Annotated in this window: 37 protein-coding genes and 2 tRNA genes (1 of these 39 running past the window's edge); 18 read left to right on the top strand and 21 right to left on the bottom strand. The window is 41.8% G+C overall.

Features of this window, described 5'->3' with window-relative positions:
- From HUJ21_RS13185 to HUJ21_RS13175, 3 genes are all read left to right on the top strand, one after another.
- On the top strand, window positions 1-1,350 hold the 3' end of the coding sequence (locus HUJ21_RS13185; RefSeq protein WP_291370528.1) for a PVC-type heme-binding CxxCH protein. 1,755 nt of this gene lie to the left of the window's left edge; only the last 1,350 of its 3,105 coding nucleotides appear in the window; its start codon lies beyond the left edge, outside the window; it ends in the stop codon at window positions 1,348-1,350.
- A 201-nt stretch (window positions 1,351-1,551) separates the two neighbouring features.
- Window positions 1,552-2,628 (top strand): Gfo/Idh/MocA family oxidoreductase, encoded by a 1,077-nt coding sequence (locus tag HUJ21_RS13180; RefSeq protein WP_291370526.1) that lies wholly within the window; start codon window positions 1,552-1,554, stop codon window positions 2,626-2,628.
- Between the two features lie 66 nt (window positions 2,629-2,694).
- Window positions 2,695-3,732, top strand: a complete 1,038-nt coding sequence (locus HUJ21_RS13175) for a 3-hydroxyacyl-CoA dehydrogenase family protein (protein ID WP_291370524.1) — start codon at window positions 2,695-2,697, stop codon at window positions 3,730-3,732.
- On the opposite strand, the gene HUJ21_RS13170 is transcribed toward HUJ21_RS13175, so the two are convergent.
- Entirely contained in the window at window positions 3,729-4,316 is a 588-nt protein-coding gene (locus HUJ21_RS13170) for a tRNA-(ms[2]io[6]A)-hydroxylase (RefSeq protein ID WP_291370522.1), read from the bottom strand. The genes HUJ21_RS13175 and HUJ21_RS13170 overlap by 4 nt on opposite strands.
- Before the next feature lie 224 nt (window positions 4,317-4,540).
- Between HUJ21_RS13170 and HUJ21_RS13165 the strand changes: the two genes are divergently transcribed.
- The gene (locus HUJ21_RS13165) at window positions 4,541-5,791 is read left to right on the top strand and encodes a glycosyltransferase (RefSeq protein ID WP_291370520.1); all 1,251 of its coding nucleotides are present in this window, start codon (window positions 4,541-4,543) and stop codon (window positions 5,789-5,791) included.
- Here the strand turns inward: HUJ21_RS13165 and HUJ21_RS13160 are convergent.
- The 5 genes from HUJ21_RS13160 to HUJ21_RS13140 all read right to left on the bottom strand — a co-directional run bounded on the left by HUJ21_RS13160 (window position 5,773) and on the right by HUJ21_RS13140 (window position 15,476).
- A complete protein-coding gene (locus tag HUJ21_RS13160; RefSeq protein WP_291370518.1) occupies window positions 5,773-7,446 on the bottom strand; it encodes a hypothetical protein in 1,674 nt (557 codons plus the stop codon). The two genes, HUJ21_RS13165 and HUJ21_RS13160, sit on opposite strands and share 19 nt — an antisense overlap.
- Before the next feature lie 8 nt (window positions 7,447-7,454).
- Window positions 7,455-9,425 (bottom strand): hypothetical protein, encoded by a 1,971-nt coding sequence (locus HUJ21_RS13155; protein ID WP_291370516.1) that lies wholly within the window; start codon window positions 9,423-9,425, stop codon window positions 7,455-7,457.
- A 286-nt stretch (window positions 9,426-9,711) separates the two neighbouring features.
- Complete coding sequence (locus HUJ21_RS13150; RefSeq protein ID WP_291370514.1) at window positions 9,712-11,913, bottom strand: DUF4954 family protein; 2,202 nt, start codon at window positions 11,911-11,913, stop codon at window positions 9,712-9,714.
- Between the two features lie 20 nt (window positions 11,914-11,933).
- Complete coding sequence (gene glmS / locus HUJ21_RS13145) at window positions 11,934-13,769, bottom strand: glutamine--fructose-6-phosphate transaminase (isomerizing) (protein WP_291370512.1); 1,836 nt, start codon at window positions 13,767-13,769, stop codon at window positions 11,934-11,936.
- Window positions 13,770-14,063: 294 nt separating this feature from the next.
- Window positions 14,064-15,476, bottom strand: a complete 1,413-nt coding sequence (locus HUJ21_RS13140) for a sulfatase-like hydrolase/transferase (protein WP_291370510.1) — start codon at window positions 15,474-15,476, stop codon at window positions 14,064-14,066.
- Window positions 15,477-15,934: 458 nt separating this feature from the next.
- On the opposite strand from HUJ21_RS13140, the gene HUJ21_RS13135 reads away from it, so the two are divergent.
- Window positions 15,935-17,038 carry an SGNH/GDSL hydrolase family protein gene (locus HUJ21_RS13135; RefSeq protein ID WP_291370508.1) on the top strand — a complete coding sequence of 368 codons (1,104 nt, stop codon included), beginning with the start codon at window positions 15,935-15,937 and terminating at the stop codon, window positions 17,036-17,038.
- Window positions 17,039-17,103: 65 nt separating this feature from the next.
- On the opposite strand, the gene HUJ21_RS13130 is transcribed toward HUJ21_RS13135, so the two are convergent.
- Window positions 17,104-18,246, bottom strand: coding sequence for an amidohydrolase family protein (locus HUJ21_RS13130; RefSeq protein WP_291370506.1), 1,143 nt, complete (start codon window positions 18,244-18,246; stop codon window positions 17,104-17,106).
- Window positions 18,247-18,455: 209 nt separating this feature from the next.
- Here HUJ21_RS13130 and HUJ21_RS13125 point away from each other — a divergent pair, with 209 nt between their 5' ends.
- Complete coding sequence (locus HUJ21_RS13125) at window positions 18,456-19,565, top strand: DUF5009 domain-containing protein (protein WP_291370504.1); 1,110 nt, start codon at window positions 18,456-18,458, stop codon at window positions 19,563-19,565.
- A 59-nt stretch (window positions 19,566-19,624) separates the two neighbouring features.
- Entirely contained in the window at window positions 19,625-21,034 is a 1,410-nt protein-coding gene (locus HUJ21_RS13120) for a Gfo/Idh/MocA family oxidoreductase (RefSeq protein WP_291370502.1), read from the top strand.
- 46 nt (window positions 21,035-21,080) lie between these two features.
- Here the strand turns inward: HUJ21_RS13120 and HUJ21_RS13115 are convergent, their stop codons facing one another.
- The 4 genes from HUJ21_RS13115 to HUJ21_RS13100 are packed head-to-tail and all read right to left on the bottom strand — an operon-like array spanning window position 21,081 to window position 26,616.
- Entirely contained in the window at window positions 21,081-22,274 is a 1,194-nt protein-coding gene (locus tag HUJ21_RS13115; protein WP_291370500.1) for a class I SAM-dependent rRNA methyltransferase, read from the bottom strand.
- 16 nt (window positions 22,275-22,290) lie between these two features.
- Window positions 22,291-23,649 carry a sodium:solute symporter family protein gene (locus tag HUJ21_RS13110; RefSeq protein WP_291370498.1) on the bottom strand — a complete coding sequence of 453 codons (1,359 nt, stop codon included), beginning with the start codon at window positions 23,647-23,649 and terminating at the stop codon, window positions 22,291-22,293.
- 49 nt (window positions 23,650-23,698) lie between these two features.
- Window positions 23,699-25,312, bottom strand: a complete 1,614-nt coding sequence (locus HUJ21_RS13105; protein WP_291370496.1) for an ATP-binding cassette domain-containing protein — start codon at window positions 25,310-25,312, stop codon at window positions 23,699-23,701.
- Window positions 25,313-25,371: 59 nt separating this feature from the next.
- Complete coding sequence (locus HUJ21_RS13100) at window positions 25,372-26,616, bottom strand: multidrug effflux MFS transporter (RefSeq protein ID WP_291370494.1); 1,245 nt, start codon at window positions 26,614-26,616, stop codon at window positions 25,372-25,374.
- Window positions 26,617-26,838: 222 nt separating this feature from the next.
- Here HUJ21_RS13100 and HUJ21_RS13095 point away from each other — a divergent pair, with 222 nt between their 5' ends.
- On the top strand, window positions 26,839-34,932 hold the full coding sequence (locus HUJ21_RS13095) for a malectin domain-containing carbohydrate-binding protein (RefSeq protein WP_291370492.1): 8,094 nt from the start codon (window positions 26,839-26,841) through the stop codon (window positions 34,930-34,932).
- A gap of 125 nt (window positions 34,933-35,057) precedes the next feature.
- Here the strand turns inward: HUJ21_RS13095 and HUJ21_RS13090 are convergent.
- Window positions 35,058-35,129: transfer RNA gene (locus HUJ21_RS13090), tRNA-Glu, on the bottom strand.
- A 20-nt stretch (window positions 35,130-35,149) separates the two neighbouring features.
- Window positions 35,150-35,221: transfer RNA gene (locus HUJ21_RS13085), tRNA-Glu, on the bottom strand.
- 223 nt (window positions 35,222-35,444) lie between these two features.
- Between HUJ21_RS13085 and HUJ21_RS13080 the strand changes: the two genes are divergently transcribed.
- The 4 genes from HUJ21_RS13080 to HUJ21_RS13065 all read left to right on the top strand — a co-directional run bounded on the left by HUJ21_RS13080 (window position 35,445) and on the right by HUJ21_RS13065 (window position 38,687).
- A complete protein-coding gene (locus HUJ21_RS13080; RefSeq protein ID WP_166146877.1) occupies window positions 35,445-36,080 on the top strand; it encodes a peroxiredoxin in 636 nt (211 codons plus the stop codon).
- Between the two features lie 205 nt (window positions 36,081-36,285).
- Window positions 36,286-37,359 (top strand): ketoacyl-ACP synthase III, encoded by a 1,074-nt coding sequence (locus tag HUJ21_RS13075; protein ID WP_291370489.1) that lies wholly within the window; start codon window positions 36,286-36,288, stop codon window positions 37,357-37,359.
- Between the two features lie 21 nt (window positions 37,360-37,380).
- Window positions 37,381-38,211, top strand: a complete 831-nt coding sequence (locus HUJ21_RS13070; protein WP_291370487.1) for an amidohydrolase family protein — start codon at window positions 37,381-37,383, stop codon at window positions 38,209-38,211.
- A 140-nt stretch (window positions 38,212-38,351) separates the two neighbouring features.
- The gene (locus tag HUJ21_RS13065) at window positions 38,352-38,687 is read left to right on the top strand and encodes an L-rhamnose mutarotase (protein WP_291370485.1); all 336 of its coding nucleotides are present in this window, start codon (window positions 38,352-38,354) and stop codon (window positions 38,685-38,687) included.
- Between the two features lie 81 nt (window positions 38,688-38,768).
- Here the strand turns inward: HUJ21_RS13065 and HUJ21_RS13060 are convergent, their stop codons facing one another.
- Genes HUJ21_RS13060 through HUJ21_RS13050 form a run of 3 tightly spaced genes read right to left on the bottom strand, consistent with a single transcriptional unit; the run spans window position 38,769 to window position 41,573 of the window.
- Complete coding sequence (locus tag HUJ21_RS13060) at window positions 38,769-40,136, bottom strand: NAD(P)(+) transhydrogenase (Re/Si-specific) subunit beta (RefSeq protein WP_291370550.1); 1,368 nt, start codon at window positions 40,134-40,136, stop codon at window positions 38,769-38,771.
- Between the two features lie 4 nt (window positions 40,137-40,140).
- Window positions 40,141-40,458, bottom strand: a complete 318-nt coding sequence (locus tag HUJ21_RS13055; protein ID WP_291370483.1) for an NAD(P) transhydrogenase subunit alpha — start codon at window positions 40,456-40,458, stop codon at window positions 40,141-40,143.
- 2 nt (window positions 40,459-40,460) lie between these two features.
- On the bottom strand, window positions 40,461-41,573 hold the full coding sequence (locus tag HUJ21_RS13050; protein WP_291370481.1) for a Re/Si-specific NAD(P)(+) transhydrogenase subunit alpha: 1,113 nt from the start codon (window positions 41,571-41,573) through the stop codon (window positions 40,461-40,463).
- A gap of 540 nt (window positions 41,574-42,113) precedes the next feature.
- Between HUJ21_RS13050 and HUJ21_RS13045 the strand changes: the two genes are divergently transcribed.
- From HUJ21_RS13045 to HUJ21_RS13020, 6 genes are all read left to right on the top strand, one after another.
- Window positions 42,114-43,493 (top strand): AGE family epimerase/isomerase, encoded by a 1,380-nt coding sequence (locus HUJ21_RS13045; protein ID WP_291370479.1) that lies wholly within the window; start codon window positions 42,114-42,116, stop codon window positions 43,491-43,493.
- A gap of 138 nt (window positions 43,494-43,631) precedes the next feature.
- Window positions 43,632-47,048 (top strand): HEAT repeat domain-containing protein, encoded by a 3,417-nt coding sequence (locus HUJ21_RS13040; RefSeq protein WP_291370477.1) that lies wholly within the window; start codon window positions 43,632-43,634, stop codon window positions 47,046-47,048.
- Between the two features lie 91 nt (window positions 47,049-47,139).
- Window positions 47,140-50,544, top strand: a complete 3,405-nt coding sequence (locus HUJ21_RS13035) for a PVC-type heme-binding CxxCH protein (RefSeq protein ID WP_291370475.1) — start codon at window positions 47,140-47,142, stop codon at window positions 50,542-50,544.
- Between the two features lie 19 nt (window positions 50,545-50,563).
- Complete coding sequence (locus tag HUJ21_RS13030) at window positions 50,564-50,959, top strand: hypothetical protein (protein ID WP_291370473.1); 396 nt, start codon at window positions 50,564-50,566, stop codon at window positions 50,957-50,959.
- Window positions 50,960-51,034: 75 nt separating this feature from the next.
- Entirely contained in the window at window positions 51,035-51,895 is an 861-nt protein-coding gene (locus HUJ21_RS13025) for an HAEPLYID family protein (RefSeq protein ID WP_291370471.1), read from the top strand.
- A gap of 152 nt (window positions 51,896-52,047) precedes the next feature.
- The gene (locus tag HUJ21_RS13020; protein WP_291370469.1) at window positions 52,048-53,391 is read left to right on the top strand and encodes a hypothetical protein; all 1,344 of its coding nucleotides are present in this window, start codon (window positions 52,048-52,050) and stop codon (window positions 53,389-53,391) included.
- A gap of 18 nt (window positions 53,392-53,409) precedes the next feature.
- On the opposite strand, the gene HUJ21_RS13015 is transcribed toward HUJ21_RS13020, so the two are convergent.
- From HUJ21_RS13015 to HUJ21_RS12995, 5 genes are all read right to left on the bottom strand, one after another.
- Entirely contained in the window at window positions 53,410-54,555 is a 1,146-nt protein-coding gene (locus tag HUJ21_RS13015) for an XdhC/CoxI family protein (protein ID WP_291370467.1), read from the bottom strand.
- Between the two features lie 12 nt (window positions 54,556-54,567).
- Window positions 54,568-55,767: a molybdopterin molybdotransferase MoeA gene (locus HUJ21_RS13010; RefSeq protein WP_291370465.1), complete on the bottom strand. Its 1,200-nt coding sequence runs from the start codon at window positions 55,765-55,767 to the stop codon at window positions 54,568-54,570.
- 52 nt (window positions 55,768-55,819) lie between these two features.
- Window positions 55,820-56,809 carry a GTP 3',8-cyclase MoaA gene (gene moaA / locus HUJ21_RS13005; protein ID WP_291370463.1) on the bottom strand — a complete coding sequence of 330 codons (990 nt, stop codon included), beginning with the start codon at window positions 56,807-56,809 and terminating at the stop codon, window positions 55,820-55,822.
- A 30-nt stretch (window positions 56,810-56,839) separates the two neighbouring features.
- Window positions 56,840-57,253, bottom strand: coding sequence for a molybdenum cofactor biosynthesis protein MoaE (locus HUJ21_RS13000; RefSeq protein WP_291370461.1), 414 nt, complete (start codon window positions 57,251-57,253; stop codon window positions 56,840-56,842).
- Window position 57,254: 1 nt separating this feature from the next.
- On the bottom strand, window positions 57,255-57,671 hold a 417-nt coding region (locus HUJ21_RS12995; RefSeq protein ID WP_291370459.1), incomplete at its 5' end, for a MoaD/ThiS family protein.

The following is a 57,671-nucleotide window of genomic DNA, read 5'->3' as shown; positions in this document are numbered from 1 at the left end:
AATAAGGCCGCTTTGATTGCATTGGACCAAAAGGGATCTGAAAAATTAGAAGAAAAGGACATTGCCCCTTACCTGATTTCAAAGGACAGCGTAGAAAAGCATACCGCAGGTTGGCTTTTAAAAAATCACCCCGAATGGGAACAATCCTTTCTTGCTTATCTGAATGCATGCCTGGAAAATGGGAGTTGTAAGGAATCGACCATGATGGAGTTATGGCCTGTTTTTGTCAACAAACTATCCGTACAGGGCTTTTTGACAAATCAAATGAAGGGCGAGGATAAAGAAAAAAAGCTACTGTTAATCAACCTGCTTCAGGCCCATCCTCCAAAGGATTTTACCCAAGCATTACAGGAAAGCCTGATCCGATCGATGAATATTGGTGAAACTGGGATCAAAGAAGCAATTGTTCAGCTTATAGCAAGCATGGGTATACCTGATTTTAATCAAGAGTTGCTCTATTTGGCACAATCGGATAGCCTGGACACTGCGCTAAGATTAAAAGCTTATCAATCCCTGATTGGTAATGGGAAGGAAGTAAGCGAAGCAGAATTTCGATGGATAGCCCTGCAATTTTTGGCCAAAGATCATCAGCAAACAAAGCATTTATCTGCCAGCTTAATTAGAAACCTGAATGTGACTCCATCAAGATTAGAATGGATAATGAGTGAAATTCTTCCGCAGGTTTCTGATGCAAACATATACTACCTGTTGGAGAGCCTTCCTGAAATTACTAACCCGGAACTTTTGCATGTCCTGGAGGAAAACTTGCTCGGAAGAAAGGCAATTTGGGACAAGCTTTCCATAAGCCTGGTAAAGGATATATTTCAAGGCAATGATAAAGTTTTGCTGGACAGTTTGACCCGACATCAGGAAGGACGGCTAGCACATTTGGAAGGCCTTTCAATGGAACTACTATCCGGGGATGTAGATCGTGGCAGGGAAATATTCTTTGGTAAAGGGACCTGCGGCAATTGCCACGCTGTGGCTGAGAGGGGAGGTGCTTTTGGTCCAGACCTTACGAATATTGGAGAAATCCGAAACAGGCACGATATTTTAGAAGCCATTATTTATCCAAATGCAAGTTTTGCCAGAGAGTACGAAACAATGGCTTTAAAGACAAAAAACCAGAATTATATTGGCATTATCCGTGCCTTTGAGGAGGGCAGGTATGCATTGGCTGTGGGACCTGAAACTGTTGTGCAAATAGATGAAAATGAGCTTCTTGAAATAGTTTCTTCCAGTCAATCGCTAATGCCGGCAGGCCTCGAAGAAGTGCTTGATCTTCAGGAACTGAGCGATTTAATGGTTTATTTGGAATCTTTGCCGGATGGATTGCAACACGGTGAATAATGAAAGCGGCTTATATGGCCTTCAAACTTTCTAACAAATAATTGTTTCGGATTGATTTCAAGAGACTTGTAAAGGGTTAAATGGAATTCTTTTTAACCCAGAAGAAAGAATTGAGCTGAAGTTCCTTTCGTTAGGATAAAATTTTATAAATTGGACTGAATCTATAAAAAGATAAACCTGAAATACAAAAAAATATCAACCATGACCCGGAAAACAATAAAAATACTAGTAGTCGGCTGTGGGAATATGGGAGCATCCCATGCCCTGGCTTATCACCAACTTGATGGTTATGAGATTGTAGGCCTGGTATCAGGAGGGAAAACAAAGGAAATTCTTAATGAAAAACTTGGGGGAGGTTATGCCCTATATGATGATTATTACAAAGCCATGGATGCTACCCATCCTGATGCAGTAAGCATTTCTACCTATCCGGATACACATGAAACTTTTGCTATTGATGCATTTGAGAGAGGTTGTCATGTATTCGTGGAAAAGCCGCTGGCCGATACCGTAGAGGGAGCCAGAAGGGTGGTCAATGCTGCCAGGAAAAATAATAAAAAACTGGTAGTAGGCTACATTTTGAGGCACCATCCTTCCTGGGAGAAATTTATTGAGATGAGTCAAAAGCTGGGCAAGCCCCTGGTCATGCGCATGAATTTGAACCAGCAAAGTGAAGGTAAGATGTGGACACTGCACCGAAACCTGATGAAAAGTCTTAGTCCCATAGTGGATTGTGGCGTGCATTATATTGATGTCATGTGTCAAATGACCCGTTCTAAACCCATTCAGGTATATGCTATAGGAGCAAGATTAACAGAAGTGATACCAGCGGGTAATTACAATTATGGTAACCTTCAGATCAGGTTTGAAGATGGGTCCGTGGGTTGGTATGAAGCCGGATGGGGACCAATGGTCAGTGAAACGGCATTTTTTATCAAAGATGTTTTTGGGCCTGCCGGCTCCGTATCCATTGTTGCCAAAGAAGCCGGGGGAAGTGGAAAATCTGACAGTATCGAAGCCCATACCAAAACAGAGTCTTTATTGTATCATCGCTCAGAACTGGACAAGAATGAAAAATTTGCCCATGATGATAGATGGATTGATTTAAAGGATGAGCCGGATCACAACGCATTGTGCAAGCGCGAACAGGAATATTTTCTTCAATCCATTCATGAGGATACGGATTTGAGTAACCATATGGAAGATGCTGTCAATAGTTTGAGAATAGCTTTTGCATGTGACGAATCTGTAAGGACTGGAAAAGTGGTACCCTTGTAATACGGGGGCTCCTAATGATTTTCCCCATCATTTTATTTTTCATGTATGCTTTTATAAATAAAAGATATGTCAAAAGAGTTTAAACCTGAAAATTTTCAGGTTGGCATCATTGGTCTTGGGTTGATGGGCAGTAGTATTGCTGCCTGTATGTTAATGGCGGGGCATCCGGTGGTGGGCGTGGAACTACTGCCTGATGCCATGGAAGCTGGTGCTCACAGGGTTAGGAATCATTTCAAATTGGCAGCTGAAAAGGGGTTGATTCAGGGTAAAGCGGAGACTTATCTTAAAAACTTTTCTGTCTCAGGAGATTTAGAAGCCTTAAAAAACAGTCAGCTTGTTATTGAATCCATCAAAGAGGATAAACAATTAAAATCTGAAATCTTTCAAATACTGGACGGTATTGTAGGTAAAGATACGCTCATAACAACCAATACTTCGGCTATTCCGATTACTGCATTACAGCAGTTTGTCAGTAATCCCGGTAGGTTTTTCGGTTTACACTGGATGGAACCTGCCTATACTACCCGTTTTCTGGAAGTGATATGTGGTGAAAATAGTGATCCGGAAAAAGCACAATTTCTTTATAACCTGGGAGATTTATGGCAAAAGGAAACAGTTTTGGTTAAAAAAGATCTTCCGGGATTTATTGCCAACAGGTTGATGTATGCCATGTATCGGGAGGCCATGTACCTGGTCGATGGTGATTATGCTACCGTGGAAGATGTGGATAGGGCATGCAGAAATGTAGCAGGATATTTTCTGCCCATGATGGGCGTTTTTCGCTGGATGGACTTTACCGGTATTGGGAGTTACAGGGAGGTAATGAAAGACTTGTTCCCTACACTAAACAATGATGCGGCTCCGGGTAAGGTAATCAATGAGATTGTAGATGCCGGAGGAAAGGGCATTTTCAACGGGCATGGATTTTATGAGTATACCCCTGAGGAGAGGGAAATCTGGCAGGAACTTTATAACGAGTTTTCCTATGAAATCAGAGAACTTACCCTGAAATATCCCGCAGATATTATCCATAAAAAACTGGAGGAGAAAAAGGCTTTACAAGCGTCAGGACTACCAAAAGGAAATCAGGATAAGAAAGATTAATGTAAGGCTGGCTTAACGGGTAGCTTTTTGACTACCCCGCCTTCGAATTCCATCATTTCTTGCAAACGGTCGTAAACGATTTTCTCATCAAAATATTCCAGTGTCAGTTCTACATAAATGTTGCCATGTTTGGCTTCTGAGGTCCATAGGTTTTTGTAGAATTTCTTTAGGTCTTCATCTTCCTGGGCTTCAGAAATCATTCTGAACCTTTCACAGCCCCTGCATTCTACTATTGATCCCAGAAGCATGCGTGATAAAAACCTGCTTTCGGGAGTTCCTCCATGGGTTAATGGCATCAATTGCCGGATGTAGGGATCCTCCTTCATTTCTTTATTCAATGCCACTTTTCTTTGCTGCATGAGTTCAAATACCTGTTGGAAATGCTCCAGTTCCTCTATGGCCGTCTCGATCATGTCTGGAATGATTTTTTCCCGGTCAGGGTATTTGGCGATCAATGAAGTCGCCATGGCGGAAGCTTTTCTTTCGCAATCCGCATGGTCCTGAAGGAAGGCATCAAAATCGCCCATGACTGCATCCAGCCAGGCTTGGGAAGAAGAAGTGGTAAGGTCTATGGAATATTTCATGTGTTTATAATTGTTGTAGAGCTGTCATAATTTCCCCCGTAGCATTGATTCCACACTCCGGGGAGAATTTCGCATGTTGTCCGGATACCTATCCGGGCATCCCTTTGTCTGTCCCTTCCGTTATGCCTGGTTACATAAGGGGTAAATAGAATTTAAGTCATTAAAGAAAGCAAATGTAGTATTTCTTTTTCATTTTTGAAGTCTCTAAGCATATGACCAAACCCATGCAGGAATTAATCCAAACCTATATCCATAGATTTCAGGTAAAACCGCCCTTTTTCCCTGAATGTCCTTCAGCTGACCTGTGTATGGTAGTGGTTATACCCTCCTTTAAGGAGCCGGATATAAGGAAAACTTTAGAGTCGCTGTATCAATGTGACGCTCCGGACGGGATTGTGGAAATCATAGTGGTGATCAATGCTGCTGCCGGGTCAAGTCAATCTGTTCTGGAGGCAAATCAAAAAACGGTAGACCAAATAGAGTCCTGGAAAGACCAGCACAAACAGGGATTTTTACAGATCAAAGTCATACGAGAGGAAAAGCTAGCAGCCAATAAAGCAGGAGCAGGATGGGCGAGGAAAATAGGCATGGATGAGGCCCTGAGGCGTTGGGGAATGCTGGGAAAGGATGGGCCTATTCTGTGTTTGGATGCCGACTGTGAAGTTTCTCCTGATTATTTTCAGGCTGCCCAAAGAGGTTTCAGCGATCCGGCCATCAAATTGGCCCATTTCCAATTTGACCATCTTTATCGACTGGAAACTGACCAACAGTTACAGTTGGGAATCATTCAATATGAACTTCATCTCCGCTGTTATATTCAGGGATTGAAATGGGCCGGGTATCCCTTTGCCTGCCACACGGTAGGTTCCTGTATGGCGGTAAAAGCATCAGCTTATGCCAGGTCGGGGGGCATGAATAGGAGAAAGGCAGGCGAGGATTTTTACTTTATGCACAAGTTACTTCCTGTAAATGGGTTTACCTACTTGTCAGGTACGGTTTATCCTTCTTGTCGGATATCCGACCGGGTACCCTTTGGGACAGGCAGAGCTCAACTGGAATATTTGGCAGCTACAAATCCGGAAAAATTGACCTATCATCCTGATATTTATCGCTGTATGAAATCATTTTTTATTCAGGTGCCTTTATTCTTTTCGCAAAAGGCCGAAGAGTTAGACCTACCCCATCCCATCCATGAGTTTTTGAAAGAAGTGAATTTTGAAAGTCAGGTTGAAGAAATAAGGAGACAATCCAGCAATAAAGCCGCCTTTTTCAAAAGATTTTGGCAATGGATGGATGGCTTCATGGTACTCAAGCTGACCCATTACCTCAGGGACCGGTATTTCCCTAATTTACCCGTTAAAATTGCGGGCAAAGAACTGCTATTTCTTCTTTCAGGACATTCCAAAAATGGTGAATTGACAGATTTACTGGAAGCCTTCAAAGCGCTGGACAGTTTTCATTTTTCCAGGGGGTAAATCAGCAAGAAAATCTGTTGGTTTTCTTCCAAATCAATCTCAAGCCCTTCTAACAATTCCTTACCCCTATAGGTTTGCCTGGTTTCTCCTGAAGGGAAGTGGACCTGGTATTTTTTCTCCGGGGAAATGGTAAACCATTCAGGGAATTGATTGATTCTGGGATAGTCCAAAGGCAATCGGAAAATCTCTTGGTGTCTGGGTACATCAAAATTGATTTTACCTTTCCAGGGTTCCTCACTTAACAGGGTAATAAGGATCCCATTTTCTTTTGGAATGGCACCCATGTATAATTGCCTGGACCATGGCTTTGCGGTCAGGCCCTGGCTTTTCCAGAGACAATACATCAGCGTGGTCCTGGCAAAGTTTCCATCTCCATGCCAACCCTCAATGATTCCATTTCCCTGATAGGCTGTGGCCCCACTTCTGTGAGCAGAATCCTGGAGAGACCACATGTGTTGGGTTTGGGTATCGATCCAATTGGCAGTTGCACTGTTGTTTTCCCGATTATACAGGTTGAGGGCAGATTCAATAGCATCTGCATATCCATCCGCACTGCCTCTTTCCCAATCATAATATTCGTATTGATCCAAATTGGCCAATGCTGTCAAAACTGCATTTCTGTAAGCTTCATGTTGGTCCAACAAATAAACCCCATAATAGGCATTGAGGGTATATCCAAAAGTATCTGCAATACCTTCATCCAGGATTTCTCCGGTTTGGGGGTTAATTTGATTATAAAAAAGGCCGTGGCCATTGGTGCCTACTTCCAATATGCGATCCAACATGCGGTATATGGCATCCTGATAAGCTGATTTCTTTTCCTTTGCAGCAAAAGCAGTAGTAATGTACAATTCACATAAACCTGAAACAATCTCGCACCCATGATCCCGGAGGCGTAACACTTCGAAGTCATCTGTAGGGTGCTGCTCACCCAGCAAATAATAATCACCAAGACGGATGGCCCAGTCCAGGTATTTTTTTTCTCCAGTCATCCAGTAGACCCGGGAAAGAACCTGTAACAATTCCCCGTTTACTTCCACATTCAAGGAGGGGAGTAACCCATATGGTGTTTCATATTCGGCATGCTTCCAAATGTCATCCACAAGCTCGATCATCCTTTCTGACCAGGCCGTTTGCCCAATGTATTCTGTAAGAGGCAATAATCCGTCTTTTACATATTCTGATGCCCCAAATATGATCTCATCTTTGTTCAGGATTTCTTGTTCAAATCCTTGTTTTGAAAATGAGTAAGTGTCTGGAAGCCGGTCCAGTCTATTGGATAGATTTTTTTCTTTTTCAAGGATTTGCATCATTTTGCCCTGGTACAAGTTGCTGTCCAAAATGGCTGCTGTCATTACCATAAATGGATAATTGTCTGCCGCTGCATCTTTAGCATTCCAAATGTCTTTGCTATCACCCAGGTTTCGGGGTATAAGACCGGTTTCAGGATCAGCATGTTTGAGCCAATCATCAACAAATTTCAAGGAACGGCTATATCCTTCATGTGCCAGATATCCATTCTCCATGGCCTGAGATACTTCTTCTTCTGTAGGGGAAGGAATTTTCTCTTTACAAGCACTCAGACACACACTTACAGCAAGGATGATGAGGAATAACAATTGATGGAGCGAAGTTGAATCTAAATCATTTTTCATTTTATGGGCTATTGAAGGACCAAACCTTCTTCAAAGGAGGCCCTGATAACTTGATGTGGTGATGTTTGGCTTACAAAATAGGTGCCCGTGAAATTTTCTTCATAGCTTTCGGCAAATAAAGGGTTGTTCAAGCCATTGAATTGAACTTTAAGTTTATAAGCCGCCTGGCCCTGGTAGGTCAGGCTTTCCTGAACTTCAACGGAGGCATGTATGTAAACAGGTCTGATGAGAAGCCTTTCCCGATTTGAATCCTGTCCAATATTCAGTACCATTTTAGGGCTTACATCAAAAAAAGCCAAATCAGTTTTATACCCATCTTCCAGGGGAAGTTGGCTCAGTATACCATAAAATTGATAAATATCAAACAACCCTGAATTGGGCACCATTAATTTTTGCAGTCCCTGTGTTTCATTTGAGGCAGTAATGGCGATGCTGTCGCCTTCATAGGTTACTGATATGGCAGTGTTATGGAAATCAAAAGACCTGGATTCCGGAAATCCATTTTCGTTTTTCAGAATTAATTCAACAGGAAGTAATTCCAGCCCCTCAGTATTCATAGAAGGATTAAAATCTCCAGATCCTGAAGAAAGGGCATATTTTTCCGCCTCCCTAAAACCACTAATGGTAGTGACTAAAAATGGCTCAAAATTGTCTGAGATCTTTGCCTCTGTTTTTAGATTGTTGTTTTCAAATAATTGTAAAATCCCGGTCTTGAGTTTTACCGTATCGCTGGTTTCATCAAAAGATTTAAATATTTCCATGAAACCAGCATTTATTTGCTCCACCTGCTTGTAGGTGAGTCTCTCTGCTAATGCTGGCTGTTCATCAGGATTTCCCGGAGGTTTATACCTGACAGCGATCTTTTTCAAACCGTCACTATCGCTTTCCTCCTGAAAATCAATATTCCAAATGGGTAAGTTTTCGAATGAAAAAGTGAAGTTTTTTTCCCAGGGTACTTGACCCAATTTCACAGGTAAAGTCAAATTCTTCAATTGTACAAAAGTTGGTGAATTGCCTTCAAAAGCATTATTCGTCAAGGGTAAAAAGGTTGGGGAGGGTTTTGGATCAATCAATATTGACTGGCTATGGTAGTTTGCTACCGGAATCAATTCATCGGGATTCAATAAATCCATGTCAAATGGGTTGATTTTAAAAAAAGATTTGGTTACTAGGTTTTCCGGTTTTAATGCATATTTGCTTATGGTCAGGGTTTCCTCAGGCTTTCCTTCTATTTTATAAATATAAAAAACATCCTGCCGGTTGTCCCCTTCATTGACAGCAAATATTCCAGGTTCTCCCCGATAATCAGGAATAAGAAATTCGAAACTTTGGTTCATGGCAGTACCTTCAGCCAATCCGGAACCTTTTAAAACTTCTGAACTGGGTATATAACTAATTTCTCCTGATGAAATAGGAATGGCTCCATTTCTGGTGAAAATTTCACCATCAAGATCATTAATCAATGGCATTGGAATATCCTGCTGATCGATATTCAAGTGAATTACCAGTTGTATTCCTGAAGTTTGAGCAAAGGAAATATTTCCCTTCACACTTACTTTATTATTTGTTGTTTCGTAAGTGAACCCTTCATTTGATTCCGCAGAAGAAAAGTTACCGTCTTTCAATAAAGGAATACAAGGGGTAGGGTAAAAACTTTTCCTGTCAATGGTTCCTGCCCAGTTTTCATCGGAATTTAACGGTTTTTTAAGTACCAATTCATTCCAGCGGATGATGGGGGTTGATAGCGATGTCAATATATCCGGTAATAAAATATATATCCGCTCTTTTCCCCCTGGAAAAACCCTGACATGATTAAGAGGAATCTGAACTGTTTTTTCAGGAGAAATTATTTCCACATAGTTGGCAGGCATACCACTGGTAATGAATGATTCCGGGCATGGCTGTGTATTACCGGCAGCATATACCATTAAATGGAATACCAAAGTAAGCGTTAAGGTTAATGCGTATTTTTCAGGCATAACTATCTGTTTTATTTAAACCACCATCCAAAACACCTTAATTTAGCATAATTTGATCAAATAAAAAATCATTGGGGATTTGGTCCAAAAAGGGTTAAAAATAAATTCTTCTTAAGGATTCTTTTCCATCAATTATTTTCGGTGGTTTTTATTGGTGCAGCCACAAATTGACACATACGATTTCACTTTGATTGCATCCAAAATGGAAAATCCTTAGTATTACCTGTTTTATGAAAAAGAAATGAAGACTTCCCAAAACCCAGGGAATCACCATTGGTTTATTAGTTCAAAGAGAGGCTAGCCAGGAGTCGATGTGTTTATTAAAAGTGTGGCAGTCTTCCCGGTCAGCGGCGATGAAACTATTGTCATCAAGGGCTCCCAATACCATATCTCTTTCCTCAAGATCATTATAGACCATGTTTCTGAATTTGTTGTCATAGTCCTTTTTTCTCGATACCAGGGTTTGTTCAGACAGCCAAGACCTAAAGGATTTTGCTGAAACGAGTAATTTTTTCAGGTGATCAATGGTAAAATCTTTGGATCCATCATATTTAAGAAACATTGAAAAGGCATGTATGGTCTTTAGTTTCCCATATTCCTGTCCCAGTTTTTGATAGGATTTGTGCAATTTTGACCAGCTGCTGATTTCTCCTTTTTTTATTGCGGACACAAGTTTATCCAGATCGGTTTGCTGGATCATTTGTCCACCCATGTTTACCCATGTTTCGGGAGCTCCGCTTTTTGATAATAAAGCCAAAATATCGCTGAAATTTGGGTATTGCCCTTGGTTCCTGTATTCAAGCAGGCAATGAACGGGATAATATTGAAGCAGTTGGCTGTAGATCCTATAGGCACTCATCACTTTGATTACCCGCACCTTTCTGCTGCTGTTTTCCCATCCCTTGGCAAAAATATTTAACCGATCAACCACTGGATCTTCCGTGATCAATAATTCTCTTCCTTTTTTTCGAATCGATTCATTGGTAGGCGCTTTATCTGGGGGATATTGCCTGAAATAAGATTGTCCGCACAAATCCTCAAGTATAGAAATACCAAGTAGCACTTCCATCATGCTGTCGGGGCCTAAAAAATGAAACTCCAATTTTTGTATTTGGTCGATCCGCTTGTCCCGATCTTTGTATTTCCAGGCGTTTCTTGCCAGTGCATACATGTTATATTGAAACCAGTAGGCAGGCATTACAATCAATTCATCCCTGTGCACATCATTACTCATCAGTGAAAATGGCAGGGGAATGTCCATTTCTGCCGGGTAATCTCCCTTGGTGATCAGATTGAAAGTCGCAAATCGGGAATTGTGCTTCAGGCTGACACACAATCCCGGCCAAAATCCTCTTCCTGCGATAAGTTCCCCATCAGCACCTCTGGAGTTATGGTTAGAACCCACTGTCGCCCCCGCAGCCATGTTGCTTTGGCCCTGAATCAATGCCGCACAAAGAAAGGAATTATTGTGGTGTTGCTCATGGGCTGGAAAAATCAGGGAATTCAATACTTCACAACAGGAAATGGTGGCATTGGAGCCCAGGTAACTGTTGATCAAACGGGCGCCGTACTTCAGTTGAGAGTGGGAGGCCATTAAAAACCTGACGGCCTTAACACCATAAAAGACCGTGCAGCCTTCGCTGACAATACCGTTTACCAATTCGCAGCCCTCACCAATTTGAGTACCAGAATCGGGCGTGGAGTGGATGGTCAGGTTTTTCAGTTTGTTGGCCCCTTTGATATAGGCATCAGAACCAATCCACACATCTTTGATAATCAGTGTGTTTTTGATAATACAGCGGTCTCCCACTTTTCCATAATACCCCCTTTTATGGTCAAAAGCTTTTTGGGTAAAGGCAAGAAATTGATTTTGCAATTCCAAGTCTGCACGGTACCTGGACCAAAGCCAGGCATCCCCAGGCAACATTCCACTGAAGGGGGCTACTCTTCTGCCTCCGTTTTCATTACAAAGCTCCAGCCATATCCTGACATCTTCTGATTCACCCTCCTTTACGATACCATTACCAAATTTGGCGTGGCTTGTTGTTGCCATTTCATTGACGTTCACCAAAACCACTTCATTGCCGAGGATATAATGCGAAAGGTAGCGCACATTATCAATGACAACGTTATCTCCGATATCACAGCTGATGATATTGCTGTTGTAAATACCAACTGGCATCCGGAGGTTATGGTATTCCAGGAAACATGGTTCCAATTTCCCAATTCTGACAAGGCCAAAGAATTTACAATTCTTTACCAAATCGGGATTAAATGCATCAGCAACCAGAATTTTGTTCCAATCATCCGATTGGTTCCGGTTTCGGACCAGTAATTCAATTTCCTGGGCGTTAAGGTTTCTAAAGTTGGTTTCTGATCTGTTTTGCCTGTTTCTTAAATAGTATTCGTCTTTTCCTTTCGGTAAGAATCTTTGATCAATAAACTGATAGCCTAAGGCGGATAGGGGATGCCGGGTAATTTTATTCATGGCTGCATTTCCGATTTAAGTTATTCAACAGTGACGGATTTGGCCAGGTTTCTGGGTTTATCCACATCCAGGCCTTTGGCCAAACCGGTGTAATAGGCCAATAATTGCAAGGGGACTACACTCAACAGAGGGGCCAGGATTTCATCAGCAGCAGGTACAGCTATGGTTTCATCAGCTATCTCATGGAATATCGTGTCATTTTCGGTGATGATGGCCAAAACTTTACCTTTTCTGGCTTTTATTTCCTGCGCATTACTGACCAGTTTTTCATGATAGGCATCTTTAGTGGCAACAAATACTATGGGAAGGCCTTCTTCTACCAATGCTATCGGACCGTGTTTCATTTCCGCGGCAGGATAGCCTTCAGCATGGATATAGCTGATTTCCTTTAGCTTTAATGCCCCCTCCAATGCGATGGGGAAATTGTAACCCCTGCCCAGAAAAAGAAAATCTCTGGCATCTTTGTATTTTTCTGCTAGGATTTTTATATCATCAGCCTTTCTCAGTACCTCATTAATTTTTTCCGGAATTAAAGCCAGTTCATTGATCAAATGCAGGTACCGTTCCTTGGTTATTGCACCCTTGGCAAAGCCCAATTTCATGGCGATGAGATACAGCACTGTCAACTGGGCTGTAAAAGCTTTAGTGGATGCTACGCCGATTTCCGGTCCGGCATGTGTGTAAGCACCTGCCTGAGAAAGTCTCGCAATACTTGATCCTACCACGTTTACCACCCCAAAAATAAAAGCTCCTTGTTTTTTTGCATTCTCAAGTGCGACCAGGGTATCGGCAGTTTCCCCACTTTGAGAAATGGCAATGATTACGTCCCCTGGGTGTATCACCGGGTTTCGGTACCTGAATTCCGAAGCATATTCGACTTCAACGGGGATTCTGCAAAGCTCCTCAAAAACATACTCTGCCAAAAGCCCTGCATGCCAGGAAGTGCCGCAACCCACCAGGATAATACGTTTGGCCTCCTTCAACAGGTCCAGGTGCTTGTCTATTCCTCCCATTCTAATGGTTCCGGCTTTGGGGTCTAATCTTCCCCGAAGACAATCAAATACAGCGGTAGGCTGCTCGAATATTTCCTTTAACATGAAATGGTCATACCCCCCTTTTTCTATGGCCGCCAATTCCATGTCCAGTTTGGTAATAAAAGGAGTAATCCGTTCGTTTCCTGGATTTTTCAATATAAGTTCATCCGGTTTTACGATGGCCATTTCATAGTCATTGATATAGACGACCTCCTTGGTGTACTCGATAATAGGAGAAGCATCAGAGGCTAAAAAATGCTCATTTTTGCCAATTCCAATTACCAAAGGACTGCCCTTTCTTGCGGCAATCAAGGTGTCTGGATGGTCCTGGTCGAGCAAAATAATTACATAGGCACCTACAATGCGCTTTAAGGCAATCCTAACCGCTTCTTCCAGGCTTTTAGCATCATGTTTGTAAATGTCCTCTATAAAATGCAACAGTACCTCGGTATCGGTATCACTTTCAAAAACATAGCCCTTACTGACCAGTTCCTTTTTAATAGGGGCAAAATTTTCAATGATCCCGTTATGTACCATTGCCAGCTTACCTGAAGAAGAACGGTGAGGATGGGCATTTCTGTCTGAAGGCTCCCCATGTGTTGCCCATCGGGTATGTCCTATACCTGCCTGCGCATGAAGGTTTTTTCCTACCAGGGAAGCTTCGAGTTCGGCGACCTTCCCCTTCTTTTTATAAATTTCCAATTTTTTATCCAGTAGTGCTACTCCGGCACTATCATAACCCCGGTATTCCAGCCTCTGAAGACCTTTTAGAATGATTGGATAAGCTTCTCGGGAACCAATGTATGCAACGATACCACACATATGAAAATATCAAAATATTATTTTATAAAAGTATTTCGGTGTATGTAATTGCGAAATTTAATAAATAAAAAGTAACAAATACAAATGCATGATTTGTTGATCTTAGTTAAAAAAAATATAAAAGTTATTGAGAAAAAACTAATTTTTATGCTTTGGATAAAAGTTAATTTAAAAGTTTAAGAATTTAAGTCGTCGAATCTTTAAAATTGATCTTGCAGAGTAAATTGATGGTTTTCCTTTAAGAATCGCTGGAGGCATGCTGAAAGTATTTATTTTTATTATTTTAAAAATATTTTACCTATTTTCTGATAAAAAGGGGTTTACCCAGTTTCTATAGAGCTGGTGTAATTCCTCTAATTTTGCAGGATTTTTTTCGGAAAGGTTATTTGCTTCCGTTACATCGGAATCAAGGTTCACCAAATATAGTTTATCGGATTCATCAAAGCTTAGTTTTCCTGTAGGATCATGTGGGTTGCCCAATAATTTCCAGGGGCCTTTTCTTACAGCCCAGGAATGATTCTCATTATCAGGGAACCCGGTAGCCCAGTACATAATTTCATGGGGACTGGGAAGCTCCTGATTCAATATCAGGGGCAATAAATTTTTTCCATCAATCTGTGTTTCGTTTTCCAGGGGGATTTGCACCATTTCTGCCAATGTTGGCAACCAATCCACACTACTTGCCCACTGTTCACGGGTTTCATTTTGCGGTAGCTTGGCAGGATAACTGATGATCGCCGGAACGCGAATCCCTCCTTCCAACATGCTGAACTTGGCCCCATTAAAAATCCCGGAATCTCCACCGCCAAAGAAGGCCCTTTCTTCTACACTGTGTCCGTGATCAGACTGGAAAACAATAATGGTGTTTTCCAATTTCCCGGAAGCAGCCAGATAAGCATACACTTCACCAACCAGCCCATCAATGGTAGAAACGAAAGCAGCATACTCCTTCCGGGGACTTTCCAGTCCTGAATATTCCTCCAGCCATTTGGGATCACCCTGATAAGGATAATGGGGCATATTGATTGTCCAAAATGCAAAAAATGGTTTTGGGTCTTTTTCTTTTATGAAACCTAATAATTCGGAAACCATCAGGTCTCCAAAAAACTGCCCGGGTCTGTAGATTTCCTTTTCGTTTTGGTAAAGATCGTGCAAATTGGGTCCATTCCAATAAAAGAAGTGTGAGAAATTGTCGATGCAACCCCGCTGATGGCCGAAAAAATAATCAAAACCTTGCCCATTGGGAAGCTTTTCAGGAGTATGTCCCAAGTGCCATTTTCCGATAAGGCCGGTACGGTAGCCATTTTTTTTAAATACCTCTGCCATGGTGATTTCGGATGTTGGCAGCCCTGAGCGCCCTTCCGGATCCCGATGCGGAGGGGCAACATTTCCAAAAAGTCCGGCATTAAAATTGTATTTCCCGGTCAACAGAGATGCCCGGGACGGGGAACAAACGGGTGCTCCTGCGTAAAATTGAGTGAATTTTACTCCTTTTTCCGCAATTAAATCCAAATTTGGTGTTTGTATATCTGTAGCACCATAACTTCCCAAATCTTTATATCCCTGATCATCCGTTAAAATTACCAGTATATTTGGCTTATCCTGGGCATGTAGATTGTTCGAAAGGGTTACGATTAGAAGGAAAAATGTAAAAATTGCCTGCATCTTTTGGTGTCCTGCTTTTATTGTTTTGGGTGATTTTAACATTTGGAAGAAATAGAATTTTTTTGTAAATATTTTAAATTTGGGTAATGCAAACCAATTGATTAATCTTACTACCGGATTTGCAACAGAATGAGGACAATGCTTCCTTGGAACACAGATTAATACTGATTTAAAGGTTATTAGCGTCCCGGATGTCTGTTTTAACATTGCCTGTTAGGATATTTTCATTTGAATTCAAGTTTTGAACTATTTAACCTGTAGCCGGAATTTAAATATAAGCTTTTTATAAAAAAGAAATCACTGGCAGAAAATAAATTATTGGTTATGCGGGGAATGGAGTATCGGAATAATACCACATTTGGTAAGCCTGTGATTTGGAATTTCCGGCATGTCCCTTGTGAAATCTGGTGATGATCTGGAAATTCTACTTAATTAAATATGGGTTTTCCCCTTTTTATCTTAAATTTTAGCCCAATTGTGTATTTAATAATATTAGCTCAATGAAAATAAGGTCTATTTGTTATACGTTTGTTTTATTGGTAAGTCCCCTTTTTGCTTCTTTTGGACAGGAGCATTTGAATTGGATCAACCCACTTAAATCTGGGAATGCAAATATCGTTCACGGGCAGGGGGAAGGAGCGACAGCTTTTTCCAGATTGCCTGAATCAATGGAGGATGAGGTAAGGGGGCCAGTTTGGGGGCTTTCCAGGCACGCGGCCGGCCTTAAATTGAAATTTGCCACCGATGCAAAAAAAATCACCATCAGGTATACCGTTTCCCGAGCTCATGGTATGCCCCATATGCCAGCAACTGGCGTTAGTGGTTTGGATTTGTATACTAAATCCGATGCAGGCCAATGGATTTGGGTAAAAGGAAACTATTCTTTTGCCGACACCATTAAATATGAATTCCCTATTGTAGCTGATTTGAAGGGCAACAGAAATTTTGATCTCTATTTACCCTTGTATAACGAGGTTTTATTTTTGGAAATTGGTCTTCCTGATGATGCTGAATTTGACTTTATTTTAAATGACCCAGCCGAATTGCCCCTGGTGGTATATGGTACTTCCATAGCTCAGGGAGCCTGCGCATCCAGACCAGGTATGGCCTGGACAGCTATTTTGGAAAGGAATCTCAACCTTCCCCTGATCAATTTGGGTTTTTCGGGAAATGGTCAATTGGAAGATCCATTGATAACCTATTTGGGTAAAATAGAAAGCAGCATCTATATATTGGATTGCTTGCCGAATTTGGTGCGCGATTCTTTCGATGAAAAGGTAGTAAAAGAGAGAATTGTTTCTGCTGTAAATTATTTGAAGGAAAAAAGACCCGATACTCCCATCCTTTTGGTTGACCATGCAGGCTACACCGATGACCTGATTAATAAAGATAGGGAAGAAGCCTATCAACTTAGAAATCTTTGGTCGAGACAAGCCTACGAACAGTTGGTAGCTGGAGGTGTCGAAGAGCTTTATTATTTGAGCAGGGATGGAATTGGATTGAGCATGGATGCCACTGTGGATGGAACTCATCCTTCTGATCTGGGAATGGACCAATATGCAAGGGGGTACACTGCCCTGATTAAAGAAATTTTAAACAAGTAATGTCACGAAAAAAATCACAATATCCCAAATTGTCTATTTCATTTATTATAAAATAAGTGATCTATTTAAGGTTCGAGGTTTAAAATTTTCAGGGCATTATTTCGGTAAACCTTTTCCAATACATTAGTGGGAAGGTCATATCCGTGCATGGCCCAGTGGTAGGAGGAAATGTTTCTGTCATAGAAATGCTCATCTGCTGTCTCCAGAATTCTTAGTGTAGTACGGTACATTTCTTCGCTGATCCCCATATCCGTGCCATATACCAACCGATCTGCATATTGGGTATAAAACTTTTTTACCGTTCTTGGAATTGTTGCGGTTTCCGCATACCGCGCACTGTTATCTGCATACAGATTGGGATACTTGTCAAAAAGATTGCCAAGGATACCCAAATCAAAACTGCTATTGGCGTAATGGCAGGCAATAAATGTCGTTTTCGGGTTTTGGGCAACTGCATCTTCTAAAATAGCGATCATTCCTCCATGATCAACGATCCCTTTTTGGTCATCAAGCCGCCATTTGAATGCATTCATCAACCCATCGTTTCTGGCATCCATTGGCTGGTACATCCAAATGGGCTCGGCTACGTGAATACTTACAGGCATGCCGAGTTCTGCACATTTTTCCAGCAAGGGTTTCATTTTGGGATCGTTGATGTGCATGCCAAAAGCTTTGGTTGGTTTGGAATAAAACAAGCCTTTACCTTTATCTCCCAATTCCCCGACGCCTTTTGCCCCGACCGAAAAGCACCTTTCAAGTTCGTTTATAGCCGCATCCCCAAAATCGTCTTCTTCAAACCCTGAATAATCGAAGCCACAATAGAGGATAAAACGATCTGGGTATTTGTTGTAAACAGCAACAAGTGAGTCAAATGCAGCACCCGTTTGATAACTTTGGATGATCGTTTTTTCTATGCCTACCTTGTCCATGATTTTTACCCATTCATCCAATTCTGCTTCTGATTTCGCATAGGGGTGGGCATGCATATCTATGACAGGAAATGCAGCCTTTTCCACAGCAGGACCAATGCTTTGGTAAAGGGATTCAGGTTTGTAATCCTTTAATAGTAGGGAATTCACATTTTCTTCCGCAGATACTTCTTTTTCAGGAGTTTGTACTTCTTCATTACATCCGGTGCAGACCAGAAAACAAAAGGTCAAAATAGGAAGGAGAAAGGAATGGCGGGTTACTACAAGGGTGCTTTGCATTATCAAGATGCTGTTTAATGGCCGATGACTGGATTGTTTTAGGAAATCAGGGGATTAAGAATAAGAAAATTACAGAAATATTTTAAATTAATCTCTTTACCATTCATAATATTTTTATAAAATACTGTTTGAAGCAGGTTATTGAAAAGCTATCTTTGACAATCATCTTTCCATATATTTGATCATAAAAGCATTTATTTATCTTGAATATGGCTTCAAGCCCAAAATTAATTGACCAAAGGCTTGGTTCTCTTGATACTTACAGGGGGATTACCATGTTTCTTTTGGTGGCGGAATCCGCCTTGATATACCGTGCCTTACTTGACATGTTTTCTGAAGGGAGCCTGGGGTTTCTGTTTTTTCTCCAATTTACCCACCATCCCTGGAACGGGCTTCGGTTTTGGGACTTGATTCAGCCTTTTTTTATGTTTATAGTTGGGGTGGCCATGCCCTTTTCTTTAAATAAGAGATTGTCCAAACAAGGGGATAGAAGCAAAGTGACCCGCCATATAGTAAAACGTTGCCTGCTATTGTTTTTATTTGGGACAGGTTTGCATTGCGTTTATGCGGATGCCATTGTTTTTGAGCTTTGGAATGTACTTACCCAACTGTCTTTCACCATATTACTGACGTATTTTTTGATCCGGCAGCCATTTAAAATTCAACTGGCTATTTCCCTAGGGCTGTTGGTATTGACGGAGATCATGTACCGCTTATATGATCCTGCTTCACCTTTTGTGAAAGGAGAAAATTTTGGGTCTTTTACAGACCTTCTCCTGATGGGTAAGTTAAGCGGAGGTGGTTGGGTGGCCATCAATTGTATTCCTACTGCCGCCCATACCCTATGGGGGGCGATGTGCGGTAATGCATTATTGTTACATCAATCTTCTTCCAAAAAAATAATCAAATACTTTGTTTTGGCAGGCATGTCAGCATTGCTTATTGGATACGGTTTGGACTGGGCGGGCATCACGCCAATCATTAAGAGGATAAGTACAAGTGCCTTTGTATTTGCTTCCGGAGGTTGGGCCATATTGGCCCTGGCGTTGTTCTATTGGCTGATTGATGTAAAAAAAGTTAAAGGTTGGACATTCTTTTTTATTATTGTCGGCATGAACCCGATATTCATTTACCTGTTTGCCCAGATTTTGGGACATGACTGGTTGACCGGTTTTGTAAGAATTTTCAATTATGGGACTTTGGGTGCACTTGGCTTGCCGGAAAATGTATTGGAATTAATTAACGCCGTATTTACATTGGCAATCATGTGGTACCTGTGCTATTTTCTATACAGAAAAAAGCTGTTTTTTAAAATTTAGAATGATGTCTGACAAATAAACATGCAATTGAAACGATTGACAATTAAACTGAAATAAATATGAGTAATAAAAGAAGAGAGTTTTTAAAACTATCCGGCCTTGCCGGAATAGGGATGATGGGAACTGGTTTTACAGGACTTTCCCGGGAAGAACAGGAAAAAGTGCTTGTTCAAAGTACAAAACAGCATGTCCAAAGGTTCAACATGTCAGGTTTTTCAGCCCCCAAACTGGATGTAGTAAGGGTAGGGGTTATTGGTCTGGGAATGAGAGGGCCTGGGGCTGTTAATCGTTTGAGTAAAATTCAGGGAGTTGAGATCAAGGCTTTGTGTGACTTAAGGCCAGAAATGGTGGATAAGGTGATGAAAAGTCTGGAGGGAACTTCGCATAATCCGGAGACCTATAGCGGATCCACCTTTGCCTGGAAGAAAATGGTGGACAGGGATGATCTGGACCTTATATACATTGCTACACCCTGGGAATGGCATACTCCTATGGCGGTATATGCAATGGAAGCAGGCAAACATGCCGTTTCTGAGGTGCCCATTGCGATTACCCTTGAAGAATGCTGGCAATTGGTAGAAACGTCTGAGCGGACCAAAAAGCACTGCATGCAATTGGAAAACTGTTGCTACGATTTTTTTGAGCTAATGACGCTAAACATGGCCAGAGATGGGTTTTTTGGTGATATCATCCATGGAGAAGGAGCCTATATACATGACCTTTTGGATTTGAATTTTCAAAAGGGTACCGGCTATCAGGACATGTGGAGATTGAAGGAAAACTACCGGAATGGTAATATTTACCCCACTCATGGTTTAGGACCCGTATGTCAAATCATGAATATCAACCGCGGAGACCAAATGGATTACCTGACATCCTTATCCAGCAATGATTTTCACATGAAAGCCCGTGCCGAGCAGTTGGCGGCAGAGGATAATTTCTTTGCATCTTTCGCGACTAAGAACTTTAGGGGAAACATGAATACCACATTGGTCAAAACCAAAAAGGGTAAATCCATAATGATTCAGCATGACGTCAGTTCTCCCAGGCCCTATTCCAGAATCCACCTTATCAGTGGCACTAAAGGAATGGCCAGAAAATGGCCTGTACCGGGTATTTCTACTGGTCATGGCTGGATGAAGGATGAGGAAGTAAAAGAACTGGAAGAAAAATACACTCCGGAAATCGTCAAAAAAGTGGGAGAAATGGCCAAAAAAATCGGCGGTCATGGCGGCATGGATTTTATGATGGACTGGCGATTGATTGACTGCCTTCGAAACGGCCTGCCATTGGATCAGGATGTTTACGATGCGGCACTCTGGAGTTCCATTACTCCATTGAGCGAGTGGTCGGTGGCCAACCGATCCAATTCAATCGATATTCCGGACTTTACGGCAGGAGCATGGGAAACCAACCAACCGGTGGAACTTACCCTTAAGGGGGGTGGTACCACAGGTGTGAATGCCTGATTGGAATAAAAAAGGCGGCAGGGGGCTAACTCCCTGCCGCCTTTTTTTAATCTACATACAAAACCAAACCTTTCAGGTAGGAAGTCTCCTGATGAAATACATTTACAGGGTGATCCGCCCCCTGGGACACCTGATGAAGGATTTGGGTATTTCTTCCTGATTCCAGCGCTGCGGCTGTTACCGTATGGTGAAACAAGTCCCGGTCAATTACCTGAGAGCAGGAAAAAGTAAACAATATACCTCCGGGCTTTATTTTTTTCAGTGCCAGGGCATTCAATCTTTTGTAAGCTTGTACCGCATTGTGGCGGGAGCGCCTGTTTTTGGCAAAAGCAGGCGGGTCAAGAATAATTACTTCATAGGAGTCATCGATAGTCTGAAGGTATTTAATTACATCTGCAGTAATAGAGGGATTATTAATGGGATCAAACCCGTTTATTTCGAGGTTCCTTTGGCAAAGGGCAATGGCCTCTGAAGATATGTCAACGGAGGTGACCCTGCTTGCCCCTGCTCCCATAGCATACACAGAAAATCCGCCAGAATAACAAAAAGTATTGAGTACTACTTTTCCCAGGCAATAGGCCTGGAGTAAACTCCGGTTGTCCCTTTGATCCAGAAAAAAGCCTGTTTTCTGGCCCTTTTCCATGTTGATTTCAAATTGAAAATCATTTTCCACTATCCGGTTATCCGGACTTTCACCAAAGACCCATCCATCGGCCTGATCGGTATTGCCATGCATTGCCGAAGAACTTTTGTTATAAATGGATTTGAGCTCTTTCCCTAAAACCCTTTTCAAGGCAGTTGATATGTTGTCCAGTTCTTTGATAATTCCCGGGTGGTGACCCTGAATGACCAGGTTTCCGTCGTAATTGTCAATGATCAAGCCCGGCATGCGGTCCCCCTCCCCGTGTACCAACCGGTAGGCATTGGTCTTTTTGTTCCGGGAGGAAAAAATCTCCTTTCTTAATTTGTAGGCAGTTGAAATTTTTTCCACCCAGAAGTCTTCCGAAATTTCCCTGTCGCTAAAGGTTATCATTCGCACCATAATGGAGCCTGGTGAATAAAAACCAATGCCCAACACCTGCCTTTTGTTATCCAGGACCTTTACCAGGTTTCCTTCCTCCAGGTCCAGTGGTTTTTTTTCAACGGCACCTGAAAAAATCCAGTGATGCTTTCGTTTTATAGAGATCTCTTTTCCCTTTTTCAGGGTGATTTCAGGGTAGTTCATTTTATGGGGACTCATTTTTTTGAAGTAATTTTCAGGATAGTTTGTTTGAAAGTGGCCCGGGATATCGGTTGGAACCGATAATCATGGCCACTATGCTGACTGCAAGAGCTGCCAAATGATGGGGTGCAGGTATGGGGATAAACTCAAAATAGAATAACAGGTAAGCTGCCATGCCTCCAAATATGGACCATTTTGCTCCTGTTGAGGATGCTTTTTTCCAATATAAACCTGCCGTAAGTGGCGTAAGTAAGGACACAAGCAATAACATAGATGCCTCTCCAATCAGGGAGTAAATATTGGTCTTCCAAAAGGCAAGAACAACGGAAATAAGGGTGATGGCTACCAGGCAGATTCTCAAAATCCACAACATTTGATGCTCACTCCATCTGTCATACTTTAAAGGCTTGATGATATTTTCTGTTATAAGCGCAGTTGGGGCAAGCATGGATGAACTGGTGGTGCTCATAATAGCCGAAAGCAGGGCACCGAAAAAGGCAACCTGTAAGGGCAAACTACTGTGCTGCAATACCAGTTCTGGAAGAAGCAGTTGATCGTTTTCCAGGGAAATTTCCGGATATAGGATTTTTCCACTCAAGGCGATAAACAAGGGTAAAAGTCCTATGGTCAGGTAAAATGCTGATGCAAGAAACAATGATTTTTGGGCCGTACCACTGCTTTTGGCTGACATGGATCGCTGATAAATATCCTGGCTTGGAATGCTTCCCAAGCCTAAAATGGCCCAGGCACCCAGGTATTCCATCCAGGCACCTGCTTTTGGAGGGGGAAAAAACGTGAAACTGGAATCGGGTGCCTGCTCCATGATTATGAAAATGCCGCCGGCTTCCTGGCTGAGCGTGATCGTCAGCCAGAATAAACCAACCACAATGACGATTGTCTGAACAAAATCGGTGATCGAAATGGCCCACATTCCTCCTAAAAAGGTATAAAATAGAACGATTGCAGCGCTGATCATGACTCCCATCTCCATAGAAAGACCGGCAACTGCTCCAAGAATTAATCCAAAGGCCACCAGCTGCGCAGCAATGAATCCGAAATAAGCGGGGATCATGAAAATGGTGGCATACAAGGCAATCCTTTTCCCAAAAAGTTTCTTATACACATCCCCCAATGTGCGTGCTTGCATGGCGTATATGGGCTTTGCAAAAAACAACCCAAATAATAGCAGACACAATGCGCCTCCAAAAGGGTCCTCCATGACCCCAAGTAAACCATGATTCAGGTATTCTGAGGAAGCACCGAAAATGGTTTCAGAGCCAAACCAGGTGGCAAAAAGAGCCGAGGCACTTAAATATAGCGGGAGTTGTTTGCCGGCCAGCATAAAGTCCCCGGAAGTCTTGACAAAGCGGGAAGACCATGCGCCTAAAGCCATGGTTACCAATAAGTAACAAACGATCGCAGTGGGCAGCAAGTAATGGTTATTAATGGTACATCTTATCCCTCAGGGCTTTAATTTCCGGATCTTCCAGGTAGGATTCGTAATCCATTCGCCTGTCAATGGTGCCCTTGGGTGTAAATTCGATAATCCGGTTGGCAACAGACTGTACGAAAGCATGATCAAAGGAAGAAAACAACAAAGTTCCCGTGAAATCAATCATGGCATTGTTAAGTGCATGAATGGATTCCAGATCCAGGTGATTGGTAGGCTCATCCAAAACCAGAAAGTTGGGGTTCTGAAGCATCATCCGGGAAACCATACACCGTACTTTTTCTCCCCCGGAAAGCACGGATGCTTTTTTCAGAGACTCTTCACCTGTAAAAAGCATTCTGCCCAGGAAAGTTCTTACATAAGCCTCCTCCTGATTTTCGCTGTATTGACTCAACCAGTCAATCAGTTTTAGGTCTGAGTCGAAAAAAGAAGAATTATCATTGGGCATGTAAGCTTTATTAATGGTTACCCCCCATTTAAAACTTCCGGATTGAACAGGAATTTCTTCCATGATGGTTTGGAAAAACTTGGTAACGGCCTGCTTGGTCCTGGAGAGAAAGGCGATTTTGTCCCCTTTGTCCACCATCAGGTTTACATCCGTGAAAAAGACCTTCTCTTCGTTTTTCAATTCCAATTGATCGGTAAGCAGTAGCTGGTCTCCGGCCTCCCTTTCAGGTTTAAAAATAATGCCCGGATATTTTCGGGTGGAAGGCTTAATTTCATCCACATTGAGCTTTTCCAGCATTTTTTTCCTGGCAGTCGCTTGTTTGGATTTGGCAACATTTGCGGAAAAGCGCTCAATGAAAGACTGAAGCTCTTTTCGCTTTTCTTCGGCCTTCTTGTTCTGATCCGCTTTTTGTTTTGCGGCTAGTTGGGAAGATTCATACCAAAAAGAATAATTTCCGGAATATATGTTGATTTTACCGAAATCTATATCTACAATATGCGTGGCCACCTGGTCTAAAAAATGCCTGTCATGAGAAACCACAATGACCAGGTTTTTAAAATTGATTAAGAAATCCTCCAGCCAGCCGATGGTTTCGGCGTCAAGATCGTTTGTGGGTTCATCCAGAATCAGTATATCCGGATTTCCAAATAAAGCCTGTGCCAATAGCACCCTTACTTTCTGATCCCCGGATAAGTCTTTCATTAATTTCCCATGGAGATTTTCACTCACCCCCAATCCGGAAAGAAGTGCTGCTGCGTCACTTTCGGCATTCCAGCCGTCCATTTCTGCAAAATCAGCCTCCAGTGTAGCTGCTTTGTTACCATCTTCCTCTGTAAAATCCTCTTTCATGTAAATGGCATCTTTTTCCGTCATGATGTCAAAAAGCTTTTTATGCCCCATGATCACCGTTCGTAAAACTTCCTCCTCCTGAAAGGCAAAGTGATCCTGGGAAAGTACGGACATTCTTTGTCCGGGTGTAATATTGACGATGCCCGTAGTGCTGTCAATTTCTCCGGTAAGGATCTTTAAAAATGTAGATTTTCCTGCGCCATTGGCACCGATGACCCCATAGCAATTACCTGGGGTGAACTTTAGGTTTACATCTTCGAACAGTGTTCTTTTGCCGAATTTGAGGGATAAATTATCTACTGAAATCATTGTATTTGCCTACTGAAAATTTAACAAAGCGCAAAGTTAAAAAAATAATCCAGCATCACCTATTTTCCCTTGCTCCAGAAAGGCCGCGCAGCTTGTTTTTTCCTCCAGGTGTACAATTCCCCTGTAGCTGAAAAGTGAAAAAGCAGGACCATCCCCGCCACCAATATACAGCCTGCCATCAACATGACCATGGGCATGGCCGTTCCATTGTGAAAAAGGCTCACCAAGGCGGTAACCAGACCTCCTATGGCCATACGCATAAAACCCATCATGGCAGAAGCACTCCCTGCATTTTTAGAGAAGGGAGCCAGTGAAATGGCTGCTGCATTGGGAACACTCAGCCCATGACCGGTCAGGAAGATAAACATGATACCGATCAATACCCAAACATTAAACGCTGCTGTCCACACACCGATAATGATGATCAGGCCAATGACCAATTGGTAAGAAAGGGCTGTAATCACGATGGTACGGTTGCTGAAGTGATTCAACAGGATGTGGTTCAGTTGGGTAGCCCCAATCATGGCAATGGATAGAAAAGCAAAAAGCCAACCATATTCTGTAGCGGTTAACCCATAAATATTGATAAACACATCAGAAGATCCTGCTATGTAGGCGAAGGGTGCTGCTCCGGCAATTCCACCGACAAGTATATAGGTTAGAAATTGATTGTTTTTAAGAACTTCAATATATTTTTTAAAAACCTGAACCGGCCGGAGAGAGAGATTCAGGTCCGGCTCTGCACCGTCGGGAAGTTGCCATTTGCAGGAGATAATGATGCCGGTACATATAATGGCCAATAAAATAAATAGCCAATGCCAATGGAAATGAGCCGCAATATACCCACCTAGGGTAGGTGCTATCATAGGGGAAACGGCAATCACCAATGTCAGCATGGCTAGGGTTTGGGCAATTTTATTTACAGGGAATAAGTCCCGAACCAGTGCTTGTGCTGCCACCATTCCCACACAACCGCCAATGGCTTGAACGAAACGCATGATGATAAGCCCTTCAAAGGAGGATACAAAAGCACATCCTATGGACGCCAGGACGTAAATCCAAAGCCCTGCATAAAGCGGTTTTTTTCTTCCAAACCTATCTAATAATGGACCATAAAACAACTGACCGATGGCGATTCCTATCAGATAGCTGGTTAGCGATAGTTGAATGTTGGAAATACTGGTATGCAGGTTTTTAGAAATTGCCGGAAATGCAGGCAGATACATGTCCACTGAGAACGGACTGATGGTACTTAATGCCCCCAAAATCAATACCAGGATAAAATAATTTTTTTGTTCTTTCATAGCAAAATACAAAAATACGTATTTAAGGGTTAAAAAGGGGATTTTGATTCTTTAGTAAATAAATTAGAATGTTAAATCATTAAAAATGTATTTTAAATAAAATAAAACGTTTTTTAAGATTGATTTTTTTAGATTAAATGTTTAATATTGTCAAAACAAAACAGCATTAAACTTTTAAATATTATTAATGAACAGTTTTAGTAATTTATTATTTTGAAACTTATGGTATCAGCATCAAAAAATTCTTTAACAATTGTTTCATTTATCCTATTTATTTGGTTTGCCAATCAAAATTATTTGTTTGCTCAAAACGTAAGTTTTAATCAAACTTCATTAAATTTTAATGATTTTGATAATATTAACCAGGGAACCTCTCTTCAATTTGGACCTGATGAGCGGCTTTATGTTTCTCAACTTAAAGGAGAAATCAAAATCTATTCGGTATTAAAAGAGGGAGCCAACCAATATGATGTGGTTGGCGAAGAACTGCTTCTGGGGGTAAAGAATATTCCCAATTATGACGATACTGGTTTATTGGCCTATGATAATCGGGGAAATCGACAAATTACAGGTCTTACGGTAGTAGGGACCGCAGAAAATCCGGTAATTTATGTGAGTTCCAGCGATCCCAAATGGGGGGGGCCAAGCGGGGACAAGTTGCTTGATACCAATTCAGGAATAATCACTAAAATTAGCTGGACTGGCGAGAGCTGGGAGGTGGTCGATTTAGTAAGAGGTTTGCCACGTTCTGAAGAGAATCACTCCACAAATGGATTGGAATTTACAATCATTAATAATAAACCCTACCTTTTGGTAGCGAGTGGCGGTCTAACCAATGCCGGGGCTCCTTCAAAAAATTTTACTTACATCACTGAATTTGCGCTTTCTGCAGCTATTTTAAGTATTGATCTGGAAGCCATAGAAGCTTTACCCACCAAAACTGACAGCCACTCCGGCAGGTCATTCAAATACGATATCCCCACTCTGGATGATCCCAGTCGGGAAAATGTCAATGGAATTTATAATCCGAATGATCCAAATTATGATGGAATTGATGTAAATGATCCTTTTGGCGGGAATGATGGTTTGAACATGGGAATGGTGACCGAAAATGGCCCTGTTCAGATTTTTTCTCCCGGATACAGAAACTCATATGATTTAGTGGTGACTGAAGATAGGAAGTTATTTGTTACCGATAATGGGGCCAATATCAATTGGGGCGGTTTACCTCTGGGCGAGGGTAATGCGTCGATGATTAACAATAATTATAACCCGGGTGAACCAGGTTCCAGTCCGCTAAATCCTTCATCAGCCGGGGAGTTTGTGGATAATCAGGATCACTTGTTATTGGTCACCACGAATTTAGATGCCTATGTTCCCGGGTCCTATTATGGAGGGCATCCCACCCCAGTCAGGGCCAATCCTGGTCAGGCTTATATTAAAGGGGAGCCTTTCCCTTATGCTCCCGGAGGAGCCGGTTTGTACACCAAATTTATTGGAGATAATAATGATTATGCCAATGTAACTCCAGTTTTTACCCCTTCAGACAATTTCAGAACCCAGATTCTTGAACCTGTAGCTCCTGGTCAGCCTGGCTTTGATGTTTATGCAGCCAATAGTCTCCCCGCAAACTGGCCCCCGGTTCCATTAAGTAGTGCAAATCCAGCTGAGGCAGATTTTATTGCGCCCACTTTAGCCAACAGTAATGGACCTCAGCCAAATATTGTTACTGTTTTCCCGAACAATTCCAATGGGATAGCAGAATATAAAGCGACTAATTTCGAGGGGGTTTTGAAAGGATCTCTGATAGTTGGTAAAAATGGAGGGACCCTTCATTTGGTTCACTTAAATGGAGATGGTTCTTTAAAAGAAGTAGAATTCAGTAAATGGAACCTCAATGGAGGAAATGCCCTGGGAATCACTACTAATGGAGATAATGAAATTTTTCCAGGTACTGTTTGGGTGGCGACTTTTGATAACCGGATCATGGTATTGACTCCGGAAGATGATGTTTTTTGCATACCTGTGGATGATCCGGATTTCGATCCGGCAGCTGATTATGATCATGATGGTTATACCAATCAGGATGAGATAGATAACGGTACGGATTATTGTTCAGGAGGATCAGCTCCGGATGATTATGACAAAGATTTCATTTCCAATCTAAATGACGAAGATGATGATGGAGATGGAATACTGGATAAAGATGATTCCTTTCAAATCGGTTATCCCAGTGACCTTCCATTGGAAAATCAGTTGTTTACCAATCAATCTGATGCATCAGGCCAGGAATTTGGTTATTTGGGATTGGGACTGACCGGATTAATGAACAATGGGGATGATAATCCAAATTGGCTCAACTGGCTGGATAAGGGAAATGAAAGTCCTGGAGATCCGGATATTTATGGTGGTACAGCAGGGGCCATACAAATTTCCATGACAGGTGGTACGGCAGATGGCTTGGCCAATAATCAGGATAAGGGTTTCCAATTGGGTATCAATGCCGGCACTGAAACCGGAAATTTCATCATTTCATCCGGAATCATTGGCTTATCCTCTCCCGGACAACTTTATGACTTTGAAGGAGAGGGTGAAATAGGCATTCAGATAGGAGATGGTACCCAAAGTAATTTTATAAAACTAGTTTTCACCAAAGAGGGTATTTATGCGGCCCAGGAAATTGATGATGTAGCCGATACCAGTCCACTTTTTCTGGAAATTCCGGAGTTGGAAAGACCAGGTGCCAACACTTTAATTGAATTGGCTTTCGAGGTAAACCCTTACACCGGTACGGTAGAACCCAAATATAAATACGACAATCAACCATATATTTCTCTGGGTATCATGGAGACCGGAGGTAGCATCAAAGAAGCCATTCAAAATATGGATATTCCTTTGGCTATAGGTATTTATGGTTCCTCTCATGACATGGAGAAGAGTTTTGTAGGGGTTTGGAATTATTTCAAAATAAGTGGAGAAGTTCCTTACACGATAAGAGAATTAAGGAATGTCAGCAGATTGTTGGGTGATCCGGACGTTTTTACTGATCTGGATGAATATTTTGATGATGATGATGGGGTGAATAACCTGACATATACTATCGCTGAAAATACCAATCCTGTGATTGGGGCTGAAATAGAAGATAATATATTGAGGTTGATCATTCCCAGTGATGAGGTTAGTACAGATGTAACTGTGAGAGCTACCGACGAAAACAGTTATTTTGTAGAACAAACTTTTAATGTCCTTGTGGAGCAGGATTTTGAAATTTTGTTGAGAATAAATGCTGGTGGACCTACCATAAATATTGAAGATGATTTGCCAGTTTGGTTATCCAATAATTTATCGGGTCCTGAAGAAACTGAATTGTTCGCTGTATCCGGTGGAAAGGTTTCTACCAATTCTTTTTCTGCATCCAACCGGCACGTTTCCATTCCGGAATATATTTCTGACGAGGAGTATGAGCAAATATTCAACAAGGAAAGGTACAGCCCAGATCCCAGTATGGATTATTCAATTCCTTTGCCGGATGGGGAGTATTTAGTCAACCTTTACATGGGTAACGGCTTTGAGGGTACTTCAACGCTTTTAAAAAGGTATTTTGATATTCAGATTGAAGGGGAGGTTGTTGAATCTTCTTTGGATTTAATAGAAAGGTTTGGCCATAAGATAGGAGGCATGGAACAGTACCAGGTGAGTGTAGCTGATGGGGAATTGAACATTACCTTCCTGAAACAGAAAGAAAATCCCCTGTTGAATGCCATAGAAATTATAGGGAAACCCATTCAGATTCCTATTGAGTATGAAAGGGTCGAAGATCAGATTAATTTCATAAATTATGAACTGGATGGAAGCATGTTTGTGGTGGCTTCGGGGGGTAATGGTAACCTCAACTATTCGGCTGAGGGATTGCCTCCAGGTATTTATTTGGAGCCTACCAATGGCACCATATATGGTACCATCGAAGAAGGGGCATTGGCCAATAGTCCTCACAGGGTAAGGATTACGATTGATGATGAGGATGAAATCCACTCTGATGCGGTTTCATTCAATTTCACATGGACCATCAGCCCTGAATTGTCTGAGCAGAAGTGGACATTAAAGGAGGAAAGCACTGATTATTCAGGCAGACATGAAAATAGCTTTGTCCAGGCAGGTGACAAATTCTACCTGATGGGAGGCAGGGAAAGTTCCAGGACCATTGATATTTATGATTATGCAAAAGACGAATGGCGTTCCTTATCCAATATCAATCCTCACAGTTTCAATCATTTTCAGGCATTGGCCTACGATGGATTGATTTGGGTGGTAGGTGCATTCCAAACAAATGATTTTCCTAATGAAATACCTGCGAGCCATATCTGGATGTTTGACCCTGTCAATGAAGAATGGATTCAGGGGCCTGAAATCCCTGAAGAAAGGAGAAGGGGCTCAGCTGGACTGGTAGAACACAGGGGTAAATTTTACCTGGTAGGCGGCAATACGCAAGGTCATGATGGAGGATATGTAAGCTATTTTGACAGTTTTGATCCCGAAACGGGAGAGTGGACTGTTTTAGCTGATGCTCCAAGGGCCAGGGATCACTTTTTTGCCACCAAGCTGGGAAGCAGGATGTACGTGATTTCCGGAAGACAATCAGGAGGTCCTGAAGGTACTTTTGCTCCGGTATTACCAGAGGTGGATGTGTATGATTTTAATGCTCAAACCTGGAGTACCTTACCGGCAGAATTAAACCTGCCTACTCCAAGAGCCGGAGCCATCGTAAATAATTATTTGGATAAACTGATCGTGGCAGGTGGAGAGGTGCCAGGCATTTCAGAAGCCCTTGCCACGACTGAGATGTTTGATCCTTTAAAACAATCTTGGGAAACCCTGGATTCCATGAATTTTGCCCGTCATGGTACCCAGGGTATTGTTTCAGGAAAGGGATTGTTTGTGCTTGGAGGTTCACCAAACAGGGGAGGAGGAAACCAGAAGAACATGGAATATTTTGGTTTTGATCAACCCAATGGAGAACCATTGACTGCCGGAGAATTGGTTTATGAAGATTCCATGGTATTTAGGAAAGGCCAACCAAAAGAACTTTCCGTATCACTGGAAGGTGGTAATACCGGATTATGGATTAAATCAATAATACTAACAGGTCCAAATGCAGAAGATTTCACCATCCTGGATGGAGAATTACCTGAAAACGTTTTTTGGAAACCAGGCCATCAATTTAATCTACTGTTGGATTATGAAGGAGAAGCTTTGGAAGGAAATGCGGAGCTGGTGATAAATTGGGGGAATAGTGGTCAAACGATAATCCCTATAGAGGGAGATGGGGATTTTGAGGAAGTATCCCTGTATTTCAATTCCGGTACATTTGATGATGTGGTTTTTGATGGCAAAACCTATGTGGGGGATCATTACCTTACGGATATCCATAATGGAGGTAGTGTGTATAAAAATACAAACATTGAAGCGCCTGCCCTTTATCAAACAGAGCGGTTCTCTAGTGAGTTAAGCTATGAGATTCAATTGCCTAACGGAATTTATACAGTGACCACCCATCATACTGAAACCTGGTTTGGTCAACCAGGAGGAGGAGTTGAAGCGGCTGGAAAAAGGGTTTACGATATTTACCTTGAAACACAGAAGGTAAAAGCCAATTTTGATTTGTTTTTGGAAAATGACAACCAGCCCATGGCACTTGTTTTTGAGGATATTGAGGTAACTGATGGAAAGTTAGATCTTGATTTGATAGCAATAAACAATAACGCCACCATATCTGGCCTATCCATTGTCAATCAAGGCGAACTGGGAGCCTTTCCTATTGCAAATATTTCTACATCTGCCAATTCGGGTACAGGCCCACTGGAAGTAGAATTTTCAAATGATGCATCCAGTCCTGAAAACTTTACGTTCTTCTGGGACTTCGGTGATGGTAATTTCTCTTCTGAGGAGAATCCCACTCATATTTTTGAAACTGAAGGAGAATATATGGTCAGTCTTACGGTATATAATTCTGATGGTGATTCGGCGAATGACCAGGTCTTGGTCACAGTAAATTCCCCGGATGCATTTGAATTGCATGTCAATGGGGGTAGTGACAATTTGGTGAGTCTGGAAGGAATTGATTTTGTCGGCGAAAGTAATTCGGGAGTGAGTTATACCAATTCAAAAACGTCATTTTATAACTCAGGGGCCTATTCTCCTTTGTATTATACAGAAAGGTATGGTAGCGATTTTTCATACGTAATTCCGGTAGAAAATGGAATCTATACGATAAAAACTTTTCATAACGAATTGTGGTATGGCAGGAGTGGCCCAGCCAGTAAGGCCGGACAAAGAGTTTACGATATTTTGATAGAAGGCGAGGTAGTTATGGAAGACTTCGATCTGTTTGTGGAAAATGAAAATCAACCGATAAGTCTGACCCATGAAAACATTTCTGTTACCGATGGAGAATTGGAAATACGGCTTATTGCAAGTGTAAATAATGGTTCTATTGCTGGTTTTTCTATTATTGCCGAGAATATTACATCTACTTTGCCAGAAGCGATCATTGAAGCGGATATTCAGCAAGGTGCTTACCCTTTGATGGTTAATTTCTCAGGTAGCAGTTCTTCTGGAAATGGGGCCTTGACTTATAATTGGGATTTTGGTGATGGAACCGGTTCCACTGAAATGGATCCCAGCCATGAATATGTAACCGCAGGGGAGTATACAGTAGTATTAACCGTTACGGATGAAGAGGGAAATCTGGCAACAGATCAAACGATTATTACTGTAAATGACCCCGCAAATCAAACTGACTTCTCACTTCAAGTTAATTCGGGAACGAATAACACTGTCAATTATTTGGGAGATGAATTTATGGGAGAATCCTCCTCAGGAGTTGCCTTTTCCAGTTCATCTACCTTTAGCAATAGCAGTGCAGGATCCCCGGAATTATTTCTGACTGAAAGATTTGCAAGGAATTTCACCTATACAGTTCCAGTTGAGAATGGGGTTTATACCGTAAAAACCTACCATAATGAATTGTGGTTTGGAAAAAATGGACCAGATGATGCTCCTGGTCAGCGGGTATATGATATAATAATTGAGGGTGAAATTGTAAAGAATGATTTTGATCTTTTTGTAGAAAATGGCAATGAGCCAATTGAATTGACATTTGGAGAGATCGAAGTCAAAGATGGTGTATTGGATATCAACCTATCAGCCACAAGCAATAATGCAAGTATTTCAGGTTTTTCAATCCAATCTAACGCCGTTGGGGTTCTTTCACCCACTTCCGTTCTTGCTGCATCCCAAACAGACGGCTACGCACCTTTTGAGGTTTTATTTGATGGATCTGCTTCCTCTGGTGAAGGTGAACTAACTTATTCATGGGATTTTGGAGATGGAAATATTAGTCAGGAGATAAGTCCTATACACGTATATGCCGATCCGGGTACCTATGAGGCCTCATTAACGATAATGGATGAAGGCGGGCTTACAGATGTTTCTACGATTGAAATAAACGTGCTGGATGAATCAGAACCCTCATGGACTTTAAGTTTAAACACAGGGTCTTCTAAAAGCACTTCTTACCTTGGGATGGATTTTATAGGGGACAATGCATTTCCTGAGTATTACAATACCACCAATACCTTCATTAGTAGTGGCAGCACCGAGGCATTGATTTTCAGGACCGAAAGGTATGCCAGCTTCCTGTCATATGATATTCCAGTAGAAAATGGCACCTACAGGGTGAAAACTTATCATACCGAACCCTGGTTTGGAAAAGCCGGTCCGGAAGGTAGCGCAGGAAGCAGGGTATTTGATATTTATGTAGAGGAGGAACTGGTAAAAGATGACTTTGACATCTTTCTGGAAAGCAACAACCAGGCTACGGAATTGTTATTTGAAAACATTGAAGTTACAGATGGCACCATGAATATTGATTTCCTTGCATCAGTAAATAATGCCAATGTATCCGGTATTGTTTTGGAAAAGATGCAATCTATTAAAGGGGACATTGCATCATCTTCCAGAATTGTTACTGAAGGTACGATGGAAGGCTCAGGTAAACTCCAGGAATTCCCGGATGTAATACTCTATCCTAACCCAGCCAGTCAGGAAGCATTTGTTAGACTAGAGGGTGATTTGACCCTTGATTGGATAAGTATCTACACCATGTCTGGGCAACAGGTATTTATTCAGGATGTAAGAGATAATGATCAGTCTGAATATGCGATACCAGTTGACAAGCTTGAGCAGGGAGTTTACTTGCTGAGGTTGATTGCAAAAAATGGGGCTCAACTTCAGCTACGGCTGATTGTGAAAAAATAGGCATATTAAAAATAGGTACAAAGAAAAAAACCTGGTCAAAAGACCAGGTTTTTTTATTCACTTTAACCACTAACAACCACAAATAAAGTCTATCCTCCTTGCGGAGAAATCAACTATATTTGTTGTAGTCCGTACGGGAATCGAACCCGTGTTTCATCCGTGAAAGGGATACGTCCTAACCCCTAGACGAACGGACCTCAAGCATAAATAAAAAATGTAGTCCGTACGGGAATCGAACCCGTGTTTCATCCGTGAAAGGGATGCGTCCTAACCCCTAGACGAACGGACCATTTGATTAAGAATATGCTCTTTTCTCAAAGGTGATGCAAATATAGGGCCTTTCAATAACAAACCAAAACCCACCAAAAAATATTCCCTAAAGAATATCCAAACCTTTGAAAATTAGCCAATAAAATTAATTTAGTTGAGAAAACTGCGATTGAACAAACTTTTTGTTCTCAATTTCCGTTTCCCTACAAAGTCTATAGAATAATTTAAATTTAAATAAAGTTATGTCATTAAGATTAGGAGATACCGCACCAAACTTTACCGCAGATTCTACAGCAGGTAAAATCAATTTTCATGAATATTTGGGTGATAGTTGGGGGATATTGTTTTCCCATCCGGCAGATTACACGCCGGTCTGTACTACAGAACTTGGAGCCGCAGCCAAGCTAAAGGATGAATTTGACAAGAGAAATGTTAAAATGCTGGCACTAAGTGTTGATGGTCTGGAAAGTCATAAATCCTGGATCAATGATATCAATGAAACCCAGCACACTACGGTAAATTTCCCTATCATTGCAGATGAGGACAGAAAAGTATCCGGATTGTACGATATGATTCATCCGAATTCTAATGAAAATTTTACTGTTCGTTCAGTTTTTATTATTGGAAATGATAAAAAAATCAAGCTGATCATCACTTATCCGGCCAGCACCGGTAGAAACTTTGATGAACTTTTGAGGGTAATTGATTCATTGCAGTTGACGGCAAACTATTCAGTGGCCACTCCGGCCAACTGGAAACATGGAGAAGATGTAGTTATCGCTCCCGCTATTAAAAATGAAGACATTCCGGCTAAATTTCCCAAAGGGCATAAGGAAATCAAACCTTATCTCAGGACAACACCTCAGCCAAATTTATAGTAGCCTGTAACCAACTTGTTAAAAAGGGTGATATTTATCACCCTTTTGTTTTTATTGGCTTCTACCTGGCTTGATCAGGCTTTTTTTCGCCAATTCGACTTTATTAACCCTTTTTTTTATACCGATATTTGGTTTTTACCATCAGTAATATCATATTTATCGCTTTAGTGCATTTTTATATTTATAGCCTAGTCTTTAAGGAAGTATGATTAATAGTATTATTAAAGGGTCCGGAAAATACTTACCGAACATTAAAATCCCCAATGATTATTTTTTGACCAGAAAATTTTATGACAGCGATGGACAACCTTTGGTAAAATCCAATAAAGATATCGTTGCCACCCTTCAAAAAATAACCGAAATAAGGGAAAGAAGATACCTTGAGGATAACCTAATGACTTCGGATATGGCCTATTTTGCTGCCAAGGAGGCTCTGGATTCCTCAGGGATAGATGGTGAGTCTTTGGACTACATCATAGTAGCACATAATTTTGGGGATATTTTGCCAGATAACAAAAGAGTGGATATTTGTCCAACGATTGCCGCAAGGGTAAAGCATAAGTTGGCTATTAAAAACCCGTATACAGTTGCTTATGATTTACCTTTTGGTTGTCCTGGATGGGTGCAGGGGATGATTCAGGCCAATTATTATATCAAGTCAGGTGATGCAAAACGAATCATGGTGATAGGGGCGGAGAACTTATCCAGGATTTCGGACCCGCATGATATGGACAGTATGATTTTTTCTGATGGGGCAGGGGCTGTAATCCTGGAAGCCTTAGAGCAGAAAGAACCTGTGGGTATTATCAATCACCTGACCAGATCGGATACCCTGGAACATGCGCATTTATTGACCATGGGGTCCTCTTACAACAAGGACTATCCTGACAGCACCCTGTTTTTAAAAATGAATGGAAGGAAATTGTATGAATATGCTATTAAAACCGTCCCAACCACCCTTAAAACTTGTATCGATCGCTCTGGCGTACCTTTGGAAAAGATTAAAAAAGTATTGATCCACCAGGCCAATGCCAAAATGGACCATAATATTTTAGACAGGTTGTTTCATTTGTATGGCGATGCGCCGGCTCCGGCAGGGTTGATGCCCATGAGTATTCAGGAGTTGGGAAATAATTCAGTAGCAACGGTTCCTATTTTATACGACATGGTCTCTAAAAGCAGTATGGAAGGGCATGCATTCCTGCCTGGAGAATATGCCCTATTTGCCTCCGTGGGAGCGGGCATGAATATCAATGCTTTTGTCTACAAGCATCCTTAAGATAAATTATAAGTACATATTATGAATAAGATCGATTCACATCAGCATTTCTGGAAATATGATGTTAATAAATTTTCCTGGATCAGTGATGAGATGCCGGTGTTAAAAGAGGACTTTCTTCCTGAGAAGCTTCAAACAATACTGGCAGCAAACGGAATAGAAGGGACCGTTGCTGTGCAAGCCTTGCAAGAACCTGAGGAAACACAATTCCTGCTGGATTTAGCTGAAAAATTCCCTTTTATTTTAGGGGTAGTCGGTTGGGTAGACCTTAATTCAGATCAATTGTCAGATACCTTGCATGCCTATGCACCTTTTTCCAAATTGAAGGGATTCAGGCATCTGCTTCAGGATGAAGCAGATCCGGAATATATACTTAAACCTGCCTTTCAACGTGGGTTGGGAAAAGTTTTTGAGGCTGGTTACAGTTATGACCTGCTGGTTTTTCCCCACCAACTGGATGGTGTCATACAGACGGTGAGCAATTTTCCTGAGGGAAACTTTGTATTGGACCACCTTGCCAAACCTTCCATAAGAGAAGGTAAAATCCAGGAATGGGGACAAAAGATAAGGGACTTGTCAAGCCATCCCCGGGTGTATTGCAAGCTTTCCGGTATGGTTACAGAGGCCGATTGGCAAGGTTGGAAAGCAACTGATTTTTTTCCCTACCTGGACCTGGTGTTGGAGTCTTTTGGAGAGGACAGGCTTATGTTTGGATCTGACTGGCCGGTTTGTAAGTTAGCGGCTAATTACGATCAGGTTAGCAGCATATTGGATAAGTACCTGGACGGCCAGACCCATACGGTGCAAAATAAAATATGGGCTGAAAATGCCAGACATTTTTACAGACTTTAGCGCAAAAGAATCTATTTCAATTTGGGTATGATGCAAATTACACGGAAAGGAAAGATTATTTCAGAAGCGAGATCCTCCCGAAGGTCGGGAAACTTTGGTATGGGGCTAGCTATGGCCTTTTAAATTCAAATTAAAAACAAATGAAACGCTATTGTTTGGCACTGGACCTGGTGGATGATCCAGAAATCATTGAGCAATATAAAATGCACCACCAAAAGGTACCCGGTCTGATTGAGAAAAGCATTCGGGAAGCAGGCATAAAAGTCATGGACATTTACCTGACAGGAAACCGCTTGTTTATGATTATGGAAGTAAATGATGACTTTTCCTTTAAAAAGAAGGCAAAAATGGATGCTGCAAACGAAGGTGTCCAGAAATGGGAACAAATGATGGACCAGCTACAACAAGCATTGCCATGGGCTAAACCAGGTGAAAAATGGGTACTGATGGATAAAATTTTTTCATTAAAAAAATAAATATTCTCAGGATTCGGGATAGGATAATTTTTAGAATAAAAAAGGCTGCCCCATTTTGGGACAGCCTTTTAAAATGTTAAATCACATATTTTTCACCTCACTGACGAGGCCATTAAGTACTTTTTTGGCATCCCCGAAAAGCATGCGTGTTTTGGCATCGAAGAATAGGGCATTTTGTATGCCAGCATAGCCTGAACTCATACTTCTTTTGATAACAATCACATTTGTGGCGCGATTAACTTCCAATATGGGCATCCCATAGATAGGACTGGAAGGATCATCATTGGCTGCCGGATTGACTACATCATTGGCTCCAATCACCATTACAACATCTGTGTTGGGAAGCTGTTCGTTCATGTCATCCATTTCAATCAGCTTGTCATAAGATACGTCCGATTCTGCCAGCAATACATTCATATGACCAGGCATTCTCCCTGCTACAGGGTGAATGCCGTAAGTTACTTCAACACCTTTCTCTTCCAGAATTTTTTCCAGGTCATGCACCGCATGTTGGGCCTGCGCTACAGCAAGACCGTATCCGGGTACTACTACTACCCGCTTGGCATAAGCCAAAAGAATGGCCGTATCATAGGTATTGATTTCTTTGGCTACCTGATCTCCTGATTGACCCGGGGCTGCAGCTCCTGAAGCGGTCCCAAAGGAAGTGAAAAGGATATTGGAAACAGACCGGTTCATGGCCTTGGCCATTAACAGGGTCAATAACAAACCTGCAGAGCCGACCAATATACCACCCATAAGCATTACCTTATTGTCATACAATAAACCTGTAGTTGCTGCGGTAACTCCTGTAAGGGCATTGAGCAGAGAGATAACCACTGGCATATCGGCTCCACCTATCGGATAGACAAACAATAACCCATATATCAATGAAAGGAAAATGAGCAGGTACACCAGAATTGGCTGAGGTTCACCAGAATTCAGCACATAAATGGCCAGCCCAACTGCTGCGGCAAGTACCAGAAAGCCCAAAATTTTATTGATTCGGATATCCTTGATTACTCCCTGTAACTTACCCATGGCGATCATGGATCCTGAAAATGAAACCGAACCTATGACCAGACTGGCCATCAATACGGATCCTTTTCCCATATCATCGACTGGTAAGTCCCCATATTCCACTAAGCCAATCAGGGCTGCCGCAGCTCCTCCCATACCGTTAAAGAAGGAAACCAATTGGGGCATGGCTGTCATTTGCACTGTCTTTGCAGAATACAAACCACCGATGGTGCCTAGGGCCATGGCAATAATAATGAGGATAAGGTTATCCAATCCTGGGGTTAAAAATGAGGCGAGTATTGCCAATAGCATACCCGAAAGCGCAATGCCATTTCCTCTTCTTGCCGAATCAGGGTGGCTCATCATTTTAATACCTACAATAAAAAGTACCACCGCTACCAAATAGCAAATATCTATTATTTGTAAAATCATCATTTTATTTTTTACCGGGTTTCTTCTTAAACATTTCCAACATTCGATTGGTAACAGCAAAGCCACCAACCACATTTAACGTAGCAAGTAAAACTGCTAAAAACCCCAGGGACAGGGCCAGGTAGTTCGCTGGATCTGTTTTACCCAAAACGATAATTGAGCCAACGATTACCACACCAGATAAGGCATTCGACCCAGACATCAATGGGGTATGCAAAACGGTAGGTACTTTGGAGATGACTTCTATCCCCACAAAAATGGCCAGGATAAAAACATAAAACTCTTGTTGATTTCTTGATATATATTCTATAATTGCTTCCATGATTACTTTAATAAGGGTTCATATACAATTGCACCATCATGTGTGATACAGGTTCCTTTGATGATTTCATCGTCGAAATTCAAATTCAACTTATCCTCCTTTAAAAGGAGTTTGAGTAGATTCTGAACATTTTTGCTGTACATTTTACTCGCATCCTCTGGCATGGAGGCGGGTAAGGAAGAATTACCAATAATTGTGACTCCTTCTACGCTTACGATTTCGTTATTCACCGATCCTTCGCAATTCCCGCCATTTGCAGCGGCCAGATCCACTACTACCGCTCCAGATTTCATTTTCTCTAACATGGCATGCGTAACCAATACAGGAGCTTTTCTTCCTGGTATTAAAGCTGTGGTAATCACTACATCAGATTTAACGATGGATTTCTCAAGCATTTCAGACTGTTTCTGCTTGTATTCTTCTGATTGCTCTACGGCATATCCTCCTGCGGATTTGTCTTCCACCGCTCCGGGTACCTCAACAAATTTCCCTCCCAGGCTTTCTACCTGCTCTTTCACAGAAGGGCGTGTATCGAAGGCTTCCACCACAGCGCCCAATCGTTTGGCGGTAGCGATGGCTTGTAAACCGGCCACACCTGCACCAATGACCAATACCTTTGCAGGCGCAATAGTACCGGCAGCAGTCATCAACATGGGGAAAAACCTGGGTAAATTGGCTGCGGCCAGTAATACGGCTTTGTATCCTGATACCGTACTCATTGAAGAAAGTACATCCATGCTTTGGGCACGGGTGATTCTAGGTATGGAATCCATGCTAAACAAGGTTACACCTGTTTTGGCCAGTGTCTGCATCAATTCCCTGGCAACCAAAGGCTGGTATACCCCAATTAAAAATTTCCCTTTAGTGAGCAGTTGATGTTCTTCAGCAGCTATTGGGCTGATTTGAAAAATCATTTCTGCATCTTTGAAAACTTCAGTTCTTTGTTTAACCTCAGCACCTGCTTCTGAATAAACTTCATCTGAAAGAAAAGCCGTCGATCCGGCCCCTTTTTCAATCAGAATTTTGTTGCCAGCGGCAGTGAGTACCTTTACGGCTTCCGGATGAAGTGATACCCGCGTTTCCGGTGAAGGTTCTTTTAATATTCCTAAAATCATAATGGTGGTTTATTGATAGATTTTAATCTTCGAAATCAAGTGGTGAATGAATTGCCTGCGGTTAGTGGTTAATATAGACAATTAAATATGGCACTGCAAAAAAAGCACTTTTTTACGGATTTTACAGTATTGTCTATTAAAAATTCGAGATTTAAAGGGTAATACCATTTTTTTAATTAAATTTCAAAACATAAATAAAAAAACAATCTATTGACAATAAAAGGCGGTGACCCTTTACTTTCAACCGGCTTAAAAATGCTTTGAATATGGTACGATTGACTTTATTGACAATCCTTAGTTGTATGATCATTTTTCCTGTTTTGGCGCAAACTCAAAATGAGGATCAAGCGCTTCCATATATCGATTACTGGCCCATAATTTTATTGCCTGTATTTGTAATCGTATTGTATCGGGTTTGGAAAAAACGTCGGAAATAATTTAAATTTTCGAGTTATATTGGAAGTCGATTGTAACCTCATTATATACGAGGTTCTTTATTTGTTGAGGTATAGATTACTTCGTTTAGTAAACCCAAAAACCATGAAAACCTACAAAAACCTTCTCTTTTTGACCTTTATTTCCCTGGTTTTCCAATCCGTTTCCGCCCAGGAAGTAAATCGTTTGGAATTGGCCAATGAAATCAGGCAGTCCATAGAAAAACTAATGATCACCAAGTGGTATCCAGCAGCCTATGATAAGGAGTATGGAGGCTATATCAGTAGTTTTGAATATGATTTTTCTCCCTCAGAGAATCAAGATAAAATGATTGTATCCCAAGCCAGGCATTTATGGACCCTGTCCAAACTCATGGAAAGGTATCCTGATACCAGGCATTATCAGGAAGGTGCCAAATTGGGACTGGAATTTTTATTGAATAAATTCTGGGACCAGGAACATGGGGGTTTTTATACCTTGCTGGATAGGGAGGGAAATGTTTTGGAAAACAGTCAGGGGGCCAAGACAGCATACGGAAATGCTTTTGGAATTTATGGATTGGCTGCCTATTATCATGCCAGTGGAGACCCATCAGCACTGGAACTGGCAAAAAAGGCCTTTCACTGGTTGGAAGAAAACAGTTATGACCCAAAATATGGCGGATACTTTCAATCTTTGGCCAGAGACGGCACACCACTTAAAAGAGACGAGCAGACCCCTTCAACGGCTACAATAGGGTATAAAGATCAGAATAGTTCTATTCACTTACTGGAAGCTTTTACCGAGTTGTATCAGGTATGGAAGGACCCGCTTTTAAAAAGACGGACCGGGGAACTCTTGGTAATCATCAGAGATAGAATTGTTCAGGATGAAGGTTACCTTCAGTTATTTCTGGAGGCAGACTGGACTCCGGTTAGCTTTCGGGATCAAGGCCGGGACTCAATCAAAAAGCACCATAACATCGATCATGTTTCCTATGGTCATGATGTTGAAACTGCCTATTTGATGATGGAAGCTTCCCACGTTTTGGGTTTGACCGGTGATTATAAAACTTGGGAGATTGGTAAAAAGATGGTTGATCATGCTTTGAAATATGGGTGGGATGAGCAATCAGGGGGATTTTATGATGGAGGGTACTATTTTCCCGGAGATCATGCACCTGAAATTGTAAAGGATACAAAGAATTGGTGGGCACAGGCGGAAGGACTCAACACCCTTTTGATTATGGCAGATTTGTATCCTGAAGACCCGTTGAATTACCTTGGGAAATTTAAACAACAATGGGAATATATCCAGCAAAACCTGATCGACCATGAATATGGAGGATGGTTCTCCGGAGGAATAGATAAACAACCAGAGTTGAAAAAGGGCCAGAAAGGACACATTTGGAAAACTGCCTACCATAATTTCAGGTCGTTAAATAATTGTGACTTGAAACTTCGTGATCCTTCTCATATGGCACTTACCATTAAAAGTAGTGAATAAGAATTGCAAGGAAATATAAGAGCCTTTATAAAAATTCGATTTTTCACTCCTGATCTTTTGCTTATATTGACGGGCAAAAATATAGTAAACAGGTTATTTTTCGTTTTAAAAAATAAACAAATACCCAATTTAAATCCCATGTATTCAATAAATATATGCTTCCGAAAGGATTTATCTTCATTAGCAATTGGAAGCTTGTTTTTTTTCTTTTCCTGCAGCCCCTCTCAAGAAGACCTTAAAATCAGGCAAATTGATGCTGAAAACGCAAAAAGTATAGCCAGTCAAATCGAAAGTTTGGTTCAGCCAGAACTCGAGGAAGGATTGGAGATTTCCCTTTGGGCATCCGATTCATTGGTTTACGATCCCATTTCGATAGATTTTGATGATCAGGGAAATCTTTATTACAGCAGGACAAACAGGCAAAAAAATTCAGAATTTGATATTAGGGGACACCAGGGCTGGGAAATCAGGTCAATATCCCTTCAGTCGGTCGAGGATAAAAGGACATTTTTAAGAGCAGAGCTATCTGAAGAAAACAGTGAAAAAAACCAATGGTTGGCTGATGTAAACGGGGATGGTATCAGGGATTGGAGGGACATGACAGTTGAAAAAGAGCATATCTACCGACTGCAGGATACGGATGGTGATGGACTGGCAGATCAATCCCAATTGGTATTTGAGGATCTTCACGAAGAAGTAACGGACGTTGCAGGAGCAGTGATGAAACATGGAGATGAGTTGTTTGTAGGTGCCGGTCCTGATATGTGGCGGATAGAACAAGACCAAAAAACAGGCCTTGCCAAATCAAAAACTTCCATTTCTCATGGGTATGGGGTACATATTGGATTTGGCGGGCATGGCATGTCAGGTTTGGAGATGGGGCCTGATGGCAGGGTGTATTGGGGGATTGGTGATATTGGGTTTCATGGAGAAGACCAGGAAGGAAATATCCACAAATACCCCAATCGGGGTGTTATTGCCCGGTCAAATCCCGATGGAAGTGATTTTGAGATTTTTGCCATGGGAGTGAGAAATACCCATGAATTTGTTTTTGATGATTATGGTAATTTGATATCGGTAGACAATGACGGGGACCACCAGGGCGAAAGTGAAAGATTGGTATACCTGGTAGACGGGTCGGATACCGGCTGGCGGATCAACTGGCAATTTGGGAAATACAGGGATCCGAAGAATAACGGTTACAAAGTTTGGATGGATGAGGGCATGTATTTGCCCAGACACGAGGGGCAGGCAGCCTATTTTTTACCTCCCATTGTCAATTATGTAAATGGACCTACAGGTATGGTCCACAATCCGGGTACAGCCTTGGGCGAATCCTGGAAAAACACTTTTTTTGTTGCATCTTTTGTTGGCAATCCAGCAAGATCTGGCATACATGCCTTTACTTTAGAACCCAATGGAGCTGGGTTTGCCTTAAAGGAAACAAAAAAAATCATGGGAGGCATTTTGGCAACAGGTTTGGACTTTGGTCCTGATGGGAGCCTTTATTTTTCGGATTGGATAGATGGCTGGGGTACCAAGGACTACGGAAGGGTTTGGAAATTGGATGATACTTCAGGGAAAACAGAACAGATTAGAAAGGAAACAGCCGGATTGATAAAAGCTGATTTTGCTAAAAAATCACTGGAGGAATTGGAAAGCTTGTTGGCACATGAGGATAAAAGGGTCCGGCAGAAAGCCCAATTTGAATTGGCTGAAAGAGGTGAGGAAGGCCTGGAAGCATTTACGAATGGCTTGTCAGCAGAAACCAGTCAATTGGCCAGGATTCATAGCATTTGGGGGATTGCTCAGATAGCCAGAAACGATAACCCGGAGGCAGCAGCAGTTTTGGTTCCTTACCTGAAGGACAATGATCCGGAAATCAGGGCACAGGCAAGCAGATGGCTTGGAGACATTCGGTATGCCAATGCAGGACAACAACTAATTCCATTGCTGAAAGATAGCTATCCAAGAGCAAGATTTTTTGCTGCGGAGGCATTGGGAAGATTAGCTTTCAGGGACGCTGTATCTCCTATTATCGATATGCTTGAGGACAACAATGAAGAAGATGTATATTTGAGGCATGCGGGGAGCCTTGCATTGGCAAGAATTGGTGATGCTCAATCCGTAATTGGGCTAAGTGATCATCCATCAAAAGCAGTAAGGATTGCGGCTGTTGTCGCTCTCAGAAGAATGAAAGAACCGGGAGTTGCTGTATTTCTTCAGGATGCTGATGAATATATCGTTGCAGAAGCTGCCAGAGCCATCAATGACGATTTTTCTATTGAAGCGGCAATGCCCCAACTGGCGGAAATTTTAAATAGAAATGGTCTCAGCTCCGAACCATTGCTCAGGAGGGCCATCAATGCTAACCTTAGGGTCGGTACCAATGCGGCATTGAATAATTTGGTAAAGTATGTGTCTAACGAAAGCGCCCCAGTTCTCATGCGCATCGAAGCCATGGAAACCCTTTCCACCTGGGACGAACCATCCGTATTAGACAGGGTGGATGGAAGGTTTCGGGGTCCGGTAAGCCGCGACCCTTCTGTTCTTAAAAGATTGACCTCAGAGGTTATTATGGATTTGATCGATCACAGTAATGGAGACCTGCGTTTGGCTGCAGTGAGAGCCGTGGGAAAAATAAATTTATCAGAGGCGTCTGAAAAACTCTTGGTAAGATTAAAATCCGATGACAATGAAGATGTCCGGGAGGCAGCCCTGCGTTCTTTAGGAAGGATGGAATGGGAAAATCTGGATTTGGCTTTGGAACTAGCCTCCAAAGATAAATCAAAAAATGTCAGGGTGGCCAGTCTTGATCTGATGGGAAATATGGATTTTTCAGGAGAATTATTGGCTGAGTTGCTTACAGGGGTAATTGAAAGACAGACCATTGAGGAAAAACAGGCTGCCGTATTGACATTGGCACAGGTTGACGAAGAACATGCCCTTCCTGTTTTCAACAATCTGCTGAACCAATTAGAGAAAGGAAGCATTTCTCCAGGAATGGAATTGGAACTGCTTGAAGCATTGGAGGAACTGGGCAACGAAGCCCTTTTGGAAAGGTATAAGGAGATTAATTCCTCTTTGAATGCCGATGAGTTACTGGCATCCTACAGCGGCAGTCTTTATGGAGGGGATACCAGGTCCGGTAGAAGAATCTTTTTTCAACACCAGACCGGACAGTGTATTCGCTGTCATGCCTATAATGATTTTGGAGGTAATGCAGGCCCCAGGTTAAATGGAATTGGTAAGAAGCTTGACAGGGAGCAACTGCTGGAAGCTTTGATCGATCCTAGTGAGCGTGTTGCCCCGGGTTACGGGGTGGTTACCCTTAAATTGAACAATAGTGAAACCGTTTCCGGAATATTGCTAGATGAAAATGAGGAAGCGGTTACCTTAAAAATAGGTAACGATCCTGAAACAAAAATTTTGAAATCTGATATTTCCGAGAGAACCAATGCCATGTCTTCCATGCCTGATATGAAGGGCCTTTTAAGTAGAAGAGAGATAAGGGATTTGGTCAGCTTTTTGGCGACTTTGACAGATGACTATTAAATTGTTTCAAATCACCAGTTTAAGTAAAGAAAAACCTCAACAGGAAAGCCAAAAAATTTGTTATTAAAATATGATTGATAAAGTTGATTTAATGCATAAACCCAAATTCCTTTCCAGCCTTCCTTTTCTTGGTTTGGTATTGCTTGTCTCTATTGGCTGTACTACCAATTCAGCACCACCTGAAATCAAGCAAATGAGTAAGGAAGAAGTTGATCAACAGGCCGCTGCAATCAAAAATTTGGTTAAGCCTCAATTTCATGAAGACCTGGAGTTAGATCTTTGGGCAGTGGATTCCCTGATAGCAGACCCCATATCCATGCAAATAGATGGTCAGGGTAGAGTTTTTTATTCCAAAACCAACAGAAGGAAAATTTCTGAATTTGATATCAGAAGTCACCAGGACTGGGAAATTGCTTCTCTTAAACTCCAAAACGTAGCAGATCGGAGGGCTTTTCTCCATGAGGAATTGTCTCCTGAGCACAGTGATAGAAATGAATGGTTGCCTGATATCAATGGAGATGGCTCTCATGATTGGAAGGATTTAACGGTAGAAAAAGAAAATGTATTTAGGCTCGATGACACAGATGGGGACGGAAGGGCAGACCGGTCTCAATTGGTAGTAAGCGATTTTAATGAGGAGGTTTCTGATGTGGCGGGTGCGGTTTTGTATCATGATGACGCACTTTTTGTGGGTGTAGCCCCCGACCTTTGGCGCTTGACAGACACCAATGGGGATGGCTCCATGGACAAAAAAGAGTCTTTAATTCATGGATTTGGTGTTCACATTGGTTTTGGTGGACACAATATGTCCGGACTTAAAGTCGGACCAGAAGGAAAAATATACTGGGGGATAGGTGATATAGGATTCAATGGAGTGGACAAGGAGGGCAACAAACATGAATATCCAAATTGTGGCGTAATTGCCAGGGCCAATCCTGATGGAAGTGATTTTGAAATTTTTGCCTATGGAGTCAGGAACACACATGAATTTGCTTTTGACGAGTTGGGCAACCTGATTAGCGTGGACAATGATGGTGACCACAGGGGAGAAAGGGAAAGAATAGTTTATCTGGTAGAAGGGTCTGACACAGGTTGGCGGATCAATTGGCAATTTGGAAAATACCGCGACCCCAAAAACAACGAATACAAGGTTTGGATGGATGAAAAAATGCACTTGCCCAGATCAGATGAACAGGCAGCCTATTTTATTCCCACAATAGCGAATTATGTAAACGGCCCTACAGGCATGCTTTACAATCCCGGCACAGCCCTTGGAGATCAGTGGAAAAACAAATTTTTTGTAGCTGAGTTTGCAGGAAATCCTGCCAGGTCGGGCATACATGCGTTTAGTCTTAAACCCAGCGGTGCGGGTTTTGAGCTGGAGGAAACCGAACAAATATTGCAGGGCGTATTGGCCACCGGAATGGACTTTTCACCGGATGGATCTTTGTATTTTTCTGACTGGATTGACGGATGGGTCAATAAAGGTTATGGTAGGGTTTGGAAATTGAAGGACAATACGGCCAGTCCGGGTGTTAGGGAATTAACGGAGAAACATTTGGCGGCAGATTATGGCTCATTATCACTCGAGGAGTTGGGTGAAATTTTGGGATTTGAAGATCAGCGCGTGAGACAAAAGGCACAATTTGAGTTGGCAAAAAGAGGAGCTGACGGACTTGAGGTATTCAGTGAAAAGCTTGCAGCAAGCACAGACAGGTTGACCAGAATACATGCTATTTGGGGGATTTCCCAGATTTCAAGAGGAGATAGGGAAAAAGCTGCGATTTTGGTCCCTTATCTTAAGGACAGTGATGATGAAATCCGTGCCCAGGCTGCCAAATGGTTAGGTGACTTGCGGTATGCCGAGGCTGGAAATGAAGTATTGCCCTTGCTTGCCGATGGACAGCCCAGGGTTAGGTTTTTTGCCGCAGAGGCTTTGGGAAGAATGGGCTTCGTTAATGGATTTGATGGTTTGGTGAAGTTATTGATGGAAAATGACAATGAAGATGTGTATATCAGGCATGCTGCAAGTCTTGCATTATCGAGATTAGGCAGTCCGGAATCCATAATAAAGCTTGCCGATCACCATTCAAACGCAGTTAGATTGGCAGCAGTAATAGCATTGAGGAGGCTAAGACATGAAGGAATAATTGTTTTTCTGGACGATGAAAGTGAATACATTGTAGCGGAAGCTGCCAGGGCAATCAACGATGACTTTTCCATCCCGGAAGCCCTACCTTCCCTCGGAAACCTGTTGGTATCGAAGGACTTTGTCTCTGAACCAATAGTGAGAAGGGCTATTAACGCCAATTTGCGCTGGGGATCAGATGAAGCAATGAACAATTTGCTGACTTACATCAATCAACCGGATGCTCCTGAATCCATGAGGATAGAGGCTCTTGAAGCGCTCAGTACCTGGGCCGCTCCTTCTGTATTGGACAGGGTAGATGGATGGTATAGGGGTGAGATCACAAGGGATTTGGCCAAACTTCAGGCTAGCAGTGCCGAATTGCTTATCCAGTTGACCAAAAATGGTAATGCCCGAATTCGTCAGGCTACTGTTAAAGCTTTGGGGACTTTAAATATTAAAGGCGCCAATGATAGGTTATTGGCCGTACTTCAAACGGATGCCTCGGCAGATGTTAGGGAAGAAAGCATAAAAGCACTTGCGGAAATTGATCAGGCTCCTGTAGGCGAGGCAGTAAAAATAGCGCTTTCTGATAATGAAAAAAATGTGAGGGTGGCTGGATTGGATTTAATGGAACAATTGGACATAGCCGGCGAAACCAAGGCTACGCTATTGGAAGAAGTCATCCAAAAACGAACGGTAGAGGAAAAACAAGCCGCTGTTAAAACCCTGGCCAAATTGGATACTGAGAGTGCTTATCCTGTTTTTGAAAATTTACTTGGACAATTGGAAACTGGTACTTTATCTCCTGCCATCGAACTGGAGTTTTATGAAGCCATGGATGGGATGGATAACAAGGACCTTCTGGAGCGTTATGAGAAAATCAAGCAAGATATGTCGGATGATGATGTATTGGCCAGTTACAGTGGAAGCATGTATGGTGGGGATGAATCAAGGGGCCGAAGGATATTCTTTCAGCATGCAACAGGCCAGTGTATCAAATGCCATGCTTATGATGATTTTGGTGGAAATGCCGGACCAAAACTCAATGGAATAGGAAAGAAACTAAACCGACAGGAATTACTGGAAGCATTGATTGATCCCAGTAAGAGACTGGCACCGGGTTTTGGGGTAGTGACCCTGGAACTTGATACGGATAAAAAACTAGCTGGCATAAAGGTAGCTGAAAATGAAACGAGTATTACCCTGAAAATGGGAAACCAACCGGACACTCTTATTAACAAATCAGATATAGTAGAAAGGAGAGATGCCCCCTCCAGCATGCCCGATATGAAGCAATTTTTATCGCGAAGAGAAATAAGAGACCTGGTAAGTTTTCTGGCCACTTTAAAGGAACCTTATATATAATATTTATATTTTTGCGCCAATGATGCAAGTTGCCAAGAATTCCAGGTTTTTAAAAGGTTTTTGGATTTTCATGGCCCTTTACCTGCTCAATTGCAGCGTAGATGCGGGTGATGAAAACCCAAATCACCTACCAGAGGATTTATCTATCAATGACCAGGAAAGTATGATTGAAATTGTCCTGGAAATAGGTTTGGGAATAGAAGATGCCATACCTGAAAGTGAGGATGCAGATGGAGATCAGGAGACTTCACACAAAAAGAAGCTTAAAAGTGACATGCATTTTTTTGTTGGGAACAAAATCAACAGTTTTAGGTTTTTAGATTCTTTGACCAATAGGTACACAACCGGTCATTCAGAACATATTCCATCCGTATTTTTTAAAGTCCCTTCACCACCTCCCAGGTATTTCTGCTGATTTTCTTTTTATAATCTCCTGTATTGATAAGGCAGGAGTAGTTTAATTTTATTACCTCAAAATTTGTAGAAATTTATGATAATTCGATTGGCTGTCATCAGTTATGTACTGTTTGGCCTGCACCTCCATGGTGTGGCGCAAACACAAGGGAATATTCCCAAAATAGAATTGGATAGTATGTACTTGTCCGATGTGGAAAAAAGAGATAGTCCGGCAAAAGTATTGCACGCCGAACCATTGTATATTGATTTGATCCGGGATTTGGGAGCAAGAAAAGGAGAAAAGGAATGGAATATAGGACTCGGATTAACCGATAAGGAAAGATTTGATGAATACCTGGCATTGGTGGAGTATGAGTGGGCACCTGTTGACAGGTTGGGCCTAGAGGTCGAGCTTCCTTTTTCATTTCACTATCCCATCAATGGAAATAGAAACGCACCCGGAAACCGACTGAACAGTATAAAACTTGCCGGACAATACTCCTTTTTTGTATCTAAAAAGCACAAAACCTCCTTGGCTATTGGCTATATCCACGAATTTGAGATGAACCAGTTTTCTGAATACAGGCAAAACCCTGTCTTTTCAGGAAATGCTTACAATCCTTTTTTTATTGCTGCGAAAAGGTGGGGGACAAATTACCATACCCTGATTTATACGGGTCCTTTTATTCAGGATCATTTTGGACAAAGTGGAGTAGACATTTCCTGGCAAGTCAATTCAAACTTTCATTACATGATCAGCGGAACAAGAAATTTTATTGGCGTTGAATTTAATAAAGCATTGGAAAACGGAAAGTTTGACATGGTCATAAGGCCTCAGATGAGGTTGGGAATTGCAGAAAATCTTTTGATAGGGATTGTGACGGGAGTACCGGTAAGCAGGGAGAATGAGAGATTTAGTTCTTTCTTAAGGTTAATTTATGAACTGGGCCATTAAAGTCCGGTTTTTTTTCCACTTAAATAAAAATTGGGTATTAACTTTTTTTTTGTCTGATCATTCTGGTAAAGAAGCTTAATTTTGTTGAAAAATGTACTTTGATGTACGGATTTCACTAATTGATATCTTTTGGAATTTTAGGCCCTGTGTTCATGACGAAATTTGCAGTTTGTTCCCTTTTTATTTTGACTTCATTATTGGTTATAAATGTAAATGCTCAAAATGGTAAACCCTCAGCTCAGGAAAAGGACAGTAGGGAATTAAAATATCATTTGAATGAAGATGGTAGCCACTATGTAAAAGCCACCTTTCTCAATCAAATATGGGTAAGGAATACCTGGAACAATCCAGGAACTACCGTGGATGGGTATCTGGAAAATCAGACATTCGATATCGGACTTCGCCGGACCAGAATTCAGCTATTTGGGAAAATTGCCGATAATATATTTTTTTATACCCAGTTTGGTAACAATAACCTTACATATTTGGGTGAAAGAAAGCAAGGTTTATTTTTTCATGATGCTTTAGGTGAATTAGAAATAATTGAAAATAAACTTTCTATAGGAACTGGTCTTACCGGCTGGAATGGGGTCTCCAGATATGCTTCCCCGTCCATAGGTTCGATTCTATCCTTGGATGCCCCTTTGTATCAGCAGACCACCAATGATGCCACAGACCAGTTTTTAAGAAAATATTCGTTGTATTTTAAAGGGAAACTGAACCGCCTTGATTACCGGATGGCCATTAGTAAACCCATGTCGGTGAGCAGGTCCACTGTTCAATCAGAACTGCCTGAAGAAAATGCGCTCTTTGCTGCATCTCCGGCAAGTTTGCAATGGCATGGGTATTATATGTATCAGTTTCAGGATCTGGAATCAAACCTTACACCTTACAACGCCGGCTCCTACCTGGGAAAGAAGACTGTATTTAATTTGGGAGCAGGGTTTCTTTTCCAGAATGATGCCATGTGGTTTCTTAATGGTCCCAATGAGGATCTGGAATATGGTAACCTCTCGCTTTTTTCAATTGATGTGTTTTATGACCAGCCCCTGGATAGGGATAAAGGGACTGCTATCACCGCATATGGGGCGTTTCAGGCAAGTGATTATGGCAGGAACTATGTCAGAAATTTAGGAGTGATGAATCCCACAAATGGTACTATGGGAGCAGGCACTTTTAATGGAGCAGGAAATAACTTTCCCATGATGGGAACTGGCAACACTTTTTATGGACAAATTGGCTACCTGATGAAAAGAAATCTTTTGGGTACATGGGGTACGCTACAGCCTTTTCTAACCAGTCAATTTTCGGACTTTGATGGTTTGGATGATCCCATGCTCATGTATGAATATGGGTTCAATTGGCTGATCAGGGGAAATCAAACGAAATTGTCAATCCATTACCAAAGTCGTCCGGTTTTTATGGAAGAAAATTCCGGTACATTTCAAACTGACAGGAAAGGCATGCTTGTCATGCAGTTTCAAATTGCTATCTAAAAATACAGAATGGTACAACTACCAGGAAGTCTTCTCATCCTCATGGATGGGTCCCTCTTTTAGTTTTAGGTGGGCCGGTTTCTTCCTGGAAATTACTGCCTTAACTTCGGAAATGATTGAAAGGGCAATTTCTTCGGGGCTTTCAGCCCCTAAATTCAGCCCCATGGGACCAAAAACCACTTTGTGAATTTCTTCATTTAGATGAATACCTGAATTGGAGAGGTTCTCGATTAATTTTTGCAATTTCTTTTTTGGTCCTAAAACCCCCAAATAGGGGAATCGGTAAGGGTACAAACCTTTCATGATCTCCAGGTCATAATTGAAATTGTGCGACATCAAAACCACTGCAGTTTGTTTATCGGGTTTGAGCTTTGGAAGGATTTCAGCAGCTTTTCCGGTTATTATTTGATCCACCAATGGGAAACGATTTTTGGTGGCATGATCTGACCTTCCATCTGCCAAATCCATTTCCCAACCCAATACGGAGGACAATTGGGTCAAAGGTTGAACATCATTCCCTGCTCCAATAATGATCAATTTGATAGCCGCAGGAACAAACTCCACAAATGCATGCAGGTTTTCAGCACCATGGAGAGGTAAAATGACGGATTTTTCCAGGGAAAAAACCTCTTTGGATTTTTCCCTGGAAAAAATTTGACCCAACTCATTGAGGATCGAGAAGTTGCCGTTACTGGCAAAATGCTGGTTCTTGTAAAGTAAACAAGTCCCAACTTGCGTTGATCTTTTGTTTTTTACATCAAACACGGTAACCAATACTTTGTCTTCCCTATCTTCAATACATTGCCTGAGTAAAGCTATAGGGTTATTTTCTTGTTCCTCATCTATGGGTTCCATCAAAATATGAATGATCCCATTACAGCCCAATCCAATGCCAAATTTGGCATCGTCTTCATCCGTAGTGTCATAGGTCACCAACATGGACTTTTTCTTGAAAATGACAAGCTGCGCTTTTTTAAGGGCATCTCCTTCCAGACAACCTCCGGAAATCGCACCTGTTAATTGCCCGTTTTCAGTAACCAGCATCCTTGCTCCAGGTCTTCTGTAGGAGGAACCGTCTACCTGAACCACAGTAGCCAGGGCTATTTTCTCTCCGGATTGGCGGGCAAGGTCAAAAGCTTTAATAATTTCTTTTATCTCCTTCATGGTGCTTGGATATCAATTAAACCAGGGCTGGGTAAGAAATGTCAGTGGATAACTCGTACCTTTTTGAAATGTGTCCAGGTGAGCTGGGAGAGAAATAAATCCATCGGCGGCTGCAAGGTGAACAAGGTCTCCGGAACCTGAATTGCTGACCGGCACGGCCAGGATTTTTTCTTTTTCGGCCACCACTTTCACCAAAAGATGGTAAGTGACGGGCCTTTTAAAGGATACGTCCTCGGTCAGTGTGGCAAAGAAACTATTTCTCTGTTTTCCCAAATGGGTCAGGAGCCAGGCTTTAAAATAAAGATGGAAACAGATGAGGGTAGAAGCTGGATTTCCAGGAAATCCGAAAATAAAAGTATTTTTCCTTCTCCCGAAAAGAAATGGCTTTCCTGGTTTTTGGGCCACACCATGGATCAGTTTTTTGACTCCCAAATCCTCCAGCACTTCAGGAAGGAAATCGTATTTGCCTTTTGAAACCGCTCCGGAAAACAGCAGTATATCGTTTTTATGTAGCAATTTTTCCAATGCAGCTTTTAATAGCTTTTTATCATCATCAATATGTATGGTTTGCGCATCAATTCCATGGGATTTCAAGGCTGCCTGAAGCATGTAAACATTGGATTTTCTGATTTGATGGGGCAGGGGACTCTCAGTGATATCCACCAATTCATTGCCTGTGGAGCAAATCGTGATCGTAGGTGGCTTGACGACTTTTACATTTGATACGCCTACTGTCGCTATCACACCGATGGTGCCTGCCTGTATAAAAGTGCCTTTTTTAAGCAAAACATCACCTTTACCCGCATCGGTCCCTTTTAAATGAACATTTTGGTTTTCGGTAAAATCCGAATGTAGTAAGTTGGCTACATTGTCAATTATTTTGACTTGCTCGTAGGGTATGACACAATTGGTGTTTTCAGGTAAAATCGCTCCGGTCATGACTTCAAGGCAATTCTCAGAATCCAGGAGCTTGCTCTGTGCATCACCGGCTGCCTGAATGCCTTCAATGGGAAATAGGGCTTTTTTAAGCAGTTGACTGCTGTGAATGGCAATACCATCCATGGTGACCCGATGAAAAGGAGGAGCATCTCTATCTGCTTTAATATCTTCTGCCAGTATGCGGCTCAGGGAGTCAATTAGTGGGACCGTTTCAGTTCTCACCGGGAGTTCATTGTCCAGTACCTTTTGCAATGCTTCCGCTACACTGTTCATGCTTATCGGATTTTTTTGTTTAATGGGACCAAATTAGGATTTTTGATTCAGTTTAGCCACCAAGAAATGACATGGATTTTTTAGGGGTTTTGGCATTCAATTCCTCGGCATCAAATCCATCTTTCTCTTTTTTGGCTACCGCATCCCGTATTTCAGTTTTTATTGATGCTTCATTAGCGCCACTTCTAAGAACATCTCGTAAATTGGTGACTGCTGGTCCGTAAAGGCAGGTTCTTAATTCTCCGGTAGCAGAAAGCCTGATTCTGTTGCAGGTGCCACAAAAAGTTCTGCTGAAAGCAGGTATGATTCCGAAAGTGCCTTGATAACCGGGGATTTGATAATTGACAGAAGTGCTGTTTTTTCCATCTTGAACCTTTTGGATTCCCTTGAAGTGGCTGGAGATATAATCATAAAGTGCCAGGTGATTCCATTCAGGCACTTCAAATTTTCCTGTGCCATTGAATGGCATTTCTTCCAAAAACCTAACGGATAAAGGGTAATGGGCAGTCAATTTTACAAAGGGAATGATGTCGGCTATGTTTTTATTACCATCTACCACGCAATTTAGTTTGACCTCGAAGCCTAGTTTTAAAAGGTTGAGAATACAAGCAAAAACCTCGTCAAACTTGTCTCTTCTTGTTATTTCAAAAAACCTTTGTTTGTCCAGTGCATCCAGGGAGATATTTATTTTGTGAATGCCCAAACGATGCAGCTCTTGAATTTGTTTTTCGCTGATGGAGCCATTGCTGGTAAGGGTGATTTCCTTTAAAGTACGGTGCCTGGTCAATGTGCTTAAAAAATCCATGATTCCCTTCCTTACAAATGGCTCTCCTCCGGTAATTCTTATTTTTTCCACGCCCAGATTGACAAATATACCGGTGAGGTAGTCCAGTTCTTCGTAGGTCAGTAAATCCTTCCTTTGTACAAAATCAATACCTTCCTCAGGCATACAGTAGTAGCACCTGAAATTGCACCGGTCTGTAACCGATAATCTCAGATAATCCAACTTTCTTCCGTACCGGTCAACCAATTCATTTTTCATAGGCATTCAGTCGTCTATTCTGCACATGTTTTATGGATGGGCATTTACCCAAACCGTATGGTCTGTAAAATATTCCTTTTTCCAGATGGGTACAGATTTTTTAAGTTCATCTATAAGGAATTTACAAGCTGCAAAAGCATCATCCCGATGGGCACAAGCCACACCTATGACTACCACAGGATCTCCTATCTGTTTATTTCCCAGTGCGTGAATCATCAATAACTTTTTGACAGGCCACTGCTCTATTGCTTTGTTGGCCAATTGATCCATTTGATTCAGGGCCATAGGTTCATATCCTTCAAATTCCAGTTTGATAACCGATTTACCATGGGCATGGTTTCTTACACAACCGATGAATAAATCAATTCCTCCGGCCTCAGGGTGTTGAAGCCATCCATAGACTTCATTAAGGTTGATTTCACTGAGAATTTCAATTTTTTTCATTTCAGCCACCGCTTACAGGGGGAATCAAGGCAATTTCCTGCTGATCACTTAGCTGCAGGTCGTCATTGGCGTACTCCTGATCTACGGCAATGGCAAAACTGTTGAGATTTCCCATCTCCGGGTATTTTTTCAGGATCCATTTTTTTAAATCCAATACAGTATTGATCTGATTATCTTTTGATAAATCAAGGATTTTTTGGCCTGTAATTTCTTTCGATATACCGAATAGCAGTACTTCCATAATTGCTTTTAAAGCTTGTTTTTTGCAAAGGTACAATTTACACAATTGCATTTGATTTAGCACGAATTTGAGTAGGATAATGAGGGGTTTTTGAAATTGGGCGGACGCATATTTTCTTATAATATGCAACAATAAAGCCAATAATAAGCCCATACTTTCATTTGATAAGTTAAAAAA

The sequence above is a fragment of the Cyclobacterium sp. genome, assembly GCF_014762705.1.
Taxonomy (GTDB): Bacteria; Bacteroidota; Bacteroidia; order Cytophagales; family Cyclobacteriaceae; genus Cyclobacterium.
Note: the sequence above shows the minus strand (reverse complement) of the source record. Positions and strands in the feature narration are given on the sequence as shown.

Excerpts from the sequence above, each read along its gene's own strand:
- HUJ21_RS13050 (WP_291370481.1), bottom strand. The coding sequence starts at position 41,573 with ATGATTTTAGGAATATTAAAAGAACCTTCACCGGAAACGCGGGTATCA.
- HUJ21_RS13150 (WP_291370514.1), bottom strand. The coding sequence starts at position 11,913 with ATGAATAAAATTACCCGGCATCCCCTATCCGCCTTAGGCTATCAGTTT.
- HUJ21_RS13080 (WP_166146877.1), top strand. The coding sequence starts at position 35,445 with ATGTCATTAAGATTAGGAGATACCGCACCAAACTTTACCGCAGATTCT.
- HUJ21_RS13075 (WP_291370489.1), top strand. The coding sequence starts at position 36,286 with ATGATTAATAGTATTATTAAAGGGTCCGGAAAATACTTACCGAACATT.
- HUJ21_RS13060 (WP_291370550.1), bottom strand. The coding sequence starts at position 40,136 with ATGATTTTACAAATAATAGATATTTGCTATTTGGTAGCGGTGGTACTT.
- HUJ21_RS13125 (WP_291370504.1), top strand. The coding sequence starts at position 18,456 with ATGGCTTCAAGCCCAAAATTAATTGACCAAAGGCTTGGTTCTCTTGAT.
- HUJ21_RS13120 (WP_291370502.1), top strand. The coding sequence starts at position 19,625 with ATGAGTAATAAAAGAAGAGAGTTTTTAAAACTATCCGGCCTTGCCGGA.
- moaA (WP_291370463.1), bottom strand. The coding sequence starts at position 56,809 with ATGAAAAATGAATTGGTTGACCGGTACGGAAGAAAGTTGGATTATCTG.
- HUJ21_RS13115 (WP_291370500.1), bottom strand. The coding sequence starts at position 22,274 with ATGAGTCCCCATAAAATGAACTACCCTGAAATCACCCTGAAAAAGGGA.
- HUJ21_RS13110 (WP_291370498.1), bottom strand. The coding sequence starts at position 23,649 with ATGGCTTTAGGCGCATGGTCTTCCCGCTTTGTCAAGACTTCCGGGGAC.
- HUJ21_RS13165 (WP_291370520.1), top strand. The coding sequence starts at position 4,541 with ATGCAGGAATTAATCCAAACCTATATCCATAGATTTCAGGTAAAACCG.
- HUJ21_RS13030 (WP_291370473.1), top strand. The coding sequence starts at position 50,564 with ATGATGCAAGTTGCCAAGAATTCCAGGTTTTTAAAAGGTTTTTGGATT.
- HUJ21_RS13095 (WP_291370492.1), top strand. The coding sequence starts at position 26,839 with ATGGTATCAGCATCAAAAAATTCTTTAACAATTGTTTCATTTATCCTA.
- HUJ21_RS13020 (WP_291370469.1), top strand. The coding sequence starts at position 52,048 with ATGACGAAATTTGCAGTTTGTTCCCTTTTTATTTTGACTTCATTATTG.
- HUJ21_RS13040 (WP_291370477.1), top strand. The coding sequence starts at position 43,632 with ATGTATTCAATAAATATATGCTTCCGAAAGGATTTATCTTCATTAGCA.
- HUJ21_RS13015 (WP_291370467.1), bottom strand. The coding sequence starts at position 54,555 with ATGAAGGAGATAAAAGAAATTATTAAAGCTTTTGACCTTGCCCGCCAA.
- HUJ21_RS13010 (WP_291370465.1), bottom strand. The coding sequence starts at position 55,767 with ATGAACAGTGTAGCGGAAGCATTGCAAAAGGTACTGGACAATGAACTC.
- HUJ21_RS13175 (WP_291370524.1), top strand. The coding sequence starts at position 2,695 with ATGTCAAAAGAGTTTAAACCTGAAAATTTTCAGGTTGGCATCATTGGT.
- HUJ21_RS13025 (WP_291370471.1), top strand. The coding sequence starts at position 51,035 with ATGATAATTCGATTGGCTGTCATCAGTTATGTACTGTTTGGCCTGCAC.
- HUJ21_RS13065 (WP_291370485.1), top strand. The coding sequence starts at position 38,352 with ATGAAACGCTATTGTTTGGCACTGGACCTGGTGGATGATCCAGAAATC.
- HUJ21_RS13100 (WP_291370494.1), bottom strand. The coding sequence starts at position 26,616 with ATGAAAGAACAAAAAAATTATTTTATCCTGGTATTGATTTTGGGGGCA.
- HUJ21_RS13180 (WP_291370526.1), top strand. The coding sequence starts at position 1,552 with ATGACCCGGAAAACAATAAAAATACTAGTAGTCGGCTGTGGGAATATG.
- HUJ21_RS13135 (WP_291370508.1), top strand. The coding sequence starts at position 15,935 with ATGAAAATAAGGTCTATTTGTTATACGTTTGTTTTATTGGTAAGTCCC.
- glmS (WP_291370512.1), bottom strand. The coding sequence starts at position 13,769 with ATGTGTGGTATCGTTGCATACATTGGTTCCCGAGAAGCTTATCCAATC.
- HUJ21_RS13140 (WP_291370510.1), bottom strand. The coding sequence starts at position 15,476 with ATGTTAAAATCACCCAAAACAATAAAAGCAGGACACCAAAAGATGCAG.
- HUJ21_RS13160 (WP_291370518.1), bottom strand. The coding sequence starts at position 7,446 with ATGAAAAATGATTTAGATTCAACTTCGCTCCATCAATTGTTATTCCTC.
- HUJ21_RS13105 (WP_291370496.1), bottom strand. The coding sequence starts at position 25,312 with ATGATTTCAGTAGATAATTTATCCCTCAAATTCGGCAAAAGAACACTG.
- HUJ21_RS13000 (WP_291370461.1), bottom strand. The coding sequence starts at position 57,253 with ATGAAAAAAATTGAAATTCTCAGTGAAATCAACCTTAATGAAGTCTAT.
- HUJ21_RS13045 (WP_291370479.1), top strand. The coding sequence starts at position 42,114 with ATGAAAACCTACAAAAACCTTCTCTTTTTGACCTTTATTTCCCTGGTT.
- HUJ21_RS13035 (WP_291370475.1), top strand. The coding sequence starts at position 47,140 with ATGCATAAACCCAAATTCCTTTCCAGCCTTCCTTTTCTTGGTTTGGTA.
- HUJ21_RS13055 (WP_291370483.1), bottom strand. The coding sequence starts at position 40,458 with ATGGAAGCAATTATAGAATATATATCAAGAAATCAACAAGAGTTTTAT.
- HUJ21_RS13155 (WP_291370516.1), bottom strand. The coding sequence starts at position 9,425 with ATGCCTGAAAAATACGCATTAACCTTAACGCTTACTTTGGTATTCCAT.
- HUJ21_RS13130 (WP_291370506.1), bottom strand. The coding sequence starts at position 18,246 with ATGCAAAGCACCCTTGTAGTAACCCGCCATTCCTTTCTCCTTCCTATT.
- HUJ21_RS13170 (WP_291370522.1), bottom strand. The coding sequence starts at position 4,316 with ATGAAATATTCCATAGACCTTACCACTTCTTCTTCCCAAGCCTGGCTG.
- HUJ21_RS13070 (WP_291370487.1), top strand. The coding sequence starts at position 37,381 with ATGAATAAGATCGATTCACATCAGCATTTCTGGAAATATGATGTTAAT.